Here is a 57,671-nt window from a genome sequence, read left to right as displayed (position 1 = left end):
GTACCGTGTTGTTTAAGTTTAAACACACGCTCCAGCAGGCCCTGCTCGGTAGCAAGACCGGGTTGTAATTTATTCATGAGTAACAATCCAAAGAAGGGAATAACTGTCGTCGGGTATCCTATAACAAAACGCTGCGTTTTTACGTTGATCCCACGTTTTTTTTCATCGAATAAGAAGAACCTATTAACGTCATCGTTTTCTCTCGGTTAAATCCCCGTAGGTTTACGCAAGATAGCGCTAAAAATGGCTTTGTAGGTCGCAATATCGGGCCAATTGGTTAAAGTAGGATTATCCGCTTAATGCTGCTCACTTAAGCCTATTGTTAGGAGAAACACGGTGTGAGGCTCCGTGTTTCTCGGTTCTTAAACAGCCAGCATTAGGGTATCTGCTTTTATTTCATCGATAAGGATTGGTCATGCCCCATATTGAATGCGTCTTCTTCGACTGTGACGGCACGCTGGTTGATAGCGAAGTGCTGTGTTGTCAGGCTTATGTGAATATCTTCATCCCATACGGGGTGAACTTATCGCTGGAGGAGGTGATAAAAACCTACAAGGGCGTGAAGCTGTACGAGATTATTGCCCGCATCAGCCAGCAGCATGGCTTAACCGTATCGGTAGAAGACGCGGAGCGTCATTTCCGGCAAGAGGTGAAACGGCTGTTCGATGAGTCCCTGCAACCTATCGAGGGCGCACGTGAGTTAGCGCAGTCCATTACCGTTCTGATGGCCGTGGTGTCCAATGGACCGGTCAGTAAAATGCAGCATTCACTCGGCCTGACGAATATGCTCGATCTGTTTGGCGACCATCTCTACAGCGGCTACGATCTGAAAAAGTGGAAGCCCGATCCGGCGGTGCTGTATCACGCTGCCGAGCAGCTACAGCTTCCGATTGAGCACTGCATTTTGGTTGAAGACTCCGCCGCTGGCGTACAGGCTGGCATCGCTGCGGGCATTCCGGTGTTCTATTACTGCGCCGATCCCCATAATCAGCCGATTCATCACCCGCTGGTCACGATGTTCGATGATATGCGTGAACTGCCGCAGATCTGGCGCGAAAAGGGCTGGAACATCACCGCGCAGTAGCAGCCATTCAGGCTTATGTTAGACCGTCGGCAAATCTATTTACGGAACGAAAACGGTGGTAATGGAATAGAAGAGTAAAGCGTTTGCGCCATGGACAAAAGCGTCAGGAACGCTTTTGAACGTCGCTTGCGACGGCCCTGAAAGGGTGAATCTCAGGGATGAGATTCATATCTGCGCAAGCCGAGCGTACACGGACGTATTCACAGCGTCTTTACGATCTATCCATTACCACCGCACAACGCACGTGATCTTCATCCTCAGGCAGGCTTATTCCGCCACCACAGCAAACGACGCGTCGGTTGCTTTTCCTGCTGGTTAAAACGGGCGTTAACCCGGTTAGCCAGCAGTTCCAATGACAGGCAAAACACAAAGTAGACCAGCGCGACAAACAGGAAAACTTCCATCGGGTAGACCATGCTGCGGTTATTGACCTGCGTAGCGAGAAACGTCAGTTCGCCAACGCCAACAATGTAGGCTAATGAGGTGTCTTTAATCAGGGAAATCCACTGGTTAATGAAAGAAGGCACCATCATCCGCAGCGCCTGCGGCAGGACAATCTGCCAGAGTACCTGCCAACGGCTTAATCCCAGCGAGAGTCCAGCCTGCCACTGACCGCGGCCAATCGCGACAATGCCAGCCTTCACGCCGTGCGCCAGATACGCCGAGGCGATCAGCGCCAGCGCACACACCACGGTCGTAATTTCAGGGATATCGACGCCAAAAACGATCGGCAGCAGAAAGTAGGTCCAGAAAATCAGCATAATGACGGGAATCGCGCGGAAGAACCCCAGCACCATTGCCAACAGTGCGCTCCAGACACCCCGAGACATTGCCAGCGCCACGCCCAAAATCGTACCCAAGATGGCAGAGGCTACGCCCGCCAGCAGACTCATCACTAGCGTCAGCGCCGCGCCACCCAGCGGGCCATCCGGGAACGTGCCCCATATCAAATAACCGAGGTTATCGGTGATAACAGTAAAATCCATCTCAGTGTTTCTCCGCCAGACTGCACTGCTGGCGCCACATACCCCAACCTTCCATCACGGCAATAATCACGATGTACAACACCGTCGCCACGCCAAACGCCTGAAACGTGCGTAAGGTTTCCGTCTCCACCTGACGCGACGCGTAAGACAATTCAGCGACGCCAATCGCCATCGTCAACGACGAGTTCTTAACGATATTCATGTATTGCCCCAGCAGCGGCGGCAGGGCGATTTTTAACGCCTGCGGCAGCACCACATAGCGCATGGATTGCCAACCGGTTAACCCCAGAGCATGCGCCGCGTACTTCTGCCCGCGCGCCACGCCGCGAATACCAGAGCGAATTTCCTCGGCAATAAACGCACTGGAGTAGAGCGTCAGCCCGGCCAGCCCTGCCAGAAACTCAAAAGAAGGCCACGCTAGCGTCGTACCAAAAAGCGAAAGCGTATGCGGGGTGTTCAGCCATTGCATCATCGATGAGGGAAAAAGCTGCCCGGCACCGAAATACCAGAAAAACAGCTGCACCAGCAGCGGCGTATTACGAAATAACGAACTGTAAGCGACCACGACACCGCTCAGCACCCGAATCTGGCTGTCTCTGGCAGCAGCCAGCAGAAACCCCAGCACCGTAGACAGAACGATCGTACTCAGGGAAATGCCCAGCGTGATCAGAAAACCGTGCCACAACCAGATGAGGTACTGAGGAGCCAACAGCCACGACTCAAGCGATTGCAGCGCCGTATCCATGCGTTTTCTCTCTCTTTTTCATTATTACGAGATACAAATAGAAATGCCCCCTGCAATGCAGAGGGCTAAAATCATAGCACCGAAGATGCCAGCTATCAGGATTTAGGTTGCTGATCCAACGGGGCAAAGGTGAAATCGCCGCGCGGCTGAGCCGATTTCGTGCTTGGCCCAAACCAGCGATCGTAGATCGTCTTCGCCTCACCCTGTTTTTCCAGGTTAATCAGCGTGTCGTTAATTTTCGCCGTCAGGCGTTCTTCACCCTTCGGAATCCCAACCCCCTGATACTCTTTGGTAATGCTGAACGGAGAGATTTCGAATTCGGCTTTCTGGGCATCAGGTACGTTCGCCAGCAAACCGACCAGCTTGGCATCATCCTGCGTGATGGCCTGAACGTTACCGTTACGCAGCGCAGCAAAGGCCAACGGCGTATCGTCATAGGAAATCACTTTGGCGGTCGGGTAATGCTCACGCAGGGTAATTTCCTGCACAGTGCCTTTATCCGCGCCGATGCGCAGCGTTTTAATATCTTCCGGCGTTTTCAGCACGCCTTTACGGGCGATGAATTTTTGTCCGGTAGCGAAGTAAGGAATACTAAAGTTAACCTGCTTGGCGCGCTCATCGGTAATGGTGAAGTTCGCAGCAATCAGATCGACTTTCTGCGAACTTAACAACGGAATACGGTTAGCCGGGTTAGTCGCGCGCAGTTCCACCTTCACGCCCAGCGCCTTACCAATCGCCTCGGCGATATCTACATCATACCCCACCAGCTTTTTGCTCTGCGGATCGACATAGCCAAACGGCGGGTTACTGTCGAAGACAGCAATTTTCACCACGCCCGCTTTCTGAATATCATCCAGTTTATCGGCCTGTGCCGCACCAGAAACGGAAGCCAATCCGGCCAACAAAGTCACTGTCAAAATATGCTTTTTCATTCCCTGCCCCTTGATTATTGCTGTATTAACAGCAGGCTATCAGCAGGGGGAAAACGCCGGAAATAACATAAACAGCTATAATATAACCTTATGTTACTTCGGTATTCTGGCAGATTATCCTGATTCAAATACAGCTAGGTAGAGTGATGGAAAGCGACAGGAAATCTCCTATTCAGACTTTTTCGGAAGAGATAACGGCAGCCAGGCACAGTATTACTACGGTTTAAGTGTAAGGAGCGGGAGCAGCATCTGATTGTTTTGCATCCACTCAACCGAATGTTCGCACCGATATGCAATAATTCTTTTTATCGTTGCGAAATCATCCAGCAGGTTCCGGTTGATTATAGGTTCGTGATGAGCAATGCGGTTGCGCAGTTTTCTCACAGTTTCTAAATCATTATAGAGATTCTGACGCAGCTGCGCGGCACTCAGGCCCTGTGCGACGGCATGAGGGAAAGCGGTGAGTATGTGATTGTTCCATAAGCGAGTATCAAATCTTCCGGTCAGCATTTTTTGCCAGAAAACAAACTTTAGTTCAGGGATAACTTTTCCCGTCGTTGGCTGATTTCGTCGCCCACTAATCAGATCATCTTTTGGCTTATAGCCATGGATAGGGATCGGTAGGCTTCGCTCAAAACCAATGGACCAAGGCCATCTGTCCCCGTATACCGTTTCAATGACTTCAGAAATAGCATTGCGCGTGAGGATTTCGCACACATGAAGAGGAACAAAAAAAGCTGCTGATATTTGCGCATTCCACATGTAAAGCCTTAAGGCTTTTTCTGTCTGAAGCAAGCCAGTCGGTCCACCGACGATATTTTCATACGTTCCTATTCTGGCCGCAGAGAGGCTATCCTTTATGCTGTTTGACGGCATCGTCAACGATCCTTATACTGACATCACTAGCCACGGGACTTGTTAGCAGTAATGCTTCCCCCCGAGGACAACAGAAGTAGCGATACAACAAAGGCTCACCATATGGTGAGCCTTTGTTGCTTTCATGCTAGTCAGAGTGAGCTAGCCTATACATTCTATTTACCATAGGCCTATAAAGCGCTGTCAAGGTTATTCCCACTGCCGGTTCTGGATAACAACCCTGTACCCATCATGATCATGAAAAGTCACACCATCTTTATCCCAGTAAGGATTGAACGAGCTGACTCTAGCAAATCCGGCCTCGTCCATTCTTGAACATGCCTCGTCCCATAACACCTTATCCGCGATGTACAGAACCAGTAAATCCTCATCTGATGGAGAAGGTGATACAGCATGGTGGTGGCATTGCGTAAATTCAAGGTGCCAGCCTAAGTCAGTATGACCCAGCATATATCCACTAAATCCCTCATGATCTGAAAAGGAACCTACTTCTTTTAGCTTAAGCCCACGACAATACATGTCACAGCTGAGCTTCAGGTTACTCACTGGCCGAGCGATACGCAGATGGTGAAAGTTCATAAGGCCTCCGTTCTAATATATCCATCACCCATATTTAACATAGGGCTATATTGCCCACACTACCTCAGTCAGAAGCACCGCTTTGTTTATCACACGACCCATTCAAGATAAATTTCCCTCTCGCGTGTTTTTCTTTACGCATTTAGCTCTAACTATTTTCCCTTACTGACAGAATAAACCAGGTCATCATCCCCCCGATCAGTCCCCAAAACGCCGCACCGATCCCCCATAGCGTCAGTCCAGAGGCGGTGATCAAGAAAGTGACCACCGCGGCATCACGCTGTTTTTCATCCAGCAAAGCGCGATACAGACTGCCCGAAATGGTACTCAGCAGCGCCAAACCGGCGATAGCGTGAATCAGCGGCTGCGGCAGCGCCGTGAAAAGCTGTCCGATAGACCCACCGAAAACGCCCGCCAGCAGATAAAATCCACCGGCAGCAACGGCAGCAAGATAGCGTTTCTTCGGATCGGGATGCACATCCGGCCCCATACAGATCGCGGCGGTAATCGCGGCGATACAAACGGAAAAACCACCGAACGGCGTCAATATCAACGCAATTAATGCTGTAACGGTAATCAGCGGGGATACAGGAACCTGATAGCCCGCGGCTTTCAGCGTGGCAATGCCCGGTGCGTTCTGCGATGCCATCGTGACAATGAAAAATGGAATACCGACGCCCAACAGCGATGCCCACGAAAAGTGCGGCGTAATAAACTCAGGTACGGCGAAGACCAGCGGTGAATCAGAGAACGTAATTTGCCCTCGGAATAAGGCCAGCAGCAGTCCAACAAGCAGCGTCAACACGATGGCAAAGCGCGGCAGCAGCCGACGGCTGAGCAAATAGGTCACGCACATCGCAAAAGTCAGCCAGAAGTCCTGTTGCAGAGAAAGAAAGGCATCCGCACCAAAGCGCAGCAGAATCCCCGCTAGCATTGCGGCAGAAATGGCTTGCGGAATGACGTTCATCAGTCGGGCAAAAAGACCGGTGATCCCACAGATAAAGATAAGCGCGGAGGCAAACAGAAACACGCCGATCGCTTCATTGAGCGATGTACCCGGCAAGGTGGTAACCAGCAGCGCTGCCCCCGGCGTTGACCAGGCGGCCAGTATCGGCGCACGGTAGTATAGCGACAGGCTAATCGATGCCAGCCCTTGGGCAATCCCCAGCATGCTTAACCAGCCACCGATTTGTACCGCGCTGGCACCCGCCGCTTCCGCCGCCTGAAAAATGATGGCAGCCGAACTGGTGTAGCCCACCAGCACCGCAACAAAACCGGCGATAAGGGTCGAAAAGCTGACATCTTTTAGCGCAAATGACGCAGGCATGGTATACCTTCACTCTTGTCGTGCGTTATAACGCACAGAAAGCGTTAACATAGCAGCGTGCGTTATAACGTACAAGCAGGAGCCAATATTGATGTCTGATGAGCTAACCCGCCGCATTGGCAAAACCTTGAAAATATTAAGAAAAGATAAAAACTGGAGCCTCACGCGCACATCAGAAGAAACGGGCGTGAGCAAAGCGATGTTGGGCCAAATAGAACGGGGCGAATCCAGCCCGACGGTGGCCACCTTGTGGAAAATTGCAACCGGTATGAATGTGGCGTTCTCTACTTTCATTGAACCGACGCTCGCAGCGGAAGACGTGACGTATCGATCAGGGACAGGTTCAGCATTCAGGGAAAGCGAGGTGGGAATGCACGTTGTGCCGCTTTTCCCCTTCGACGAAAAACTGCGTTTTGATCTGTTGGTCATTGAGTTGGCAGCGGGTGCCAGCAGCACCTCATCGGCGCATGAAAACGGGGTGATCGAACATATTATTGTGCTGGATGGTCAATTGGAAATGACCATTGATGGGCAGACGCATTCACTGTCCGCTGGGGATGCCCTACGCTTTGCCGCCGACAGAGAACACCGCTACTACAACCCTACCGCTACCACAGCACGCTTCCACGATCTGATTCACTATCCTGCTAAAACTAAATCGTGATAAAAAATAACGCCCTGCAAGCAGGGCGTTAGCATGATAAGCGTAAGAACGAACTTACTCTTCCGCTTTTTTATCTTTCTGCGCCAGCAACTTTTCCAGCGCATCGCCACCAAGGTGACGGAAGTCCTGGCCTTTGACGAAGTAGAAGATAAATTCGCAGATGTTCTGGCAACGGTCACCGATACGCTCGATAGAACGGGCGCAGAACAGCGCGGTCAGCACGCTTGGGATGGTGCGGGAATCTTCCATCATGTGAGTCATCAGTTGACGCACAATGCCTTCGTACTCTTTATCGACTTTCTTATCTTCACGATAAATACGAATCGCTTCGTCCAGATCCATACGGGCAAAAGCATCCAGCACGTCATGCAGCATTTGCACGGTATGGCGCCCTAATGATTCCAGGCTAACCAGCAGCGGCTGATGCTGATGGGAGAATTTCTCCAGCGCGGTGCGACAGATTTTATCCGCCACGTCACCGATACGTTCCAGTTCAGAGATGGTTTTGATGATCGCCATCACCAGACGCAAGTCGCTCGCGGTAGGCTGACGTTTCGCGATAATGCGCACGCAGGCTTCATCAATCGCCACTTCCATCATGTTAACTTTGGCATCGCCTTCGATGACCTGCTGAGCCAGCTCCGCGTCCTGATTATGCATGGCGGTGATAGCATCCGTCAGTTGCTGCTCCACCAGCCCGCCCATTGTCAGGACCTGCGTGCGGATATGCTCCAGTTCGGCGTTAAACTGACCGGAAATGTGTTTGTTCAGATTCAGATTATCCATGATGCTTCCTAATCAACCGTAGCGGCCGGTGATGTAATCTTCAGTCTGTTTCTGCCGTGGGGCAGTAAACAGGGTATCAGTATCGCTGAACTCGATCAGCTCACCCAAATACATAAACGCCGTATGATCGGAACAACGCGCCGCCTGCTGCATGTTGTGAGTCACAATGACCACGGTGTAGTCTTTTTTCAGCTCGGAGATCAGCTCTTCAATGCGGCCTGTAGAAATGGGGTCGAGCGCAGAACAAGGTTCATCCAGCAGCAAGACATCCGGGCGGATCGCAATACCGCGTGCAATACATAAACGCTGCTGTTGACCACCAGACAGGCTATAGCCGCTCTGGTGCAGTTTATCTTTCGTCTCTTGCCATAGCGCCGCTTTGGTCAGCGCCCACTGCACACGCTCATCCATATCGGCGCGAGACAGCTTTTCAAACAGGCGCACGCCAAACGCGATGTTATCGTAAATGGACATCGGGAACGGCGTCGGCTTCTGGAAAACCATGCCAACCTTGGCGCGCAGCAGGGCGATATCTTGCTTATCCGTCAGGATGTTATTGCCATCCAGCAGAATATCACCTTCAGCACGCTGCTCAGGATAGAGCTGGTACATTTTGTTCAGCGTACGCAACAGCGTGGATTTACCACAGCCGGACGGGCCGATAAACGCGGTAACCTGATTCGCGGCAATATCCAGCGTGATGTTTTTTAACGCATGGAATTTTCCGTAATAGAAATTCAGATCGCGTACCTGGATTTTGTTGGATGTCTCAGTAGCCATACTCATCAAGACTTCTCTCTTTTTCCTGGCGCTGCCTGGCAACGCCTTGAATTTATTTACTGTTTCTCAACGAATTACGATTTCTTCGCTAATTAATGCTTCTTAGCAGAGAAAATAACACGCGCCAGAATATTCAGCAGTAGAACGCACAGCGTAATCAGCAGAACCCCTGCCCAGGCCAACTGTTGCCACTCCACAAACGGACTCATGGCAAATTTGAATATGGTCACTGGCAGGTTAGCAATCGGATGCATCAGATCCGTGCTCCAGAACTGATTCGACAGCGACGTAAACAGCAGCGGTGCGGTTTCCCCAGCAATACGCGCGATAGCCAGCAGCACCCCGGTGATGATGCCCGATACCGATGCCTTCAGGGTAATCGCAGAAATCATTTTCCATTTCGGCGTACCCAGTGCATAAGCCGCTTCACGCAGGCTATCCGGCACCAGTTTTAGCATGTTCTCGGTGGTACGGATCACAATCGGCACCTGCAACAGCGCCAGCGCAATCACACCCGCCCAGCCGGAGAAGTGCTGCATCTTTGCCACCACCAGCGTGTAGACAAACAGACCGACGACAATTGACGGTGCTGACAGCAGGATATCGTTGATGAAACGAATCACTTCGGCGATCCAGGATTTACGACCGTATTCCGCCAGATAGATACCCGCCATGATGCCCAGCGGCGTCCCCAGTAGCGTCGCCCACAGGATCAGTAATCCGCTCCCGACGATGGCGTTTGCCAGTCCGCCACCTGCCGTATTCGGCGGCGGCGTCATCTCGGTAAACAATGCCAGAGACATACCGTCTACGCCGCGGGTGACTGTCGAGAACAGGATCCAGATCAACCAGAACAGGCCAAATGCCATCGTGGACATGGATAAGAACAGCGCAATGCGGTTTTTCTGGCGACGCCAGGCCTGCATTTTACGCCGCGAGCGTGCCAGTTCGGCTTCTTGTTCTATGCCTAATGTAGCCATTAGCGCGCCCCCTCATTTTTTGCCAGACGCATCACCATCAGCTTTGAACACGCCAAAACAATAAAGGTAATCACAAACAGAATCAGGCCCAGCTCCATCAGCGCCGCCGTGTGCAGACCCGATTCGGCTTCAGCAAATTCATTCGCCAACGCAGAAGTAATACTGTTACCAGGCATATAGAGCGATGCGCTGTCGAGCTGGTAGGTGTTACCGATGATAAAGGTGACCGCCATGGTTTCCCCCAGGGCGCGCCCTAATCCCAACATCACTCCACCGATTACGCCGTTTTTGGTGTAAGGCAACACAATGCGCCAGATCACTTCCCACGTCGTACAGCCGATGCCGTAAGCAGACTCTTTCATCATGACTGGCGTTTGCTCAAACACATCACGCATCACCGCTGCAATGTACGGGATAATCATGATGGCAAGAATGACGCCAGCTGCCAGAATACCGATTCCGAACGCCGGGCCGGAGAACAGTGCGCCCACAATAGGAATGCCGGACAGGACGTTGCCTACCGGCTGTTGGAAGTATTCGGCAAACAGCGGAGCGAAAATGAACAGCCCCCACATGCCGTAAACAATACTCGGTATGGCCGCCAGCAATTCAATCGCCACGCCAAGCGGGCGTTTCAACCATGCGGGTGCCAGTTCGGTCAGAAATAACGCAATCCCGAAGCTAATCGGGATGGCAATAATGAGTGCAATCAGTGAGGTCACGACGGTACCGTAAATCGGCACCAGTGCACCAAACTGTTCTGCGGGCGCATCCCACTCTTTCGTCCACAAGAAGGCAAAACCGAACTTCTCGATGCTGGGCCAAGACGCCACAATCAGGGAAACAATGATGCCTCCCAAGAGCAGTAGCGTGACCAGCGCCGCCAGTTTTACCAGCGTGCTGAAGAGGATATCGCCATATTTTCCCGGGGCTTTGATAGTTGGCTTGTACTCAGCCATACGTCTCTCTTCTCATTTTTAACTACATATGAAAGGCAGAGAGGTTATGATTGCCTCTCCGCCCCGATACGACTTGTTATTCCACTACGTATTTCCCAGAACCCGATAACCTCATCACGCTCTGGTTATCAACACAACGGCCGATGCAATACGTTGTTGATGCAATAATTAGTACAGCGCTTTACCGTTGCTGTCTTTTACCTGGGTTTTCCAGGCAGCACGGATTTGCTCAACCACTTCTTTTGGCAGTGTGGCGTAATCCAGAGCAGTTGCCTGCTCGCCACCTTTCTTGAACGCCCAGTCGAAGAATTTCAACACTTCAGCGCCCTGCTCAGGTTTATCCTGCTTGGTGTGAACCAGAATGAAAGTAGTTGACGTGATTGGCCACGCATCCGCGCCTTTCTGGTTGGTCAGATCCTGAGCAAAAGATTTGCTCCAGTCGATCTCTTTAGCCGCGTTGCTGAAGCTCTGTTCAGTCGGGCTAACTGGCTTACCATCGGCAGAAATCAGTTTGGTGTAAGCCAGGTTGTTCTGCTTGGCATACGCATATTCTACGTAACCGATAGAACCAGGCAGACGCTGTACGAACGCGGCGATACCATCGTTACCTTTACCGCCCAGACCGGTTGGCCAGTTAACGGTAGAGCCAGAACCGACTTTCTCTTTCCACTCAGCATTCACTTTCGCCAGGTAGCTGGTGAACACGAAAGAGGTACCAGAACCGTCAGCACGACGAACAACAGCGATATCCTGATCCGGCAGCTTGGCATTCGGGTTCAGTTTGGTGATTGCCGGGTCGTTCCATTTTTTGATGTTGCCCAGGTAGATATCACCCAGTGTTTTGCCATCCAGCGTCAATTCGCCAGATTTGATACCAGGAACGTTCACTGCCAGTACCACGCCACCGATAACGGTAGGGAACTGGAATAAACCATCCTGTGCTAATTTGTCGTCAGCCAGCGGCGCATCAGAAGCACCGAAGTCTACCGTTTTAGCGATAATCTGTTTTACACCGCCAGAAGAACCGATGCCTTGATAGTTAACTTTATTACCGGTTTCTTTTTGATAAGAGTCAGCCCATTTGGCATAAACAGGCGCAGGGAATGTCGCACCGGCACCGGTGAGGTTAGCAGCAGCAAAAGCAGAGAATGCCGTCAGAGAAAAGGTTGCCGCAACAACACTGGCAAGAGTGGTACGCATCAGTTTCATAATCCCTCCTGTGGGATACTCGACGTGTCGACGTAGAGCCGTTATCAATCAGAGTTGTCAAATCAGAGTGTAGTTCGCAGGAGGAAAAATAGGACAATTTAGTGACAGTAAAATGTACGAAATATGACAGTTTTATGACAAGTAGGCCGTGGACAGGAAAATCCAGGGGCAACCAGCCAGCGCCCGTTCAATCAAGGCGTTCTTCAGGGCCAGCGTCGCTGCATTGATGGCTTCAGTCGTCATCAAGCCATTGCCGAACGGCTCAAGCAGCTCGGCTGGAATCACCGGCAATACCGGCGGTGCGGTCTTCGTCTTGCAAGGCATGTTATGCCTTAAACACGCAATTAATGACAGTCCCACTTAGCCAGCCCACTGCCGCACTTTCTCGTGGACAAAATCCATCGGCAAACGCTCTTGTTCTAAACGCGTACAGCCGTAATCACCATTGCGCAGCATTCTAAAGAGCATCAGTTCCCGGTCAGTCAATGCAACGGGCTCTCTAGCTAACGATTCTGGCTCGTCAACCATCCTATCTCGGTAGGCCTCAACGGTCTCCAAATCCATCATCAGCGGGATAACCGTACTCAACTTACTGCGAACATCACTGAGTATGGCAAGCCCTTCAGAATCAATATCACCCCAATAGGCAACTCGCTTATTGCCAAGCCAATCAGCCCTCATCCATGAAACGTTCTTGCCTCCTCCCGACACAGCGATCGTGTCAGGGATATTATCGAGAGACAGGCACGACTGCTCATTCTCAATCACAAGAATATTTTTAGCAGGCAACTCGAAGCCTAATAATGTTTCAGACGACATTCGTAACACTGGCAGACCTCCGAGGGAATCCGCAGTGTTTTTACACAACGGCCTTACTAACAACCAATCTTTTGGCTTATCTCTGCAATCCAGCCAACTCAAAAGCCCCATTTCCTTTGCAGAGCAATCGATGATGGCTGCGGTAACTGACTCAATAAACCCCAGATTTTTCTCTATGAATTTGGTATCGACAAATATGACAGGAAGAGCCCTTAAATAACATCCACTCCCCATGCCTTTGTGAAACTGAGGAATGAGTTTAACTAGCAATTGCATGTCTGAATCACTAAAACCGGATAAGGTTTCCAGATTCGAAATGAGTACGGAGAACAATTCACGCTCATAGGTTGGCCTTATTGAGTGGACAGTGCATTTAGCAAGTTCTATGGAGAGTGAATCAAAGATATTTGCAATTCTGGACTGCCAGTTTCTAAGCTGTTTCCCTGCCTCATCACCAAGCATTTGAGCAAGCGAGCTGATATCAGGTATTGTCAAATAGGTTGGCACTTTCTGCTCAGAAAGCGATCTAAATGTTACGGTATCCCAACGGACGTTAACTTGTATGGACTCATATGCAGCCTGTTCGCAAAACGACTTCCAGGAATCCACAAACTCCTGAAAATGAATGATATTATTCAGGGCTGCATTTCCTTTTGGCGGCTTCAGAGATATCTGTATCGGAAATTCGGTCTTACCAATAAGCAAACTCTTTAAAGTCTTTCTATTATTCCAATACTTAGCCTTCAGTACTTCAACGGCATCTTGCTGGAGAAGCCCCCATGGTGGTCGACTATTTGTTTCAGACATCACTAGGCTCAACTTCCGTGTTTCGCAACTCTTTCAGCTCGATTTCACCAGCTATTTCCTTTAACTGGGCTGATTCCTTCTGATGAGCCATGCGCTGATCTATTTCTTCCCATGTGACTTCGCACAAATGACTTTCATGGAGTGCTGAGTCACGCTCAGCAATAAGTAGCGATCGTGCAGACTCCCTTGCCAGGTTGAGGTTTTTATAAGGCGTAATCAAATTAACGTGTATATGCAATTCCTTGAATACTCTAATAACTCGACGACTGACAGCCTCTGCGGTATTAGAAAACGCCTCATCCAGAAACACAGTGCAGTAAATTGGCCTGTCGTACCCATCCGGTGTTAATACATAAGCAAGGCTTGCCGCAACGATAGTGCCAGCAAATGACTCTTTCTCACCACCAGACTTTCCACTGCTTGATTCAAGCACATCTCGAACTTCAAGCGTATGCGAGTCAATCTCTTCAGCAAAAAATGACATCTGATAACGCGGGTCCAGAAGCCTCTTGCTTTCTTCATTGGTGGATGTGCCCGGTGCACTCGCCTTATCAAGAATATCAACCACGTCAGACAAGAGCCTGAATCGAGCTTCATGGTCATCACTCGTTGCTTGACTCAGTGCACTTCTGACTTTTCGCTCAAATTCCAGCACATGTGGATATTTTTCACGCTTGGAACCCAGCCTTAAATGGCTTCCTTGTTTAAATTCAGTGCGCTTCAAAACCTGGTTGATCGTATCTATTCTTTCTAAAATATCTTCTCTTTCAGATTCAAGCTTTGTCTTGATGCGAGCCAATGATTGAGTGGCATGCTTGTTCAATCGCTCTTTAAACTGATCAATTAGCTCTGGTAGCCCTTCCGTCTCAATATAGGTATAGTGTTCCAGATAATATTGCAATCCTTCCAGCCCTGTAGGCCAGTCAACAGTGATAGGTTGCCATTTATCCTTTCCTCGGAACGACCCCATTATCCCGTTTGCGACATTCTCCGCTGTGCTCTTAGAGGAACGTATCTTGTCTAATTCACCATCAATGGCTTTTTCAAAGTTCGCTTGTCGATGGGCATCATCTAACCGAATCTCGCCCACCCTTGATTGAAGCAATTGCCTGACGCCATCTGTCATTCCGGCGGCGGCTAGCTGCTGATATTTGTCCAACTGTTCTTGAGCATGAGATTTATCGTTCCCTAGTGACCCTTTCTTCGTTAAAAGCTGCCCCTTGCTTTCCTGAATCTTTTTCAGGTGTTCTTTAGCCGTATCCCACCGACTTCTGGCCACTTCAAGGTTGCCACCCGATTTTTCCAGTTCATCCAGATCAGCTTGCACACTTTCCAAACGTCTTTGCCAGTATGGTGCATTGACCTGTTCCCAGGTGTACGAGCTCAGACGTTCCCAGAGATTAGCTCTCTCAGCGTTTTTATTGAGTGCTTCTCTTGCCTCACTTAAAGTCTTATCCAACTCAGACAAACGAAGTTCCGCAGACCCTTTATCTGTATTTAGCAGCGCCAGGCGCGATTTGTTCGAGAATCCAAGACTCCAACTTCTTCGATCATCTATCTTCCGCTGGTCTTTTTTCTCAAAACGGCCTCGCTCCATATGCACAAGGCCTTCCCTAGTCATTGAAAATGGAGTGGCATCAAGTTCATCCGTGCCAGACACACACTGTAAATCAAAATTGTGCAAATGACTTTTCAACCAATCTCGATACGCATGGTCTTTCCATATCAATTTGCGAAGATAACCCCGCTCACTGAATTCAGTGAAACCTGTGGATTTTTGATCTGTTCGAACTTGAGAGACAATTTGAGCCCGTACATGCAAACCAGTATGTCTAACATTGAGCCAGCGCGTGACCATCGAGTAATTCTTTTGGGGCACAAGCATAGTCGTTTTTAGTCCACCCAGTGCCCGCTCAATGGCCCCTTGCCATGGCTTTTCGTCATCTTTGACATCCAGCAACTCACCGATGAAAACAAGTTCCTCGCTTGGCAAGTCAAGTGATTCAATCATTTCATCTCGGAGCTTCTGGTAACGAACATCGATATTTGAATCTGGACGAGCCTCTATCTCCAGAATCTCGCCTTTAATCGCATTTAAATTTTTCTGTTGCTCACTTAACTGAGCGGCAACATCACCAAAGTGATCTTGTGCCTGCTTAGTGTCTTCTTCAATTTTGGCAAAATTCTCGATTGCCGTGCTCTTGTTAGTGAAAAAAACGCCTTCATTAATCTCCGAATTCAAACTAAGTCTTCGGCAATCAACCTGATATTTAGATGAAACCTGAATTACATCATCAAGCTTGCCTCTAATATATTTAATCTCGTTTTTCAGTGATTCAATTTTATCGCCACCAAGATTCAGATATTCTTCATGCCTCTTCTCAACGGATGACTGGGCATCACTTTCGTCGATTTCTACACGGTTAATTTCTCTTGATATTGAATCCAGCGCTTTATCTATATCTTCTAGCTTCTCCGCCCAAAGAATGGAAAGCGCCTCACCAAAGTACGTCGCTAGGTTACTTTTTTCCAGCAGGAGTGAATCAAGGGACTTGGTGGCCTTTGCGATGGAATCGGCCAGCTCAGGCAATCTGCTTAAATGGCTGTACTGCTCTTTCGCATCAATCAGCTGTTCATGTATTGCTACGAGGTCGGCAAATTCCTCCACAACATTTTTCGCATCCTCTTTTACACCACTTGGTTCGAGCACTAACTCACGTATTAGCTTGGTTAGATCATCAATCTTTTTTAAACCAAGCGCTCGCGACAACAATGCAGGGGCGTTCTTGTTGTCCATATAGAGATGCTTTCGGTATAGCTCCTGATAATCTGAGAAATTACTGTCGCAATCTGTTATGGCAGGATCGTCCCGTAACCACTGTTTGAGTTGCCTCGTATTACCTTCACCAAAGGCATCGAGAAGCTCTTTAAGTTGGAGATTACGCTTGGCGACAAGATAAACACGCTTTACATCACCCAGTGTATTTGTCGCGCTTGTAGTCCAGAAAAGCACCGCTAAAGTGATACATGAATCATCGTCAGCTCGATAAAGTGCTCTCAGGCCGGTAACAACGCCCTTTTCCCGTTTGCTTTTTACACGGGTTGAAGCTCCATCATGAGCCGAACCAAAACTTCCCCGCATATAAGATAAGAGAGAACGGTCGGAGCGATCACCTTGTGCTGCGGCGACATTGAATATTGCTTTGCCTGCCGGCAGAAGAAGAGCCATCAACCCATCAATAAAAGTCGACTTTCCGGCACCATTGTCTCCCGTTACCAATGTTCCTTCCGGGTCAATAGCAGCAGTATGTAACCCATGAAAAGACCCCCAGTTGAACACTGATAGTTCAGACAACCTTATTTGCCCCTGAGAAAACAAATCATTACTTGGTATTGAGTCACCGATATCATTGGTAGAAGACTTAGCTAAGTTTTCGAATAAATCAGCAGTCATTTCTGATCTCTTCCCGCACGACCTGTTTCGTTGAGTTGCTCTAGGGCTAGCGCAGTGTATTCAGTCAACATTGTCTCTAAAAAACTGGCATTCACTACGTAACGAATGATGGGGGTGATTTCGTATCGATCTTCTTCGCCTCTGATCGTCGACAAAACTTTCCGCTTAACCATCTCTTTTACTCTAATCAGTAGCTTTTTTCGATCTTTTGACGCGTGGTCAGTTATCGGAAGGAAAGGCGTCAGATAGGATTCTAAACGTTCGATATCAATCGTAATTTTTTGTTCTCCTGCCGACTCTCGATCCTGATAATGCTTTCTTAAAACAAGTAGTATCAATGTATCAAACAGGGAAAGGGTACGCTTTGGGATCAAGGTGGCTGATTCGTCAGAATCTGACGCCTCATCTTCCAACCCATCATCTTCGATATTGCCAACATACTCTGAGAGAGTACTGGCCACGAATGCCACACCAGATTTCTGATCAAGTACCAGTTGGAGGTAAACTTCAGATAGATGCTTCCGTATCGCCAATTCATAACGGCAAAGCTGTTCAAATAGTTTCGGTTTTTGTGATGCCATAATGGAGCCCTGCCGCATCAGATGAACCAAAACTCGCCGGGTATCATGAGGCATTTCAGAATCACTGAATTTGGCGCTCTCCGTTATTAACCCCGCCCCGTCGCTTTCCAAAGACTGGTCTTCAAAGTCTCGATTCGGAACTTTGGGAATTGGATCATTTAAATTATGGGGATCATCCGATACCTCGCTGTTTCCTTCATTGCCTTCGTTATGTAGCTCTTGATCGGATTTGCCTGTTACCATCGAGAAGAAGCTATTGGGTGGCGTGTTGTTCGTCATTGGCTTTCCTTTGCTACCCGCTAGAGGGTAAGTTCATCGATGTCTTCTGGGAATAGTTCGGCAGTTAATAGATAGGTAGGTATAGACGCTTTCAGCTTAACGCCTTGCTTATCAACTACGATTACATCCTCTTTTTCATCTAGCATGGTCGCATTCACCGCTTTTGCTACTCGCAAATACGCGACCAGTTCCTCCAGCCCTGACGTCAACGGGGTTTCGTCTACAAGCCTGGCAATCGACATCGGGCCATGTTTTCTCAGGGTGTTAAGGACCTGATAAGCCACCTGTCTTACTTGAACAGCATCGAGACAGTCAAGCACGTGAGCACTTGGTTCTCTTCTATTGGCGTTTTCTTCAACACCCGATGTATCGAGCTTGTCGTCCGGGGTTCTTAATTTGATCGATTCAGGGGATTTAATTTCTATAGGACCAACAGGGAGACTAAGTACCGTTTCCGTTGTCAAATCGAAGCCTTCATCACGCAGCAATACAGCTTGTCTTTCTAGCTTTGAAAGCAATCTATCAACCGCCTGATTTTCGGCAGCAGCGCCACTTTCTATATAGGAACGCAGGCTCTCTTCAGTACGCCGCCTGACACGAAAAACCCTTTCGCTCTCGCGGCTCAGCTCACGCATAAGGTGACTAAGAAACTGATGCTGACTACTGGATAATTGCTGACCGACCGGTCTACTAAGAATGCTACGGAGCTGCTCACGAAATTCCATTGAGCGGTTTTGATCACACAGCAACTGAAAAAAGCCTTCAAACGCACTTCCTGCTTCTGTAGTAGAAAGCAATGCTTCTCTTTCCATTACGGAGAGCAGCACATCCCCACGAGAGATGTCACCTTCTATAATCTGAATCCTGAGTTCTCTATCTAGAGTCCTAATTTCGTCCTCTACACGACGAAAATCACCCGTCAGCACTGAAGCCAGTTGATAGATCTGACGGATTCGCTCTCTTTGATCGGACTCACTTAGAACCGGGACAATCCCCGCTTGAAGCGCCTCGATTTCGCGTTGAATCTCTGCCTTTTTGCTTTCAAGCAAAGTCACTCTCTCATCAACGTTAGGACTAATTGCAACCGCTAAGTCACGAACGGCTTCTTGAACAATACGCAAATGTGAGGCTGTTGTGCCTGAATTGCGTTCATCGAGCCCTTTACAGAATCTAAGTGCTATTTCACTGGCGTCAGTTTTAGTCAGTAAATCATCCATTTCTCGTAACCAGCCATTCTTAATCCATTGATTCAGATAAGTGGCTGCCGACATCTCGGTTGGCCAAATGCCGAGCTCGCGGCTGCGTTCAATCTCAACATCCAACAAGATTCTAGCTCGACCGTAGGGAACTTCACTGTCTTCCAAAAAGAGAGCAGCAATGAACGCAAGGATATAAGGCGCATTATCGGCCTTTAACAACTTCCAAGCTGCGTTCTCGGCAAATAGCCGCCGGTACTTGGCTTGCAAACCTTGGAAGTTCAATCCTTTTCCCCCATACGAATCTCTCTTTACAGGCTGAGGCCACTGATTACTATAAAGCTGAACCCACCTATTGAAAAGCACCCAAAAAATGAATATCTACAAACTAACACAAAGCTAACTGATCCTATGCACAGAGAGCGCTTCATCTGTCGAGAAATAATGCGAACGGCGGTGTTTAATTATATTGAGTGCGATTACAATCGCTGGCGACACCACAATGCCTGTAGTGGTCTCAGCTTGAAACAATTTGAAAATGAAAATCTCGCTCAGGGATGTGTCCATATTACGTGGGTAGGATCACAACCCAAACTGCGATCAACCAAAAAAACCCAGTATGCTTTTTAATCAGCATTACTGGGCTTTTTCATTTTACAAATATTTTGTCACCCGACAGCTATTTACCTTCGTTTTTTAAACATTACTCAACAGTAACGGATTTCGCCAGGTTACGTGGCTGATCGACATCGGTGCCTTTAATCAGCGCGACGTGATAAGACAGCAACTGCAACGGCACCGTATAGAAGATTGGCGCAATCACTTCTTCGATGTGCGGCAGCGGAATAATTTTCATATTTTCGCTGCTGGTGAAGCCGGCATCTTCATCAGCAAAGACATACAGCTCACCACCGCGCGCCCGAACTTCTTCGATGTTGGATTTCAATTTCTCCAACAGTTCGTTGTTCGGTGCCACCACCACAACCGGCATGTCCGCATCAATCAGCGCCAGCGGGCCGTGTTTCAGCTCGCCTGCCGCATAGGCTTCCGCGTGGATGTAAGAGATCTCTTTCAGCTTCAGCGCGCCCTCCATCGCGATCGGATACTGATCGCCACGGCCGAGGAACAGCGCATGGTGCTTGTCAGAGAAGCCTTCCGCCAGAGATTCGATGAGCTTGTCCTGAGACAGCATCTGCTCAATACGCGCTGGCAGTGCCTGTAAGCCATGAACGATGTCATGCTCAATCTGCGCATCCATGCCGCGCAGACGTCCAACACGCGCCACCAACATCAGCAGAACGGTAAGCTGGGTAGTGAAGGCTTTGGTCGACGCCACGCCAATCTCTACGCCCGCTTTAGTCATCAGTGCCAGATCGGATTCACGCACCAGCGAGGAACCCGCAACGTTACAGATAGCCAGAGATCCCAGATAGCCCAGTTCTTTAGACAAACGCAGCGCCGCCAGCGTATCCGCCGTTTCACCGGACTGAGACAGGGTAATCATCAGGCTGTTCTTACGCACCGCAGGCTTGCGATAGCGGAATTCTGAGGCGATTTCTACGTCGCACGGAATTCCCGCCAGTGATTCAAACCAGTAGCGGGAAACCATACCAGAGTTGTAGGACGTCCCGCAGGCGATAATCTGAACGTGTTCAACCTTCGCCAGCAGTTCATCCGCTTTCGGGCCTAATTCAGAAAGATTAATCTCGCCGTGGCTGAAACGCCCTTCAAGGGTGTTCTTGATTGCCATCGGCTGTTCGTAGATCTCTTTCTGCATGTAGTGACGATATGCGCCTTTGTCACCCGCATCGTAATTCACTTTTGATTCAATTTCTTCGCGTGTAGCAAGCTGGCCTGATTTGTCAAACACGCGCACGTCACGACGGGTGATCTCCGCCACGTCGCCTTCTTCCAGGAATATGAAGCGGCGCGTCACAGGCAGCAATGCCAGTTGATCGGAGGCAATGAAATTCTCACCCACACCACGGCCAATCACCAACGGGCTACCTGAGCGCGCAGCGACTAATACGCTTGGGTCGCGGTTATCCAGCACCACCATGCCATAGGCGCCGCGCAGCTGTGGGATCACACGCTTAACCACATCAACCAGAGCGCCACCGTTCTGCTGCTGTTCAAAATGAACCAGATGGGCAACCACTTCCGTATCGGTTTCAGAAACAAAACGATAACCGCGACCAATCATCAGCTCACGCAGCGGCTCATGGTTTTCGATAATGCCGTTATGGACGATAGTGATATGTTCAGAAACATGCGGGTGTGCGTTCGCTTCAGAAGGTTCGCCGTGCGTTGCCCAACGGGTGTGAGCGATACCGGTACCGCCGTGCAGATCGCACTCTTCGGCTGCCTGAGACAATACCTGCACTTTCCCCAGACGGCGTAAACGGGCGACATTGCCTTCGCCATCAACAACCGCCAGCCCCGCAGAGTCATAGCCGCGATACTCAAGACGGCGTAAACCTTCCAACAAAATTTCAGCAACATCACGTTGCGCAACTGCGCCTACAATTCCACACATCGATGGTATTCCTATAAAAGTGACATATTGTGTCACCAGGGATGTCTTAGACCTGATTGTTCCGGTTTTTCCGGGTTCCCCGAGCCTTGTAGAGAGTTGGGGATTATTATGTTTTGTTCTGTACTCTGGGAAACCCTGCGGGGGATCGGCCAACGTACAGGACAAAACTGCCTCCGCCACTGCGGAGGCATTAAATATTATTTCTTTTTCACTGGACGCTGCCAGCCGGAAATATGCCGCTGTTTCACGCGGCCGACCACCAGCTCATTCTCTGCTACATCACGCGTAACCGTTGTTCCCGCACCAATGGTCGCACCGCTGGCAACGCTAACGGGCGCTACCAGTTGGCTATCCGAGCCAACAAACACATCGTCGCCAATCACCGTTTTGTGTTTATTCGCACCGTCATAATTACAGGTGATCGTTCCCGCGCCAATATTAACACCGGAACCGATATCCGCATCCCCCAAATAGCTCAAGTGGCCTGCTTTTGAGCCTTTACCTAAACGCGCCTTTTTCAATTCGACAAAGTTACCGACATGCGCGCCTTCAGCCAGCTCTGCACCTGGGCGCAAACGGGCAAACGGGCCAACGGTACACGCAGCTTCTAACACCGCGTCTTCCAACACCGAGTAAGGGCTTATCTCACAATCGTCGCCAATGATGCTGTTTTTAATCACACAGCCTGCGCCGATTTTCACCCGGTTGCCTAGCTTAACATTGCCTTCCACGACGACATTGACATCAATCACCACATCACGACCATGGGTCAGCTCACCACGCAGATCAAACCGTGCCGGGTCGAGCAGCATCACACCGGCCAGCAACAGTTTATCCGCCTGCTCACGTTGATAAACCCGCTCTAGCGCCGACAGTTGCAGGCGATTATTAACGCCCTCCACTTCACTCAGACGCTCGGGGTGAACGGCTTCAACACGCTGCCCCTCTTCCGCTGCCATCGCAATGATATCGGTGATGTAAAACTCGCCTTGTGAGTTATTGTTGTTCAACTGGCTTAACCAACGCTTCAAATCCTTGCCGTTTGCAATCAAAATGCCGGTATTGATCTCGTTAATCTGGCGCTGTTCTTCACTGGCATCTTTGTGCTCGACGATCCCAACTACGGCACCCTTTTCACGCACGATTCGCCCATAGCCCGTCGGATCGTCCAGTTTCACCGTCAACAGACCAATACCGCCCTGCGGCTTAGCATGACGTAAACGCCCCAGCGTTTGTGACGAAATCAGCGGCACATCGCCATACAACATCAGGATGTCTTCATCATCGGCAAAATGAGGAGCAGCTTGCTGCATGGCATGACCGGTTCCGAGTTGTTCCGCTTGTAATACCCAGTTCAAGGCCGGATCGGTCAATTCACGTTTTAGCAAATCACCGCCGTGACCGTATACCAGATGAACGTGTTGTGCGCCTGTCGTCATTGCCGCATCAATGACGTGCTGAACCATCGGCTTACCTGCCAGCTTATGTAACACCTTGGGAAGGTCGGAATACATACGGGTTCCTTTACCCGCAGCAAGGATCACCACACTCATAGCACTATTTGACATAAGCATCCTGACAGTGCGAAGCCACCGCTCCGCAAGAATAAAAATGGCTAGCCTGTTACGGCATGAATAACCAGAGTTTACCGAAACTCATGCATAACGCGGATACTTTTTGGTGAGTTTTTTCTGAAAATCTCGCACAACGCGGCGAATACTCCTGGTGGGAGGGTGAAGTCCCCAAAAACAGAAATGGCACGGAGTTTCATAAAAAACAGACTTTGTTTTTAAGTATTTCCATTTGTGACACACGCAAAAGAAACAGCGTTTCATTTATAGCAATATACGCGGGCGAATAATTCAATAACGAAGGAGACACAATGAAACGTTGTTCTTCACCAAAATGTGGTTCTTTACGGAAACACCGTTCTTCACGCCTCGCAGCCGTCGCGTTGACGAATGCATTACTTTTCAGCTTCAGTACACACGCCGCGACAGAATCAGCACCAGTCTGGCACGGTATCGCCTTTGGCCAATCAACAGACGTAAACTTCTCATCCAATGTCCTGCCGGAAAAAATTGGTGTTAATGACGTCACCATCAACGGCAAGAAATTAGCGCCGGGAGATAACGCGGATTTGTCCGCTCCGATCACGATCGAGAGCCGTGGCGGAAAGATTGCTAACACCCATGACGGGCTGACGTTTTTCTATACGCAGTTGCCTGCCAATGTGAATTTCACGCTTCAGTCTGACATTACCGTAGAACAGTTTGGGCCAGAAAACGGTGCCAAACCTGCGGCTCAGGAAGGGGCGGGGATTCTGGTGCGCGATATTATCGGCGTGCCGCGTCAGGAACCGCTGAAAGAAGGGTATGAAGAATTCCCTGCCGCATCCAACATGGTGATGAACGCCATCATGACGCAGGATAAAAAGTCTCATACCGAAATCAAGCTACAGGCGATTTTGCGTAATGGCGTAACGCAGCCGTGGGGCAACGCAGGCGCGAAAATTACCAAAACCAGCTATCAGGAAAATGTGAATCTGGAGCAAACGCCGACGTTCCGCCTGAAACTGGAACGCACCAACGACGGCTTTATTACCTCTTATGCGCCGAAAGGCACGGACAACTGGGTATCAAAAGAAGTCAAAGGCGCGGACGTCGTCACCAAGCTGGATAAAGACCACTACTACGTCGGTTTCTTTGCTTCCCGTAACGCCAAAATCACTGTCAGCAATGCACAGTTGACGACGACACCAGCCCAAACCAAAGCATCACCGGAGTTTAAGGCTAAGGCTTATGATCCTCTGCTACAGGTCATGTCATCGCCGAAAACCACCAGCGAACACTATGTCATACAGGCGAAAGCCAATTACAACGGTACGATTGCCGTATCACAAGACGGTAAATCGCTGGGTGATGCCAAGCAGGTAAAAGCGGGAGAGACCTTCTCTCTGCCAGCGAAGATTGCCGGCAACAGTGCTGAATTCAAGGTAACCTACCAGCCTGCGGAAGGAGATGATAAAGCGGTAAAAGAAAGCACGTTGAAGGTTGAAAAAGTGGCCTACGCAGACGCTAAAAATCTGTATGTTTCGCCACAAGGTTCAGCCAGCAATGACGGCAGTAAAAATGCACCGCTCGATTTTGCCAGCGCCGTCGCCGCTCTGCCAGCAGGCGGCACCATTTGGCTCAGCGATGGTGATTACAACGCGTCTGAAATCCCTGTCAGCGCCAGCGGCCAGCAAAAAGCCGTCAAAAACCTGTTTACTGTCGGTAATAAAGCCGTCATTCATGGCCTACAGCTGAAAGCGAGCCATTGGCATGTTAAAGGGATTGAAATCACAGAGAAACCGTTCCGTATCGAGGGTAGCTACAACACCATCGAACGCGTTCTGGCGCATCACGCTGACGATACCGGTATTCAGGTGACCTCAACAGCCGATGTGGGCAGACCGCTGTGGGCCAGTCATAACCTGATTCTGAATTCAGAATCTCACAGTAATCAGGACCCAGGCAAAATTAACGCCGATGGTTTCGCGGTGAAAATGCGTGTGGGTGAAGGCAACGTGATTCGCGGCGCGTTCTCGCACAACAATATCGATGACGGCTTCGACCTGTTTAACAAAATTGAAGACGGCGCAAACGGCGTTGTGGTGATCGAGAACTCAATTGCCATGAACAACACTAGCAACGGCTTCAAAATGGGTGGCGAAGGTCAGCCGGTGGCGCATCAGGTTAAACACAGCATTGCCGTGGGTAACAAGCTTGATGGTTTCACTGACAACTTCAACCCTGGCGCACTGATCGTTGAAGACAACATCGCGTTAGATAACGAACGCTTTAACTTTATTTTCCGCCCAAGCCCTTACTCTGGCCCGGAAAAACAAGGCGTCTTCAAGAACAACATTTCACTGAAGACCAAAGCGGGTAAATATGATGATGCGGTTGTCGGCAATATCGATAACACCAACTATTTCATCAAAGGCGACCGCTCTGTTAACGCGCAAGGTAAGGAAATCACCGTAAATAACTTCGTATCGGTAACCGTACCTGAAACGTTTACACGTGATGCCAAAGGCAATCTGGTACTTGGCGACTTCCTGAAGAAAAAATAAGGGCTTCAAGTATCCCAATTAAGGTGGTGGGAAACCCATTTACCGAACGGAAACGGTAGTAACGGAATAGAAGAGTAAAGCGTTTGCGCCATGGATGGCGCAAGCCGAGCGTACATGGACGTATTCACAGCGTCTTTACGATCTATCCGTTACTATCGCTCGACGCACTTTGTCATACCAAAAATGCCTGCTCTCGCAGGCATTTTTGGTATGTAACATAGACTTAAGTGCAAAAAGGCCAGTCAGTGTGAACTGACTGGCCTTCAATTATTGCAAGCTTATCTGTTACATCGCTTTTCTGGTCAGCTCGATAACACGCAGCTTCGCAATCGCTTTAGTCAGCTCTGCGGAAGCCTGAGCATAATCCACATCGCCATGCGAATTGCGGATATGATCTTCGGCCTTGCGTTTCGCTTCCAGCGCACGTGCTTCATCCAGATCCTGCCCACGGATAGCGGTATCAGACAGTACGGTGACTATGTTTGGCTGCACCTCAAGGATGCCACCAGAAAGATAAATATATTCTTCCTCACCGTGCTGCTTAACGATACGAACCATACCAGGCTTAATGGCAGTAAGCAGAGGGGCATGTCCCGGATAAATACCCAGTTCGCCTTCGCTCCCCGTTACCTGGATCTTCTGCACCAGACCGGAGAACATTTGCTGTTCTGCACTCACGACATCCAGATGGTAAGTCATAGCCATGTCACCCTCCTACAAGGCGTTACAGTTTCTTGGCTTTTTCCACGACTTCTTCAATGGAACCAACCATGTAGAACGCCTGCTCTGGCAGGTGGTCGTATTCGCCTTCCATAATCCCTTTAAAGCCACGGATCGTGTCTTTCAGGGCAACATATTTACCTGGAGAACCGGTAAATACTTCCGCTACGAAGAACGGCTGTGACAGGAAGCGCTGAATTTTACGCGCACGAGATACCACCAGCTTGTCTTCTTCAGACAGCTCGTCCATACCCAGAATCGCGATGATGTCTTTCAGTTCCTGATAACGTTGCAGGATAGACTGCACGCCACGGGCAACATCATAGTGTTCCTGACCAACAACCAACGGATCCAACTGACGGCTGGTGGAATCCAGCGGGTCAACGGCCGGGTAGATACCCAGAGAAGCGATCTGACGGCTCAGTACCACGGTTGCATCCAAGTGAGCAAAGGTGGTAGCTGGAGATGGGTCAGTCAAGTCATCCGCAGGAACATAAACGGCCTGCACGGAAGTGATAGAACCGGTTTTGGTTGAGGTGATACGTTCTTGCAGAACGCCCATCTCTTCCGCCAGCGTCGGCTGATAACCCACCGCAGAAGGCATACGACCCAGCAGTGCAGATACTTCAGTACCGGCCAGGGTATAACGGTAGATGTTATCGACGAACAGCAGTACGTCACGGCCTTCATCACGGAATTTTTCCGCCATGGTCAGACCGGTCAATGCGACGCGCAGACGGTTACCTGGTGGCTCGTTCATCTGGCCATAAACCAGTGATACTTTGTCGATTACGTTGGAATCGGTCATTTCGTGGTAGAAGTCGTTACCTTCACGGGTACGTTCACCCACGCCTGCAAACACGGAGTAACCGGAGTGCTCGATCGCGATGTTACGGATCAGCTCCATCATGTTTACGGTTTTACCTACGCCCGCACCACCGAACAGACCCACTTTACCGCCCTTGGCAAACGGACACATCAGGTCGATAACCTTGATGCCGGTTTCCAGCAGTTCCTGTGAGTTTGACAGCTCTTCATAGCTAGGAGCTGAACGGTGAATAGCCCAACGCTCTTCTTCGCCAATGTCGCCTTTCATGTCGATTGGATCGCCCAATACGTTCATGATACGACCCAGCGTTGCTTTACCTACCGGCACTTCGATCGGGTGGTTCAGGTTATTCACGTTCAACCCGCGACGCAGGCCGTCAGAAGAACCCATTGCGATACAACGAACAATGCCGCCGCCCAACTGCTGCTGCACTTCCAGCACCAGTTTTTCAGCGCCGTTCTCTACCTCAAGCGCATCGTACACCTTCGGTACGGCATCTTGCGGGAACTCGACGTCCACCACGGCGCCGATTACCTGGATAATCTTTCCAGTAGCCATCTTGAATCCTCTACGTAATTCGACAATACGTAATTCGTAAACCTGCTTTAAACCGCGGAGGCTCCCCCGACGATTTCGGTGAGTTCCTGGGTAATGCTGGCCTGACGAGCTTTGTTGTATACCAACTGCAGCTCTTTGATCAGGCTACCGCCGTTATCGGTCGCGGCTTTCATCGCAACCATTCGCGCGGCCTGCTCACTAGCCAGATTTTCTACGACGCCCTGATAAACCTGAGATTCTACATAACGGCGCAGCAGGGTATCCAGCAGCGACTTAGGATCGGGTTCATACAGGTAATCCCAGGCTTTCTTCTTCAACTCACCGTCATCCGAAGGCGGTAACGGTAACACTTGAACAACAAGCGGTTCCTGAGACATGGTATTAATAAACTTGTTGCTGACGATATACAGCTTGTCCAGACGACCTTCGTCATAGGCTTGCAGCATAACTTTAACCGGGCCGATCAATTCTGATACGGAAGGGTTATCCCCCATACCGGTAACCTGAGCAACAATGTTTCCGCCTACCGAACCGAAGAAAGAAACCGCTTTGGAACCAATCAGCGCTAAATCAGTTTCAACGCCTTTGTCACTCCAGGATTTCATATCAGCCAGCAGCTTCTTGAACAGGTTAATGTTCAAACCACCGCACAGGCCACGGTCAGTAGACACCACCAGATACCCAACGCGCTTAACATCGCGTTCTTCCAGGTACGGGTGTTTATATTCCAGATTTCCTAACGCAAGGTGACCAATCACATTGCGTATGGTTTCCGCATAAGGACGGCTGGCCGCCATACGATCCTGCGATTTACGCATTTTGGAAGCGGCGACCATTTCCATTGCTTTGGTGATCTTCTGCGTATTTTGGACGCTTGCGATCTTACTACGTATCTCTTTTGCGCCGGCCATCTTTGCTTCTCCTCAAAGCCTTGCGGCCTGCTTTACAGCAGGCCACCGGGCGTTACCAGGACTGGGTTGCCTTAAAAGTATCGAGGATGCCTTTAAATTTGCCCTCGATCTCATCGTTATAAGCGCCAGTCTGGTCGATTTGTTGCAGAAGTTCGCCATGCTCACGGTCAGCATAAGCCAACAGTGCCGCTTCAAAGCTACCGACTTTCGACAGCTCAACATCTTCCAGATAACCACGTTCCGCCGCAAACAGAACCAGAGACTGCTGTGCGACAGACATCGGCGCATACTGTTTCTGCTTCAACAGCTCGGTCACTTTCTGACCGTGGCTCAACTGCTTACGGGTTGCATCATCAAGGTCGGAAGCGAACTGAGAGAATGCTGCCAGTTCACGGTACTGTGCCAGCGCGGTACGAATACCACCGGACAGTTTTTTCATGATCTTGGTCTGTGCTGCACCACCCACACGGGATACGGAGATCCCTGGGTTAACCGCAGGACGAATACCGGCGTTAAACAGGTTGGATTCCAGGAAGATCTGACCATCGGTAATAGAAATTACGTTGGTCGGAACGAACGCAGAAACGTCACCCGCTTGCGTTTCGATGATCGGCAGAGCGGTCAACGAACCGGTTTTCCCTTTCACTTCACCCTTGGTGAATGCTTCAACGTAATCAGCGTTAACACGCGATGCACGCTCCAGCAAACGGGAGTGGAGATAGAAAACGTCACCAGGATAAGCTTCACGACCTGGCGGACGACGGAGCAGCAGAGAAATCTGACGATAAGCAACGGCCTGTTTAGACAGGTCATCATAAATAATCAGTGCATCTTCACCACGGTCGCGGAAATACTCGCCCATCGCACAACCGGCATACGGTGCCAGATATTGCAGAGCAGCAGATTCAGACGCGGTAGCAACGACAACAATGGTGTTTTCCAGTGCGCCGTGCTCTTCCAGTTTACGCACCACGTTAGAAATCGTAGAGGCTTTCTGGCCGATAGCGACGTACACACATTTGATGCCGGAATCACGCTGGTTGATGATGGCGTCGATAGCCAGCGCGGTTTTACCCGTCTGACGGTCACCGATAATCAGCTCACGCTGACCACGACCGATTGGAATCATGGCATCAACGGACTTATAGCCCGTTTGTACCGGCTCATCAACGGATTGACGTTCGATAACGCCAGGCGCAATCGCTTCAACCGCAGAGAAACCGTCGTGATCCAGTGCGCCTTTACCATCAATCGGTGCGCCCAGCGTGTTGACCACACGGCCCAGCAGGCCACGGCCAACGGGAACTTCAAGAATACGGCCAGTGCATTTTACTTTCATGCCTTCAGCCAGATCAGCATACGGACCCATAACTACCGCACCCACGGAGTCACGCTCCAGGTTCAGTGCGATCGCATAACGGTTACCCGGCAGAGAGATCATCTCTCCCTGCATCACGTCTGCCAGACCGTGGACGCGGATGATTCCGTCACTGACGGAAACAATAGTACCTTCATTGTGAGCTTCGCTCACCACATTGAACTGAGCAATGCGCTGCTTGATCAGTTCGCTGATTTCGGTGGAATTCAGTTGCATGCTCCAGTCCCCTTAAGACTGCAAGACGTCTGCCAGACGTTCCAGACGACCGCGAATGCTGCCATCTATCACCATATCGCCCGCGCGGATAACCACGCCGGCCATGACAGACTTATCAATTTTGCAATTCAGCTTCACTTTGCGTGACAGACGTTTTTCCATAGCGGCAGCGATCTTCGACAGCTGCTGCTCACTCAACGTGCTGGCAGAAATCACATCGACGTCAACCGTCGATTCCAGAGCCGCCCGCAGTTGAATAAATTGTTCCAGCACTTCAGGAAGTACCGGTAAACGTCCGTTTTCGGCCATCACCCTAATCAGGTTCTGACCGGCTTCATCAAGTTGATCACCACAAACGGCAATAAATGTTTTCGCCAGCTCAATCGGTGCAACCGCACCAGAAAGCAGCTCGGCAATCTGCTCATTGCGCGCTACTTCGGCCGAAAACGCCAGCATGTTCTGCCAGCGATCCAAGGCCTGATTCTCAACCGCAAAGTCAAAAGCTGCTTTGGCGTAGGGGCGAGCTACCGTGACAAATTCAGACATCAGCCCCTCCCTCCTTACAGTTCAGCGACCAGTTTATCAACGATGTCGCTGTTAGCAGCTTCATCCACGGAACGTTCAATAATTTTCTCGGCACCGGCAATCGCCAATACGGCAACTTGCTTACGCAGCTCTTCACGAGCGCGTTTACGTTCGGCTTCAATTTCAGCCTGCGCCTGCGCCACAATCTTGTTACGTTCAGCTTCCGCTTCAGCTTTCGCCTCATCCAGGATCTGAGCACGGCGTTTGTTCGCCTGCTCGATGATAACCTGAGCATCCGCTTTGGCTTTCTTCAGTTGATCTGTCGCATTGGCCTGAGCCAAGTTCAAATCTTTTTTGGCACGTTCAGCAGAAGCCAGACCGTCAGCAATTTCTTTCTGACGTTTCTCGATGGCTGCCATCATAGGCGGCCATACATACTTCATGCAGAACCAGACAAACAGGACGAACGCAATGGCCTGGCCGAGGATTGTTGCATTAATATTCACAGCACAATGCCTCTTTCAAAGTTAAATAAGTTGATGTTTTAACCTCAGCAGAAAACATTCTGCTTAGGCCACCGCAAACATCACATACAGCCCCAGACCAACAGCGATCATCGGGATGGCGTCAACCAGACCCATGACGATAAAGAACTGTGTACGCAGTAAAGGAATCAGGTCAGGCTGGCGAGCAGCACCTTCCAAGAATTTACCACCCAGAATGCCGATACCGATCGCAGCACCGATTGCCGCCAAACCCATCATTAACGCGGCAGCCATGTACAGCAGATCCACACTCAGGTTTTCCATGACAGTCTCCAGTTTGTTTCAGTTAAAAACGTTATTTGTTGAAAGAAAATCAATGCTCTTCAGATGCCATCGAGAGATAAACAACCGTCAGAACCATGAAAATAAAAGCCTGAAGCGTAATAATCAAAATGTGGAAAATAGCCCAAGGCACATTTAACAGCCATTGTGACCACCACGGCAACAGACCGGCAATCAGGATGAAGATCAACTCACCCGCATACATATTGCCAAACAGTCGCAAGCCTAAAGAAATAGGTTTGGACAGCAGGCTGACACCTTCAAGAATCAGGTTAATAGGAATAAATACTGGATGGTTGAACGGCTGCATGGTCAGTTCTTTAACAAAACCACCGAGCCCCTTCATTTTGATGCTGTAGAACAGAACCAGGATAAACACCCCAAGCGCCATCGACAGCGTAATGTTCACGTCAGCTGTCGGCACAGCACGCAGATAAGCATGCGCCGGATCGTATCCCAGCAGACTATAGATACCCGCCCAGGCTTGCGGCAACAGATCGATAGGCAGCAGATCCATCAGGTTCATCAGGAAAACCCAGACGAAAATGGTCAGTGCCAGAGGAGCAATCAGTTTGCTTTTGCCATGGAACATATCGCGCACGGTACCATCAACGAAACCGATAACCAGTTCGACGGCCGTTTGCAGCTTACCTGGCACACCACTGGTTGCACGCTTAGCGACACGGTGAAAGATAACCAGAAAGAGGATCCCAAGAGCGATGGAGAAAAACATCGAATCGACGTTGATCGACCAAAAACCCGTCCCTACCTGCAAATGGTGCAAGTGGTGACTGATATACTCTTGCGGAGTAGAGATTTCTCCAGCAGCCATGATGTCCCTTACCCTTTTGTTGTTAACTACGGTAACGATTAATTACGGCCGGTGCCACGATCTGCATAATCAGCACCGATAAATAAGTCAGGCCAAGCGGAAAAAATGCCGCTTTAAACACGCCTAACGCCACCACTAACAGTGCAATGGTGATAAATACCTTGAGCGCCTCGCCAATCGCGAATGACCAGGCCACACGCCCATCAGCGGGCTTGTGCGACTGATGACGCAAGGCAAACAGCACAAACAAAACATTCGGCAACCAGGCTGCCAATCCCCCACCTAATGCAGAAGCGGCAGCATTGACGCTATTGAGGCTGAAAACAGCACTCAACAAAGCAAAAGTCACTAACTGTAACAACAGCAGCCTGAAGGCTACTTTTCCGCTGTAAAGGGATACAGGCATGACGTTTGCTCTCTCCGTACCTTTTCAGAGGTATACCGAATGACGTATAAAACTGCCTTTACACCATTGAGTCAAGCAGCAAAAAACGAGCAAATTATACGGGTCATACCTGCGAATTCAATCGATAAGTAGCGAAAAGGTGAACAATTATTTAAATTTCTTTCTGAAGCCTCGTTTTTACTAACAATCATCCCTGATCACGTCTGGTGTAATTAATTTCTAAAGGCCTCCAATCTGTGATGTGACTCACATAAAAGGATTTTCGACTGTTTATAACAGAACGTGTTTTTTTTTGCCGCCAGCAAAGTAAGCTATTTATTTTATTTAATTTCAAAAACTTACAAAAATATCGATTCAGAAAACGTAACAAACAACGTTTCAACCACCTATTGACATTATTGATATCGTTTTCTTACTCAATTAACACAAAAATAACTAAATTTTGATGCCGATGATTTATTTTCGTTCGTTATTATTCAGTGCGAAAGCAAAAGGACGGCGCTGAAAAAACGAAGATGTAAAATTTCAGTGATCGTGATGCGTTCTGGAACGTTGCCACCGATAAATGAGGTGGTAACGTCACACGCAATATTTAGTTATAATTTTTTTGATAAAAAACAAAATTAGTTTGGTTTAAGCACGACCAAATGGCGCTCACCTTCCAGTTCGGGAACAGATAAGCGAACGACCTGATCCAATAGGACACCTTGTGGCAAGGATGACAATTCATCCTCTGGAAGTACGCCTTTTAGCGCATAAAATCGCCCTGTCGATCTGGCTGGAAGATGGCTGCACCAGCTAATCATGTCATGCAGAGAAGCAAATGCCCGACTGATCACGCCATCAAAAGGCGGCTCTGCCGGAAATTCTTCAACGCGACTTTGCACCGGCGTGATGTTTTCAAGTTGCAGTTCATGCTGAACCTGACGCAGGAAGCGTACACGCTTACCCAGGCTATCCAGCAAGGTAAAATGCGAATCAGGGCGAACAATCGCTAATGGAATCCCCGGCAACCCAGGCCCCGTTCCGACATCGATAAAACGTTGCCCGTGTAAATGTGGCTCAACCACGATACTGTCCATGATGTGGCGGACAAGCATTTGCTGCGGATCGCGTACAGACGTCAGGTTATAAGCCTTGTTCCACTTATTCAGCATGTCAACATACTGTATCAGAAGATTTTTTTGCTTATCTGAAATCACAATGCCAGCCGCGTTTAGCAGATTATCGAGTGTGTTGCGCACAATAATATCCCGATGAAAAATATGAGGTTAATAATAAAAATAGCCGGATAACCGGCTATTTAAGGGATAAGTTTACCTTAAATCAGGCGCTGCGGCGCAGCAGACCCTGTTTTTTAAGCCAGATCAGCAGAATGGAGATTGCCGCAGGCGTAATACCGGAAATCCGTGAAGCCTGACCGATAGACGACGGTTTGTGATCGTTCAGTTTAGCGATCACCTCGTTGGACAAGCCGTTAACCTGCTTGTAATCCAGATCGGCAGGCAGCAACGTATTTTCATTACGCAACTGTTTCTCGATTTCATCCTGTTGACGAGCAATATACCCTTCGTATTTGACCTGAATTTCAACCTGTTCAGCAGCCTGCTCGTCGGTTAATCCTGGAGCAAACAGCGGTAGCGCAGTCAGTTGAACGTAATCCACTTCCGGGCGACGCAGCAGCTCTTCACCGTTTGCTTCGCGGGACAACGGCGTTTTCAGCAACGAGTTAACTTGCTCTAACTGCTCAGACTGTGGGTGAACGTGAATATCACGCAGGCGCTGGCGCTCTTTTTCAATACTCTCAAGTTTCTCGTTGAAACGCGCCCAGCGATGATCGTCAACCATCCCCAACTCGCGACCGATTTCAGTCAAACGCAGATCGGCGTTATCTTCGCGCAGCATCAAACGATACTCGGCACGCGACGTAAACATACGGTAGGGTTCTTTGGTTCCCAACGTACAGAGATCGTCAACCAGTACGCCAAGATAGGCCTGATCGCGACGCGGTGACCAGCCTTCTTTATCGGCAGCCAACCGAGCGGCATTCAGCCCGGCCAGCATGCCCTGTGCAGCGGCTTCTTCGTACCCTGTTGTGCCGTTGATTTGTCCGGCGAAGAACAGGCCATGAATAAATTTGTTTTCCAGCGTCGGCTTCAGATCGCGAGGGTCAAAGAAGTCGTACTCAATCGCATAACCAGGGCGGACAATGCGTGCATTTTCCATTCCTGCCATTGAACGAACAATCTGCCACTGAACGTCAAACGGCAAACTGGTTGAAATCCCGTTAGGATAAATTTCGTTGCTGGTCAGGCCTTCTGGCTCAAGAAAGATCTGATGGGTGTTTCGATCGGCAAAACGCATGACTTTGTCTTCGATCGATGGGCAATAACGCGGACCGATCCCTTCGATGATCCCGGCATACATCGGGCTACGATCCAGATTATTACGGATCACATCATGGGTTTTCTCGTTGGTATGCGTGATGTAGCACGGCATTTGTGCCGGATGCTGGCTCGCATTCCCCAGGAATGAGAAAACGGGCATTGGGTTGTCGCCGTGCTGTTGAGCCAACACGCTGAAATCGATCGTTCTGGCGTCAATACGCGGCGGAGTACCCGTTTTCAGGCGGTTAACGCGCAACGGTAACTCACGCAGGCGACGTGCCAGTGGAATAGAAGGTGGATCGCCTGCACGCCCGCCGCTGTAGTTGTCCAGCCCAATGTGAATCTTGCCGTCAAGGAAAGTGCCAACCGTTAATACGACGGCTTTTGCACGAAATTTTAGCCCCATCTGGGTTACTGCGCCCACGACACGATCGTTTTCCACAATCAGATCGTCAACAGCCTGCTGGAAGATCATCAGGTTTGGTTGATTCTCCAGCGCGGTGCGAACAGCCTGGCGATAGAGCACACGATCCGCTTGTGCGCGAGTGGCTCTGACCGCTGGGCCTTTACTGCTGTTTAGTATCCTAAACTGTATACCGGCCTGGTCGACAGCGCGTGCCATCAACCCTCCCATGGCATCGATCTCTTTAACCAGATGGCCTTTGCCAATACCGCCAATCGCCGGGTTACAAGACATTTGCCCCAGCGTATCAATATTGTGTGTAAGTAAAAGCGTCTGTTGGCCCATTCGGGCAGAAGCCATCGCAGCTTCTGTTCCGGCATGACCGCCACCGATCACGATGACGTCAAAGGGATCTGGATAAAACATGGTACTGCTCCTCGCATTATTGCGAATGATGAGTGGAGAACGATCGTTATTTGCCCTGGGGTGGGGGATTCTACTCAACTTTGAGTCAACGACCAAGTCCGTTGGATCCTCGTTAATTAAAGAAAGATCTTTTTATTTAAAGATCTCTTTATTAGATCTCTTATTAGGATCGTCTGGTTGTGTGGATAAGTGATTATTCACATTAAAGATCAAGAGAATGGCATTGATCCTTACCTGTGAATGATCGGTGATCCTGGCCAGTATAAGCTGGGATCTTAATGTGGGTTTATACACAGGACAAAAAACATACTCGGGTTGTTATTGGGATAACTACGGCTTTTACACCAGAATTAAGTATAGTTATCCACATTCAACTGACGAATATTTAATCTTATTTGAGTAAATTAACCCACGATCCTAGCCATTCTTCAGCCGGATCTTCAGGAATCTGATGCTGGGTGATGTCGATCTCAAGGATTTCACCGATCCGTTTTGCCCCTAACTGGGTTAGCACACGATCCGCTGTTTGGATCGCACCACAGAACGTGTCGTATTCTCTGCTACCGATCCCTATCGCACCGAAGCTCACTTGAGAAAGATCGGGCTTCTGCTGTTCTAACTGATCAAACAGCGCTTTCAGGTTATCAGGAAATTCCCCTGCGCCGTGGGTGGACGTTACCACCAGCCATACACCGCTTTCAGGCAGTGCATCAAGCTCAGGACCGTGCAGAAGTTCAGTGGAAAAATCATCCTTCTCCAGCAGTTCAGCCAAATGCTCTGCGACGTATTCGGCGCTGCCAAGGGTACTGCCACTGATCAAGGTAATGTCTGCCATAGCGATCCCATCCGATAAAAGACGGGACATTGTACGCTGTGATCTGGCTGGGATCTACCTGTGGATAATATGGGTATAGGAAAAAAGCATTATGGCGCGATCGTCCGCATGATGGGGTTTTGCAGAGAGATTAGCGTTTCCGTGGACTGAATTTCATCAATAGTTTGGATCTTGTTGATAAGTACATGTTGCAATGCTTCTATCGAGCGACACATGACCTTAATAAAGATGCTGTAATGCCCGGTGGTGTAATAGGCCTCGACCACTTCTTCCAAATTGTTCAGCTTCTCCAGCGCCGAGGGATAATCTTTGGCGCTTTTCAGAATGATGCCGATAAAGCAGCACACGTCATAGCCAAGCTGTTTCGGGTTTACGTCCAGACGTGTGCCGACAATGATGCCCGCCTGTTTCATTTTCTCTACCCGAACGTGGATGGTGCCCGGACTGACAGAAAACTGTTTTGCCAGTTCGGCATAGGGGGTGCGCGCATTTTCCATTAAGGCGGAAAGAATGCCGCGATCGAGATTATCGATCTGATAAATTTCTGCCACTTTGAGCCTCCTATTTTAGCGAATAATGATTTTATACCGCTATAAAATGACGGATTAAAAGCACAAGAGCAATTTATCCATAAGATTATTGAATGGCTAGCGGTTTTTATTGCTTAATGAATAACTAAATACGATGAATAAGAGACGCGGCAATGAAAAAGCAGTACATCGAAAAACAGCAGCAAATCAGCTTCGTTAAATCTTTCTTCTCCAGCCAACTGGAGCAACTTCTGGGATTGATTGAAGTTCAGGCACCGATTCTTAGCCGTATCGGTGATGGTACGCAGGATAACTTGTCCGGTACGGAAAAAGCGGTGCAGGTTAAGGTGAAAGCCCTGCCGGATGCCACCTTTGAAGTGGTGCACTCACTGGCTAAATGGAAACGTAAAACGCTGGGCGCGTATGATTTTAGCAGCGGTGAAGGCATTTATACCCACATGAAGGCGCTGCGCCCGGACGAAGATCGTCTGAGCCCGATCCACTCGGTTTATGTCGATCAGTGGGACTGGGAGCGCGTGATGGGAGACGGCGAGCGTCATGCAGAGTACCTGAAATCGACGGTGACGCGTATTTATCAGGGTATCAAGGCGACAGAGGCTGCGGTTCATCAGGCGTTTGGCATTCAGCCTTTCCTGCCAGAACAGATTCATTTTGTGCATACCGAAACGTTGCTGAAGCGCTACCCCGATCTGGATGCCAAAGGGCGTGAGCGAGCGATTGCGAAAGAACTGGGCGCTGTCTTCTTGATAGGGATTGGCGGCAAGCTGTCCAGCGGGCAATCTCACGATGTGCGTGCGCCGGATTATGATGACTGGACAACGCCTGGCGAGCAGGAACTGGCGGGTCTGAACGGCGATATTGTCGTATGGAACCCGGTTCTGAACGATGCGTTTGAGATTTCATCCATGGGCATTCGTGTGGATGCAGAGGCACTCACTCGCCAGCTGGCGCTGACGCAGGATGAAGAACGACTGAAGCTGGAATGGCATCAGGCGTTGCTGCGCGGTGAGATGCCGCAAACGATCGGCGGGGGAATCGGTCAGTCTCGCCTGGTCATGTTGTTGCTGCAATTGCCACACATTGGTCAGGTTCAGTGCGGCGTCTGGCCACAGCCGCTGCGTGAGTCGGTTTCCGGCCTGCTTTAATAAGCCTTGCCGTGCTGCCAACGGCGCATTAAGCGGCTTTTTAACCCGGTATCAAAGCGCCAGATATGGTCAAAGATGCGCATGATGCCGGGTTTGCCGTGATCGGACATCGCTACAGCATGGAAACGATGCTGTAGCTGCTTCTGGCGGCTTTTCACCTTATTTACCACCTCATCCGGTAATCGTTGGGCAATAAAATCTGAAATCACCACCGCATCGGCATCATGCCAGAGTGCATCGTCCATCTTATCCAACAATGCTGACAGACAGGCGCTCATATCTGTGCCGCCACGGAAGGACTGGCTGAGAAAACGTATCGCCTGCTCTAATCCATCTGCAGACGTGAGTTCGTATTTCACCACGCCGGTAGAAAACAGCATGATGTAACAACGGCGGTTATCGGCGAGCGCGATGCGCATCAGCGCAAGGCAGAAGGCTTTGGCACAGTGCTCATTAAAGCCGCCCATCGAGCCTGACGTATCAACGCAGACGATAAACGGGCCACGCGGCTGTTGTTCATTTCGCTGATGAATCACAGGGCGTTCCATGACTTTCTCGCGCCAGTTCTCACCTTGTAAGCGATATGTCAGCAGGCGATGTTCTAACAGACGACGATAAAACTCGAATTCCAGCTCGCTGATGCCCAAAGCAGCCAGCTCGGTTGGCATCAAGCGCAGAATGTCATCGCTCTGATGTATGCCACTTACCTGTTCAGGCACGGTAGCGGGTTCTCTAACGCTTACCCGAAAGGCTTCTTTCGGTGCTTCCTGCGTGAGGATGGATTTAGTTTCGCGACTGCGCCCTAAGCGTTCCGCCAGTTTTTGTAATTCAGGCTGGCGTTGCAGGAAAGCGCCGAAATCCAGTAACGGACGGGGATCGGTGTGAATACGCTGCGCGGCGCTGAGATCCCAGAGCCGCCCGGCCGCATTTTCGTTTTCGGCCAGAATAGGTTCGAGTTTGCCGCTGAGGGTCAGGCGTTGTTGCAGTTCATCCAGCAGGATTTCCCGCTCCTGATCCATCAATTGCTGATGCAGTGAAACAGTTTGCAGAGTGAGGCTTAGCCGCCAGCGCTGAAGAAAGAGTGCGTGAAGCCCGCTCGTAACCTTCTGCCCTAAGGTTCGCTCTGGAGAAGCCATGAGCTGTGAGGCCTGTGTCAGAAAGGGGGATTCCACGTTGTTCAGCGTATCCATAATCGCAGGCAGGCGTGCCTGAAAAGTCTGATTGTCGATCGATTGTGAACGCTGGTAGCAGCTAAATTCTTTTTCCAGCTCCGGCGGTACCTGTGTGGCACGCAGGCGCTGTTTTAAGGTTTCTTTCCAGTGAGGCTGGTCGTTGAGTAACGCGGACTTCAGGCTGGGATACTTTTCAAAGAAGAAAGCGAGCTGAGGCGTTGCCAGCAGTGTGACGATAAGATCGTCCAGCAACTCGTTTTCATCGATAGACAGCAGCATTTCCAGTGATTCCAGCGTGATCATCGGGCGTTAGTCCTGTTGCTCTGATTGCTGGATCTGCTCAGCGACCTGTTGCAGGCTGGCTTCTATTTTGGCCAACCACTCACTGGGGACAAACAGGCAAGGCTGATGCTGGCTGAATAAGCGGCGCTGTTCGCGCAACTGCATGTTCAGCTTTTCATACTCATCGATAATGTCGGCAGGAAGCGCAATGTCGCGCTTTTCCGGCAGAGAAAGAATAGAGGATTGCAGGCTGATATCACGAACCGTCAGATGTTGGCGATCGTCCACCAGCAGATCGAGACGTTGGGTAAAGCCGATACCGTTGAGCTTGCCCCGGATTTCTCCCCCTTTTTGCAGCCAGCCTTGCAGAGCATTCTTCTCAATGATCAGGTGGTTGACTTCAATATCGTGCAGGATCAGCGGGCGCTGTAATACCAGATCCAATGTGTCTGTGATGATGGTTTCAGGCAGCGTGTAGTGGATTTTCCGGCCGAGGAAGTGCCCCTGCTTCTCTACTGAAAATGCCTGTAATTCGCTTTGTTCTCGTTGGTATTGCTGGCGTTTGGTATTCACCTGCTGTAGGCGGAACAGCAGATTTCTCTGTTGGTAACCGTGTTCGGTGATCAACAGCTCAAGCTGACGCTCAATGAGCGCCAGGGTGCTTTGGTCATGCCAGAGACAGTCTTTCAGTAGAATGATATCAACTGGCGTAATGGCATCCCGACCGCAGAAAAATGCGCTGGCCTGAAGCAGACGCAGGGCTTTTTTCCAGCGCCGATCGGAAATGTAAGGCGCCTGTTCTAGCGTATCAAGCTGCTGGCGCAAGGTGTAAATCAACTCGAAACTGGCTTCAGGCAGCGCGATGTGCTCAATGTCTTTCTGCCACTGTTGGTACTCTTCATCGCTGACACTGAGAGCCGGTAGTACAGGGTTATCGCGTTCGCTGCTGTTGTTCACGAGGAGTGCACGGAAATTCTGTTTTTCCTGAACACGATCGAGCCACAGGCGGATGAGCATGCGGTCGTACAGCGCTTCCAGACCGCCATCCGCTTCTGGTAACTCATTCGAGGCTGCGACCAGCAAGCGCATCGGGATCGTGTCTTCGCTGTTGCCGTTACGGAAACGTCGCTCGTTAATGGCCGTCAGCAGGGTATTCAAAATGGCGGGGCCCGCTTTCCAGATCTCATCCAGAAACACGATTTCAGCTTCCGGCAGATAGCCAGCGGTCAGGCGCTGATAGCGCCCTTCGTCTTTTAACGCCTGAATGGAAAGGGGACCGAATACCTCTTCCGGGGTGGAAAAGCGAGTCATCAGGTACTCGAACGCGTTCGCATGACGAAAAGCGAATTTAAGACGCCGAGCGATCATACTTTTGGCTATACCTGGCGGCCCCAGCAGGAAAACACTTTCCCCGCTTAGTGCGGCCAGCAGACAGAGACGAATGGTGTGCTGTCTTTCGTAGAGTCCGTGTTCTAGCGCATGACTGAGACGAGAAATTCTTTCAGCCAATGCCGCAGTTTGACGCATAATTAATCCGTTAGTCCATGTGTGATGTACTGAAATCGTTTATCTTTAAATCTCACTGCATGACTAAAAGCGGAACTTCATAAAGCCCCTACTTTTATAAAGACAATAATATTAAACGGCAGATCACAGTTTTTTATTAGAATACTTTTACGAATTATTCAACCTAATGGCGACAGTAATCAATAAACCCGCTTTTACAGCGAGGCTTGAGCTGGCGATTCACATAATAAAAATGGGTTTTTACCCTGATTTGTGCATACTGTGCGCTCTTGGACGGGTTGCAGTGAACGATGCGCTTCGCGGACTGATTAATAACAGAAGATAGGTTTATGAGCTCAGAACATAAACGTTCGCTTCCAGCGGTCACGCTGGCGGCCATCGGGGTGGTTTATGGAGATATAGGAACCAGCCCTCTTTATACGTTAAGGGAATGTTTATCAGGGCAGTTTGGTTTTGGGGTCGAACCTGATTCGGTTTTTGGCTTCCTTTCACTGATCTTTTGGCTGTTGGTCCTTGTTGTTTCGCTGAAATACCTGACCTATGTGATGCGTGCGGACAACGCAGGCGAAGGTGGGATTCTTACCTTAATGTCGCTAGCCGGACGCAATACCTCCGATCGTATGACGTCCGTGCTGGTTATCATGGGGTTGATTGGCGGCAGCTTCTTCTATGGGGAAGTGGTCATCACGCCAGCCATCTCGGTCATGTCGGCGATGGAAGGGCTGGAAATTGCCGCGCCGTCGATGGACAGCTATATCGTCCCGCTATCGATTGTCGTGCTGACGTTACTCTTTATCATTCAAAAACACGGTACGGGCAGCGTCGGCAAGCTGTTTGCCCCGGTTATGCTGATTTGGTTTTTGACGCTCGGCGTGCTGGGCGCGCGCAGCGTGGTCGCCAACCCAGAAGTCTTACAGGCGTTGAATCCGATGTACGCCGTGCGCTTCTTTGCCGAATATAAAGCGGTGTCGTTCTTCGCGCTGGGGGCGGTAGTGCTGGCGATTACCGGGGTCGAGGCGCTGTATGCTGATATGGGGCACTTCGGCAAATTTCCGATTCGTCTGGCCTGGTTTACGGTAGTGCTGCCGTCACTGGTCTTAAATTACTTCGGGCAGGGTGCATTGCTGTTGAAGAACCCAGAGGCGATTAAGAACCCCTTCTTCCTGCTGGCGCCAGATTGGGCGCTGATTCCACTGATGATATTGGCGACGTTGGCGACAATAATTGCTTCGCAGGCGGTGATTTCCGGCGTGTTCTCCCTGACCCGTCAGGCCGTGCGGCTGGGTTATTTGCCACCAATGCGTATCGTACACACGTCAGATATGGAATCCGGTCAGATCTATATCCCCGCGATTAACTGGATGCTGTATATCGCCGTTGTCATCGTGATTGTCAGCTTTGAGCATTCAAGCAATCTGGCGGCGGCTTATGGGATTGCGGTAACGGGCACGATGGTGATTACCAGTATTCTGTTCTGTACGGTGGCGGTGAAGAACTGGCTCTGGAATCGCTACCTGGCGTGGGTGTTGCTGGCGGGTTTACTGGTTATCGACGTGCCGATGTTTTTGGCCAACGTGGTCAAGATCCTCTCCGGCGGCTGGCTGCCGCTGGCGCTGGGTATGGTGATGTTTATTATCATGACGACGTGGAAAAGCGAGCGTTTCAGGCTGCTGCGTCGGCTGCATGAGCATGGTAACTCGCTGGATGCCATGATTGCATCGTTGGAGAAATCACCGCCGACGCGTGTACCGGGCACCGCTGTCTATTTCTCACGTGCGACTCGCGTGATCCCGTTCGCGCTGCTGCATAATCTTAAGCACAATAAGATCCTACACGAGCGTGTGGTGCTGTTAACCATGCGAACGGAGGATGCGCCCTATGTGCTTAACGCGCGTCGCGTAACGGTTGAACAGCTTTCGCCTACGTTCTGGCGAGTGATTGCCAACTATGGCTGGCGTGAAACGCCGGATGTGGAAGAGGTCTTCCAGCGCTGCTGGCAGGAAGGGTTAACCTGCCAAATGATGGAAACCTCTTTCTTTATGTCCAATGAATCGCTGATTATCGGTGAGCGCCCGTGGTATCTGCGCTTGCGCGGCAAGCTATTCATGATGCTCAGCCGCAATGCATTACGAGCGGCGGATCAGTTTGAAATACCGCCGAACAGGCTGATTGAGCTGGGGATACAGGTCGAAATTTAAGTGTTCCCACTCATTTTCTATCAGTTAATACACTGACAGCGACTCGTTGTTTGTTATTAGGGAAACACGGGGATGAGGTTCCCGTAGGGATACCTCGCCCCGTGGTCGACCGTGTATCTCGATCTTACCTCTACGTAACGTCTTAGAACCTTTACCAATTCACTGACACGATCAGCCCGCCTCCGGGCTGATTGGTGAACGTGACCCGCATGTGGTGCAATTTAGCGATGTTGTTGACGATGGAAATCCCCAGACCGCTACCGGATTTCTCTTGCCCCGGCGGACGATAAAAACGTTCGCCAATTCTTGCCAGCGCCTCCTCGCTAATGCCCGGTCCGTTATCGGCAACCTGAAAGCCGCGCGCTGTCAGCGTCAGGCTTACCGTTCCCCTTTCATGGCTGTAGCGAATAGCGTTATCCAGCAGATTGCGTACCAGCAGAGTTAGTAGCAGCGGGTGGCCCTGTCGAATGACCGAGGTGTCCGGTAAATCCAGCGTCAGTTCGATACCTGCGGTTTGCGCCGTGTGGTAGTGCGCGATCACCGCCTGTTGCAGTAAGTCATTAAACTGAACGGGCTGTATCTCTTCGGGGGAGGCGTCGGCATCCAGTCGAGACAGCGTCAGGAGTTGATCCACCAGCCGGGTGGCCCGTTCGATCCCTTTGTCCAGATTGATCAGGGCATGGCGGCGCATGGCTTCATCGTCATGCGCCAATTGCGCGACTTCGGTTTGGACTTTCAGCGCCGCCAGCGGGCTACGCAATTCGTGAGCGGCATCGGAGGTAAAACGGCGTTCTCGAACCAGCATGTCGCTGATACGGGAAAACAGGTGGTTCAGCGCGTTAACCAACGGGCGAACTTCTTGTGGAATGTGCTGCGTCGCCAGCGGTGTACTGTCGTCGGGGGAACGTTGCTGAAGCTCGGCGGTTATACGTTTTAGCGGTGAGAGTTCACGTGTGACCAGCCAGAATAGTAGTGCCAGCATGACGGGTAGGGCGAACAGCCAGGGCATCAGGTTGGTTTTTACAATATCCAGCGTCATGTCCTGACGGTATTCCCACTCCTGCCCGACAGCGATCACGTAACGATCATCTGCCGTCGTTAACCAGACGATGCGCCATGCGTCACTGTCATCGCGCAATTTGCCGTCGGTAAAGCCGTTTCGCTGGTAATCAAAAATGAAATCTTTGCCGTTCTCACCATCATTCAACACCATCTTCCCGTCGCGAGTAAAAATGGCGAAGGCTAGGGCATCGTCGTCCTGTTTGCCGCGGTTCTTGTGCACCAAACTCTTGGTTTTGGGCAAAGATATCGGCTGGATTCGCAATTCATCGGGGTTCATGGTGGCCAGACGTTTGGCAAACAGCATTTGCTGGGTATCAAATAGCTCATTGATGTTATGACGCGTTTGATACCACGAAAGCAGACTGGCAACGCCCCAGCAAATCAGCGTCAGCAGCGTAAAACCCGCAATCAGGCGTAAACGCAGGCTGAGTCGGTTCATGGCGCATCTCCCAGAATGTAGCCAACGCCATGCACGGTACGGATAAACCCGCCACCTAACTTTTTGCGCAGGTGGTGGATATGCACTTCTACCGCATTGCTGGAGACATCATCGTCCCACCCATAGAGTTTTTCTTCCAACTGCGCGCGTGTGAGTACGCGGTTTGGGTTGAGCAAAAACAGTTCCAGCAGTGCCAGTTCGCGGGATTTCAATATCAACGGCTCATTGTTAAGCGTGACGTTCCGCGAACCCGGCTCCAGGGACACCGCGCCGTGCGTTAATGTCGGTTGAAGTTGACCGTGACGGCGGCGAATCAGCGCCTGAAGGCGAGCGGCCACTTCTGTCAGCGCAAAGGGCTTACATAAATAATCATCGGCACCCTGCTGGAGCCCTTCCACACGCTGTTCCAGCGCATCCCGAGCGGTCAGAATCAGCACCGGTTCGTCATGCCCAGCCTGACGCCACTGGCGCAGGATATCCATTCCGTCCATACCCGGCAGGCTGAGATCGAGCACAATCGCATCATAGGGGGCAGCCTTCAAGGCCGCGGCACCCGCTTTGCCTTCCGTAAACCAGTCAATATTAAAACCCAGTTTGATTAAGCCTGCTTTCAGGCCGTCGCCAATCAGGCGATCGTCTTCGATTAACAATATTCTCATGGCTGCCTCACAGGAAATGTGCTGCTGTCGCGTTTGCGCCTTTTCCGGTTTTATACGAAATCGGGAGGCGGCATGTACAGGACAAATCGCTGAAATCGGGCGATTTCGGCAATATAAAAAAATAAAAATGCAGACGCTGATTCCTTAAGATTCTGTTAAGAACGGTTTGTTTTAATCCTTCCCGAAGACCAATTACTCCCGCAGGCTGACTGCGAAATCGTTGACTCGAAACGACAGACAAAATAAGGAAGGTAAATATGAAAAAAGCAGCTGCGTTACTTGCCATTACCGCTCTGGTTTCTGCACCGGTATTTGCCGCGCAAAGTGGCGGTGGGTTCGTCAACCCTGAAACGCCGGCGGTTGGCACGCATAAAGGGGGATTCATCGATTCGCAGGGTTCCCTTACGACGGTAGATAAGGCTAAAGATCTGCGTGACGACAGTTGGGTTACGCTGAGCGGCAATATTGAAAAACGAATCGGTGATGAGAACTACCTGTTCCGCGATTCGACAGGCACGATGGAGGTTGAGATCGATCACAAGCGCTGGAATGGCCAGATGATTTCACCCACTGATAAAGTGGAAATTCAGGGGGAACTGGATAAAGACTTCAATTCCGTCGAACTGGATGTGAAGCAGATTCGTAAACTCTAAATCGTTATCCTCAATTCCCTATTGGCGGGCTTTTGCCCGTCATTGCTCTATCTTCTATAACCGCCTCTTGTTCTCTTTATTTTTTTGTTAGCGAAACGTTTCGATAGCGATCACATTTTTTTTATCTCTCCGTTGCCTTTCTCTCTTCTTTTTCTAGAATGTTATTAGCGAAACGTTTCGCTGGTGGGGTGAAAAGATGAAAAAAGCAGCATTATTGAATTCAGATATTTCTTCCGTGATTGCTCGACTGGGCCATACCGATAGCCTTGTTATTGGTGATGCGGGTTTACCGATTCCTGAAACAACGACGCGTATCGATCTGGCGTTGACGCACAACGTGCCGACGTTTTTGCAGGTGGTGAGTGTGGTCACCAGTGAAATGCAGGTTGAGGCCGCTATTCTGGCGGAAGAGATAATTGAGAAGAACCCCGCAGTCCATGACGCATTACTCGATCAATTGAAGCAACTTGAACAACACCAGGGAAACTCAATTGCATTGCACTATGTCAGCCATGAAGAATTTAAAACCCAAAGCGGCAAAAGCCGGGCCATCATTCGCAGCGGAGAATGCTCTCCGTATGCCAATGTCATCCTTTGTGCTGGCGTAACGTTCTGAGGCATCCATGCAACCTTTACTGCAACTGCAAGGCATCACGAAATCTTTTCCCGGCGTTAAGGCGCTGTCCGGTGCGGCGCTTAACGTCTATCCGGGAAAAGTGATGGCGCTGGTGGGCGAGAACGGTGCGGGCAAATCCACCATGATGAAAGTCCTGACCGGGATCTACCGTAAAGATGCCGGTAGTATCCATTTTCTGGGGCTGGAGGTGGATTTCAACGGGCCGAAAGCGTCCCAGGAAGCAGGTATCGGTATCATCCATCAGGAACTTAACCTGATTCCCCAGCTCACGATTGCCGAGAATATCTTTCTTGGTCGCGAATTTACCAACCGCTTTGGCCGTCTCGACTGGAATAAGATGTATGCGGAAGCCGACAAGCTGCTGAAGCGCCTTAATCTGCGCTACGACAGCCGTCGTATGGTCGGAGAGTTATCGATTGGCGATCAGCAAATGGTGGAAATTGCCAAGGTGCTGAGCTTTGAATCGAAAGTCATCATCATGGATGAACCTACCGATGCTCTGACGGATACCGAAACCGCTTCGCTATTTAGTGTCATCAAAGAGTTGCAATCTCAGGGGTGCGGCATTGTCTATATTTCCCACCGTCTGAAAGAAATCTTTGAAATCTGCGATGACATTACCGTGTTCCGCGATGGCCAGTTTATCGGCGAGCGTCCGGTTAGTGACTTACAGGAAGATACGCTGATTGAAATGATGGTGGGCCGCAAGCTGGAAGATCAGTACCCACGTTCGAGTAAAGAACCGGGAGAGGTTCGCCTTAAGGTACAAAACCTGTCTGGGCCGGGCGTTGATAACGTCAGCTTTACGGTGCGGAAAGGTGAAATCCTGGGTGTTGCCGGGCTAATGGGCGCGGGTCGTACCGAGCTGATGAAGATTCTTTACGGCGCACTGCCGCGGACTGGCGGTAATGTGACGCTTGATGGCCGCGATGTGGTGACCCGTAAACCGCAGGATGGTTTGGCGAACGGTATCGTTTACATCTCGGAAGATCGTAAGCGTGATGGTCTGGTGTTGGGCATGTCGGTAAAAGAAAACATGTCCTTAACTGCACTGCGTTATTTCAGCCATGCGGGCGGTCGGTTGAAACACGCCGAAGAGCAATTGACGGTTGCCGACTTTATTCGCCTGTTCAACGTTAAAACGCCATCAATGGAGCAGCCTATTGGCCTGCTTTCCGGCGGTAATCAGCAGAAAGTGGCGATAGCCCGCGGCCTGATGACGCGTCCGAATGTCCTGATCCTCGATGAACCGACGCGTGGTGTCGATGTCGGGGCGAAGAAAGAAATTTATCAGTTAATCAATCAATTCAAAGAAGAAGGGCTGAGTATCATCTTGGTGTCATCCGAAATGCCCGAAGTCTTGGGAATGAGCGATCGCATCATTGTGATGCATGAAGGGCGCTTGAGCGGTGATTTCCCGATTGAGCAGGCAACCCAGGAAGTACTGATGGCTGCGGCCGTTGGTAAGCAATACGGCACAAAGCAGGAGTAAGTCAGACATGAGTTCTCAACCTATCGCGGCAAAACGCTGGTTCAGCAAAGAGTGGTTATTGGAGCAGAAATCGCTGATCGCGCTCCTGATCCTTATTGCGATTGTTTCCGCCATGAGCCCTAACTTTTTCACCCTGAACAACCTGTTCAATATTCTTCAGCAGACGTCGGTGAACGCCATCATGGCCGTTGGCATGACGCTGGTGATTTTGACCTCAGGCATCGATTTGTCGGTGGGGTCACTGCTGGCGTTGACCGGTGCGGTCGCGGCTTCCATTGTCGGGCTTGAAGTCAATGCGCTGGTGGCCGTGTTTGGCGCGCTGGCGCTGGGGGCGCTGATTGGTGCGGGCACCGGTGTCATTGTTTCCAAAGGAAAAGTGCAGGCGTTTATCGCCACGCTGGTCATGATGCTGTTACTGCGCGGCGTGACGATGGTCTATACCAACGGTAGCCCGATTAATACCGGCTTTTCCGACGTGGCGGATGCATTTGGCTGGTTCGGCATCGGTCGTCCGATGGGGATTCCGACACCCATCTGGATCATGGCTATCGTGTTCGCGGCGGCCTGGTACATGCTGCACCACACACGCCTTGGACGCTATATCTATGCGCTGGGCGGCAATGAATCTGCTACCCGTTTGTCCGGCATCAGCGTTGATAAAATCAAGATTATTGTCTATTCCCTGTGTGGGCTGCTGTCTGCTCTGGCGGGAATTATCGAAGTCGCTCGTTTGTCCTCTGCACAGCCTACGGCAGGCACAGGGTATGAACTGGATGCTATTGCGGCTGTGGTATTGGGCGGTACCAGTCTGGCTGGAGGAAAAGGGCGTATCGTTGGCACGCTGATCGGCGCACTTATCCTTGGTTTCCTCAACAACGGACTGAATTTATTAGGTGTTTCTTCTTACTACCAAATGATCGTTAAAGCAGTCGTTATTTTGCTGGCGGTTCTGGTAGATAACAAAAGCAGTAAATAACCTTCATTCACACAGGAATTGAGTTATGAATATGAAAAAGCTGGCTACTCTGGTTTCCGCTGTTGCGCTGAGCGCGACTGTCAGTGCTAATGCCTTGGCCAAAGATACGGTTGCGCTGGTGGTTTCTACGCTGAATAACCCGTTCTTTGTTTCAATGAAAGAGGGTGCGCAGAAAGAAGCCGACAAACTGGGTTACGAGCTGATCGTGCTGGATTCTCAGAATAACCCCGCAAAAGAACTGGCTAACGTTCAGGATTTGACGGTACGTGGAACCAAAGTTCTGCTCATCAACCCAACTGATTCTGATGCGGCCGGTAATGCGATTAAAATGGCGAACCAGGCCAAGATCCCTGTTATTACGCTGGACCGCGTTGCCAGCAGTGGTGAAGTTGTGAGCCACGTTGCTTCTGATAACGCCTTCGGTGGTAAAGTTGCCGGTGACTTCATTGCCAAGAAATTGGGTGAAGGCGCTAAAGTGATTCAGTTGGAAGGGATCGCTGGAACGTCTGCCGCACGCGAGCGTGGTGCAGGCTTCATGAAATCTGCTGAGAAAAATAAATTCGCGATGCTGGCCAGCCAACCGGCCGACTTCGATCGTACTAAAGGGCTGAACGTGATGCAGAACCTGCTGACCGCGCACCCTGACGTTCAGGCGGTATTTGCTCAGAACGATGAAATGGCGCTGGGTGCACTGCGTGCACTGCAAACCGCCGGCAAAACAGATGTGCTGGTCGTCGGTTTTGACGGTACGCAGGATGGCGTGAAGGCCGTTGAATCAGGCAAGCTGGCGGCAACGGTTGCTCAGCGTCCTGATCAGATTGGTGTGATCGGTATCGAGACAGCGGCGAAAGTGCTGAAAGGCGAAAAAACGCAGGCCATCATTCCGGTTGACCTGAAGCTGGTAGCAAAATAATTAAAGAATAAAGCAGGGCTCGCGCCACCCGTTTGTGGTGGCGCATTATTAACGTAGTAGCGGGATTCGACATAATGAAAACGGGTAAGCTGGTGGTGCTGGGCAGTATTAATGCTGACCATATTCTCAATCTTGAGCAATTCCCCCGTCCAGGCGAAACGGTGATCGGTGAGCAATATAGCGTTGCTTTCGGTGGGAAAGGTGCCAATCAGGCCGTTGCCGCTGGTCGAAGCGGTGCAGACATCGCTTTTATTGCCTGCGTCGGAGAAGATGATATCGGTACCCGTATTTGCCAGCAGCTATCCAAGGATAATATTGATGTTTCCGCCGTCGAGGCTATCTCCGGGGAAACAACCGGTGTTGCGCTGATTTTTGTTAACGCCGACGCTGAGAACATGATTGCGATTAACGCCGGTGCGAATGCTGCTGTGTCGCCTGATTACCTTCATCGTCATCAGCAACACATTATTGATGCTTCTGCGTTGCTTATGCAGCTTGAGTCGCCGTTGGAAACGGTTATTGCGGCCGCTAAACTCGCGCATGAACACCAAACAAAAGTGATTCTGAACCCCGCCCCTGCCCGTGAACTGCCCGATGAACTGTTATCGCTGGTCAATATGATCACGCCGAATGAAACCGAAGCACAGTTCCTGACGGGAATTACCGTTGAGACGGAAGACGATGCGGCTCGCGCAGCACAGGTTCTGCACGATAAAGGCATTGAAACGGTTCTCATCACATTGGGTAGCCGTGGCGTATGGTTAAGTGAAAACGGTCAGGGTCAGCGAATTCCGGGCTATCGTGTAAAAGCCGTGGATACTATTGCTGCTGGCGATACCTTTAATGGCGCGTTAGTGACTGCATTGCTGGAAAATAAACCGATGTCCTCCGCAGTAAAATTTGCCCATGCGGCAGCTGCGATAGCCGTTACTCGCCGAGGTGCTCAGCCCTCTGTCCCGTGGCGTGAAGAGATCGACGCATTTTTGCAAACCCAGGGGTGATCTTTGGCCACCATGAAAGATGTCGCCCGTCTTGCGGGCGTTTCTACGTCTACCGTATCTCACGTCATTAATAACAATCGCTTTGTCAGCGATACCATTCGCGACAAAGTGATGAAGGCCGTTGAGGATCTCAACTATGCGCCGTCTGCGCTGGCCAGAAGTCTGAAAATAAACCAGACCCGCACCATCGGCATGTTGCTCACTGCCAGTAATAACCCGTTTTATGCCGAAGTGGTTCGTGGCGTAGAGCGCTGCTGTTATGAGCGAGGCTATAGCCTGATTCTGTGCAACACCGAAGGCGATCGCGACAGAATGAGCCATAGTCTCGAAACGCTGCTGCAAAAGCGGGTCGACGGCGTACTGTTGATGTGCACTGAAAGCCATCGCCCTTTGCCTGAAATGATGAGTCGCTATCCTTCTATACCTATGGTTATGATGGATTGGGCACCTTTTGAAGGCGTCATGGACGTTATTAAAGATAACTCTCTGCTCGGTGGGGAGATCGCGACCAATTATCTCATTTCTCGTGGCTATAAAAAGATAGCCTGCATTGCGGGTCCGAAAGATAAGACGACCGCCTATAACCGATTAGAAGGCTATCGGCAGGCGATGCAGCTCGCTGGGCTATTCATTCCCGCTGACTATGAAATTTTCGGCGATTTTGAGTTTGAAGCGGGCTACCGCGCTATGCAGCAGTTGTTAGCGCTGGAAGATAAACCTGAAGCGGTATTCACCAGTAACGATGCGATGGCCGTTGGCGTGTACCATGCGCTTTATCAGGCTGGGCTTTCTATTCCGCAAGACATGGCGGTTGTGGGTTACGATGACATTGAGCTGGCCCGCTATATGTCTCCACCTCTTACTACTGTTCACCAACCGAAGGATGAACTCGGCGAATTGGCGGTGGATACACTTTTGTATCGTCTGGAACATCCCAATACTGAACCTAATGCGCTGGTGTTGACGCCGGAATTAATGGTGCGTCAGTCTGTACGGTGAGATTTTCTCCCAATTAGCGGCGAAAAATCCGGCATAACGGCTAATGCCGGTCACTTAAGGTGACCGGCATTGTTTTTTAACGGATATTTCGCTCGTCTTCCCCTGATTTCTCGGGGGTAACTTCGCTCCCTTCTTAACGGCAATACCAGATAGATTGCCTGCTCATAAAAATGCTTCAGATGTCCTGGTATCGCACCCGGTGATGAACCCGGCAGACCGATAAGTAATCGCCAGATTTCCGTCAGGGCGCCGCTGAAGCTCAACTGATACGGCAGGTAATCTCCTTTCAGCGTAAACGCCATTTTCACCATCTGATAACGCACCAGATTGTACGTCAGCAGCACGCCCCACAACTCCTGCCTCACCATTTCCGGCAGTCTGCTCCGTAAATGCCACCTGTTACCCAGCAAGCCTTGTTTCGCCTCGCGATATCCCAACTCGATTTCCCATCGGTGAGCGTAAAGGGCGTTCACCTCCGCCGCCGGATAACGCATCGGGTCCGTCAGTGACGTCAGCACCTCTCGCGTTTTTCCTTCTATCGTCTTCGTTAACAACCGCGCTGTGATGCTCTCCGGCAGCGTCGCCCATTGTTTACGCGCCTGCGGCGATGTCTTTATCCGTACCAGTCTGTCTTGCCTGCCCAGCTTGCTTATCACTTCGTATTGCGTATTTTTCTTCAACGGCAGCAGCCAGTGCCGATTTTCCCCTGCTGTTCGCCAGTGATGCAGTAAACCGACGGAGTAAAACCCTTTGTCGAACAGGGTTATGCTGTTATCTGGTGTTTTTCCGGTCAGCTCTGCTGCCAGCCGCATCTCGTTGACATCGTAGCGGCCGAACGCACTGGCAGTTATCAGATGACTGCTCAGTTCCATCAGGCAAGCCATTCTCACCTGCGGGTAACCCTTGTCGCCGTGCTGATTGGAGGCCTTGCCGAAGGCCGCCTCATTTTCCGGTGTATCCTGCGTTTGCCAGACCACACCGTCGACGGCAAAGAGGTTAAGCCCATGCCATTGTGGGTGCTGAGCCTGTTCGTTCCAGTGTCGTTGTGTGATATCAAACAGTTCTCTGACAGCAGCCTCACCGAGCATCTGCCGCCGTTGTATGACTGAACTGGGGGCGATGAACGGGGTGCCTGAGCGATCAGCGATATCCATGAGATTAACGATGTGGGAAAGAGGGCGCTGATTGAATACGGCCATGCCAATAACCAGCCACACCATGGACTCAAGGGAGAGTTTTCGCTTGCGCAGCGTGACGGTATCAGTGAGCGTTAATGCCTGTTCAATCATGCTAACGGGTAGGAGATCAGCCAGAGTGTGAATCTGTTCCGGCGCAGTAAGATTGATAATGCCAAGAGCCTGAGAAAGTTGCATAAAAAAAGGTCCATGAATGTCATGAACCTTTTTTACACCAACGGCTGGATCGTTCAACTAATCCTTAAACGATCGGCATTAGGCATAACGGCGTCTTTTAATGCGCTTTGCTGAAAAAATCCCCACTCGATAATTTTTTTGCATTTAGCGCTTGTCAGGCGGCGAGAAGTCCCTATAATGCGCCTCCACTGACACGGCAACAGCGCAAACGCAGTTGTGATGACAGAAAAAAGATTTCATAAAGCAGTCAGCAATGACTTGACTTTAAAGCGGATTAGCATAGTATATGCGACCCGCGCCACGAGAGATTGTGGCACTGCTCTTTAACAATTTAATCAGACAATCTGTGTGGGCACTCACAAGACCGTATCTTGACGATATAAAAAGTCTTGAAGAGTGAACAACAGTAAATTCATTACGAATAAACAGTTTTAATTCTTTGAGCATCGCTGACGAGTTCAGCAAATCAAACAAATCTTAAATTGAAGAGTTTGATCATGGCTCAGATTGAACGCTGGCGGCAGGCCTAACACATGCAAGTCGGGCGGTAGCACAGAGGAGCTTGCTCCTTGGGTGACGAGCGGCGGACGGGTGAGTAATGTCTGGGAAACTGCCTGATGGAGGGGGATAACTACTGGAAACGGTAGCTAATACCGCATAACGTCTTCGGACCAAAGCGGGGGACTTTCGGGCCTCGCGCCATCAGATGTGCCCAGATGGGATTAGCTGGTAGGTGAGGTAATGGCTCACCTAGGCGACGATCCCTAGCTGGTCTGAGAGGATGACCAGCCACACTGGAACTGAGACACGGTCCAGACTCCTACGGGAGGCAGCAGTGGGGAATATTGCACAATGGGCGCAAGCCTGATGCAGCCATGCCGCGTGTGTGAAGAAGGCCTTCGGGTTGTAAAGCACTTTCAGCGGGGAGGAAGGCGGTGAGATTAATACTCTCACCGATTGACGTTACCCGCAGAAGAAGCACCGGCTAACTCCGTGCCAGCAGCCGCGGTAATACGGAGGGTGCAAGCGTTAATCGGAATGACTGGGCGTAAAGCGCACGCAGGCGGTTTGTTAAGTCAGATGTGAAATCCCCGAGCTTAACTTGGGAACTGCATTTGAAACTGGCAAGCTAGAGTCTTGTAGAGGGGGTAGAATTCCAGGTGTAGCGGTGAAATGCGTAGAGATCTGGAGGAATACCGGTGGCGAAGGCGGCCCCCTGGACAAAGACTGACGCTCAGGTGCGAAAGCGTGGGGAGCAAACAGGATTAGATACCCTGGTAGTCCACGCTGTAAACGATGTCGATTTGGAGGTTGTGCCCTTGAGGCGTGGCTTCCGGAGCTAACGCGTTAAATCGACCGCCTGGGGAGTACGGCCGCAAGGTTAAAACTCAAATGAATTGACGGGGGCCCGCACAAGCGGTGGAGCATGTGGTTTAATTCGATGCAACGCGAAGAACCTTACCTACTCTTGACATCCAGAGAACTTAGCAGAGATGCTTTGGTGCCTTCGGGAACTCTGAGACAGGTGCTGCATGGCTGTCGTCAGCTCGTGTTGTGAAATGTTGGGTTAAGTCCCGCAACGAGCGCAACCCTTATCCTTTGTTGCCAGCGGTTAGGCCGGGAACTCAAAGGAGACTGCCAGTGATAAACTGGAGGAAGGTGGGGATGACGTCAAGTCATCATGGCCCTTACGAGTAGGGCTACACACGTGCTACAATGGCGTATACAAAGAGAAGCGACCTCGCGAGAGCAAGCGGACCTCATAAAGTACGTCGTAGTCCGGATTGGAGTCTGCAACTCGACTCCATGAAGTCGGAATCGCTAGTAATCGTAGATCAGAATGCTACGGTGAATACGTTCCCGGGCCTTGTACACACCGCCCGTCACACCATGGGAGTGGGTTGCAAAAGAAGTAGGTAGCTTAACCTTCGGGAGGGCGCTTACCACTTTGTGATTCATGACTGGGGTGAAGTCGTAACAAGGTAACCGTAGGGGAACCTGCGGTTGGATCACCTCCTTACCAAGAAGATGTGGGTTGAGTGAAGTGCTCACACAGATTGTCTGATGAAAATAACGAGCAGAAATACCTTAATAGGCTTGTAGCTCAGGTGGTTAGAGCGCACCCCTGATAAGGGTGAGGTCGGTGGTTCAAGTCCACTCAGGCCTACCAACTCTTCCGTGAGTGGTATGTAAGGTATCTGTAAGCAACGATGGGGCTATAGCTCAGCTGGGAGAGCGCCTGCTTTGCACGCAGGAGGTCTGCGGTTCGATCCCGCATAGCTCCACCATTAAAAAGACTTCAGAGCGTATTGGAAACAGTATGCTGCGAAGTATTTTGCTCTTTAACAATCTGGAACAAGCTGAAAATTGAAACATGACAGCTGAACATACATTGATGCCTTCGGGTGTAAATGGTGCATCAGTCTGTCAATGAGTCTCTCAAATAATCACAGCACGATGATGACTTTGATTTATCAAAGACACCTTCGGGTTGTGAGGTTAAGCGACTAAGCGTACACGGTGGATGCCTAGGCAGTCAGAGGCGATGAAGGGCGTGCTAATCTGCGATAAGCGTCGGTAAGCTGATATGAAGCGTTATACCCGACGATACCCGAATGGGGAAACCCAGTGTGTTTCGACACACTATCATTAACTGAATCCATAGGTTAATGAGGCGAACCGGGGGAACTGAAACATCTCAGTACCCCGAGGAAAAGAAATCAACCGAGATTCCCCCAGTAGCGGCGAGCGAACGGGGAAGAGCCCAGAACCTGAATCAGTTTGTGTGTTAGTGGAAGCGTCTGGAAAGTCGCACAGTAAAGGGTGATAGTCCCGTACACAAAAATGCACAGATTGTGAGTTCGATGAGTAGGGCGGGACACGTGACATCCTGTCTGAATATGGGGGACCATCCTCCAAGGCTAAATACTCCTGACTGACCGATAGTGAACCAGTACCGTGAGGGAAAGGCGAAAAGAACCCCGGCGAGGGGAGTGAAATAGAACCTGAAACCGTGTACGTACAAGCAGTGGGAGCCTACTTGTTAGGTGACTGCGTACCTTTTGTATAATGGGTCAGCGACTTATATTCTGTAGCAAGGTTAACCGTTTAGGGGAGCCGCAGGGAAACCGAGTCTTAACTGGGCGTTAAGTTGCAGGGTATAGACCCGAAACCCGGTGATCTAGCCATGGGCAGGTTGAAGGTTGGGTAACACTAACTGGAGGACCGAACCGACTAATGTTGAAAAATTAGCGGATGACTTGTGGCTGGGGGTGAAAGGCCAATCAAACCGGGAGATAGCTGGTTCTCCCCGAAAGCTATTTAGGTAGCGCCTCGTGAATTCATCTTCGGGGGTAGAGCACTGTTTCGGCTAGGGGGTCATCCCGACTTACCAACCCGATGCAAACTGCGAATACCGAAGAATGTTATCACGGGAGACACACGGCGGGTGCTAACGTTCGTCGTGAAGAGGGAAACAACCCAGACCGCCAGCTAAGGTCCCAAAGTCATGGTTAAGTGGGAAACGATGTGGGAAGGCACAGACAGCCAGGATGTTGGCTTAGAAGCAGCCATCATTTAAAGAAAGCGTAATAGCTCACTGGTCGAGTCGGCCTGCGCGGAAGATGTAACGGGGCTAAACCAT

At 50.4% G+C, this 57,671-nt stretch carries 48 protein-coding genes, 2 tRNA genes, 2 rRNA genes and 2 pseudogenes (2 of these 54 only partly in view); 17 read left to right on the top strand and 37 right to left on the bottom strand.

The genetic code is table 11. The features are described 5' to 3' along the window. A protein-coding gene (locus tag LCF41_RS22085; RefSeq protein ID WP_225086354.1) for an NCS2 family permease crosses the window boundary here: on the bottom strand, positions 1-77 show its beginning. It extends 1,261 nt beyond the left edge of the window; the window shows 77 of its 1,338 coding nt (coding positions 1-77); it begins with the start codon at positions 75-77; the stop codon falls past the left edge of the window. Positions 78-415: 338 nt separating this feature from the next. Here LCF41_RS22085 and yieH point away from each other — a divergent pair, with 338 nt between their 5' ends. After that, positions 416-1,084, top strand: a complete 669-nt coding sequence (yieH, locus tag LCF41_RS22080; protein ID WP_225086353.1) for a 6-phosphogluconate phosphatase — start codon at positions 416-418, stop codon at positions 1,082-1,084. A 257-nt stretch (positions 1,085-1,341) separates the two neighbouring features. Here the strand turns inward: yieH and LCF41_RS22075 are convergent, their stop codons facing one another. The 6 genes from LCF41_RS22075 to LCF41_RS22050 all read right to left on the bottom strand — a co-directional run bounded on the left by LCF41_RS22075 (position 1,342) and on the right by LCF41_RS22050 (position 6,529). Continuing rightward, complete coding sequence (locus LCF41_RS22075) at positions 1,342-2,070, bottom strand: amino acid ABC transporter permease (RefSeq protein WP_225086352.1); 729 nt, start codon at positions 2,068-2,070, stop codon at positions 1,342-1,344. Position 2,071: 1 nt separating this feature from the next. Further along, positions 2,072-2,815 carry an amino acid ABC transporter permease gene (locus LCF41_RS22070; RefSeq protein ID WP_225086351.1) on the bottom strand — a complete coding sequence of 248 codons (744 nt, stop codon included), beginning with the start codon at positions 2,813-2,815 and terminating at the stop codon, positions 2,072-2,074. Positions 2,816-2,910: 95 nt separating this feature from the next. Continuing rightward, a complete protein-coding gene (locus tag LCF41_RS22065) occupies positions 2,911-3,747 on the bottom strand; it encodes an ABC transporter substrate-binding protein (protein WP_225086350.1) in 837 nt (278 codons plus the stop codon). Between the two features lie 216 nt (positions 3,748-3,963). After that, positions 3,964-4,623: a hypothetical protein gene (locus tag LCF41_RS22060; RefSeq protein ID WP_225086349.1), complete on the bottom strand. Its 660-nt coding sequence runs from the start codon at positions 4,621-4,623 to the stop codon at positions 3,964-3,966. Positions 4,624-4,812: 189 nt separating this feature from the next. Continuing rightward, the gene (locus LCF41_RS22055) at positions 4,813-5,202 is read right to left on the bottom strand and encodes a VOC family protein (protein ID WP_225086348.1); all 390 of its coding nucleotides are present in this window, start codon (positions 5,200-5,202) and stop codon (positions 4,813-4,815) included. A 148-nt stretch (positions 5,203-5,350) separates the two neighbouring features. Beyond that, on the bottom strand, positions 5,351-6,529 hold the full coding sequence (locus tag LCF41_RS22050) for a benzoate/H(+) symporter BenE family transporter (protein ID WP_225086347.1): 1,179 nt from the start codon (positions 6,527-6,529) through the stop codon (positions 5,351-5,353). Between the two features lie 91 nt (positions 6,530-6,620). Between LCF41_RS22050 and LCF41_RS22045 the strand changes: the two genes are divergently transcribed. Further along, a complete protein-coding gene (locus LCF41_RS22045; protein ID WP_225086346.1) occupies positions 6,621-7,193 on the top strand; it encodes a helix-turn-helix domain-containing protein in 573 nt (190 codons plus the stop codon). Between the two features lie 54 nt (positions 7,194-7,247). Here the strand turns inward: LCF41_RS22045 and phoU are convergent, their stop codons facing one another. The 10 genes and pseudogenes from phoU to LCF41_RS21995 all read right to left on the bottom strand — a co-directional run bounded on the left by phoU (position 7,248) and on the right by LCF41_RS21995 (position 19,328). Then, positions 7,248-7,979: a phosphate signaling complex protein PhoU gene (gene phoU, locus LCF41_RS22040; protein ID WP_225086345.1), complete on the bottom strand. Its 732-nt coding sequence runs from the start codon at positions 7,977-7,979 to the stop codon at positions 7,248-7,250. A gap of 12 nt (positions 7,980-7,991) precedes the next feature. Beyond that, positions 7,992-8,765 (bottom strand): phosphate ABC transporter ATP-binding protein PstB, encoded by a 774-nt coding sequence (gene pstB / locus LCF41_RS22035; RefSeq protein WP_010681437.1) that lies wholly within the window; start codon positions 8,763-8,765, stop codon positions 7,992-7,994. 86 nt (positions 8,766-8,851) lie between these two features. After that, positions 8,852-9,739 carry a phosphate ABC transporter permease PstA gene (gene pstA, locus LCF41_RS22030; RefSeq protein ID WP_015842339.1) on the bottom strand — a complete coding sequence of 296 codons (888 nt, stop codon included), beginning with the start codon at positions 9,737-9,739 and terminating at the stop codon, positions 8,852-8,854. Beyond that, positions 9,739-10,698, bottom strand: coding sequence for a phosphate ABC transporter permease PstC (gene pstC / locus LCF41_RS22025; RefSeq protein WP_015842338.1), 960 nt, complete (start codon positions 10,696-10,698; stop codon positions 9,739-9,741). The genes pstA and pstC overlap by 1 nt, the downstream gene beginning before the upstream one ends. Positions 10,699-10,866: 168 nt before the next feature. Continuing rightward, positions 10,867-11,907: a phosphate ABC transporter substrate-binding protein PstS gene (pstS, locus tag LCF41_RS22020; protein WP_225086344.1), complete on the bottom strand. Its 1,041-nt coding sequence runs from the start codon at positions 11,905-11,907 to the stop codon at positions 10,867-10,869. A gap of 171 nt (positions 11,908-12,078) precedes the next feature. Beyond that, positions 12,079-12,231: pseudogene (locus LCF41_RS22015) on the bottom strand (IS256 family transposase); the annotation flags it as partial. A 36-nt stretch (positions 12,232-12,267) separates the two neighbouring features. Continuing rightward, positions 12,268-13,533, bottom strand: coding sequence for a Wadjet anti-phage system protein JetD domain-containing protein (locus LCF41_RS22010; RefSeq protein ID WP_225086343.1), 1,266 nt, complete (start codon positions 13,531-13,533; stop codon positions 12,268-12,270). Next, complete coding sequence (locus tag LCF41_RS22005; RefSeq protein ID WP_225086342.1) at positions 13,526-16,987, bottom strand: ATP-binding protein; 3,462 nt, start codon at positions 16,985-16,987, stop codon at positions 13,526-13,528. The genes LCF41_RS22010 and LCF41_RS22005 overlap by 8 nt, the downstream gene beginning before the upstream one ends. Beyond that, a complete protein-coding gene (locus tag LCF41_RS22000) occupies positions 16,984-17,847 on the bottom strand; it encodes a DUF4194 domain-containing protein (RefSeq protein WP_225086341.1) in 864 nt (287 codons plus the stop codon). The genes LCF41_RS22005 and LCF41_RS22000 overlap by 4 nt, the downstream gene beginning before the upstream one ends. Positions 17,848-17,867: 20 nt before the next feature. Further along, the gene (locus tag LCF41_RS21995) at positions 17,868-19,328 is read right to left on the bottom strand and encodes a DUF3375 domain-containing protein (protein ID WP_225086340.1); all 1,461 of its coding nucleotides are present in this window, start codon (positions 19,326-19,328) and stop codon (positions 17,868-17,870) included. 126 nt (positions 19,329-19,454) lie between these two features. Between LCF41_RS21995 and LCF41_RS21990 the strand changes: the two are divergent. Next, positions 19,455-19,595 (top strand): annotated as a pseudogene (locus tag LCF41_RS21990) (IS3 family transposase); the annotation flags it as partial. A 151-nt stretch (positions 19,596-19,746) separates the two neighbouring features. Here the strand turns inward: LCF41_RS21990 and glmS are convergent. Then, positions 19,747-21,579, bottom strand: coding sequence for a glutamine--fructose-6-phosphate transaminase (isomerizing) (glmS, locus tag LCF41_RS21985; RefSeq protein ID WP_225086339.1), 1,833 nt, complete (start codon positions 21,577-21,579; stop codon positions 19,747-19,749). Positions 21,580-21,776: 197 nt separating this feature from the next. After that, positions 21,777-23,147, bottom strand: a complete 1,371-nt coding sequence (gene glmU / locus LCF41_RS21980; protein WP_225086338.1) for a bifunctional UDP-N-acetylglucosamine diphosphorylase/glucosamine-1-phosphate N-acetyltransferase GlmU — start codon at positions 23,145-23,147, stop codon at positions 21,777-21,779. Between the two features lie 314 nt (positions 23,148-23,461). On the opposite strand from glmU, the gene pelX reads away from it, so the two are divergent. Further along, the gene (pelX, locus tag LCF41_RS21975) at positions 23,462-25,696 is read left to right on the top strand and encodes a pectate disaccharide-lyase PelX (protein ID WP_225086337.1); all 2,235 of its coding nucleotides are present in this window, start codon (positions 23,462-23,464) and stop codon (positions 25,694-25,696) included. 285 nt (positions 25,697-25,981) lie between these two features. Here the strand turns inward: pelX and LCF41_RS21970 are convergent, their stop codons facing one another. The 13 genes from LCF41_RS21970 to asnC form a co-directional block, all read right to left on the bottom strand. Then, positions 25,982-26,401 (bottom strand): F0F1 ATP synthase subunit epsilon, encoded by a 420-nt coding sequence (locus LCF41_RS21970; protein ID WP_039363748.1) that lies wholly within the window; start codon positions 26,399-26,401, stop codon positions 25,982-25,984. 19 nt (positions 26,402-26,420) lie between these two features. Further along, positions 26,421-27,803 carry a F0F1 ATP synthase subunit beta gene (gene atpD, locus LCF41_RS21965; RefSeq protein WP_225086336.1) on the bottom strand — a complete coding sequence of 461 codons (1,383 nt, stop codon included), beginning with the start codon at positions 27,801-27,803 and terminating at the stop codon, positions 26,421-26,423. Between the two features lie 47 nt (positions 27,804-27,850). After that, positions 27,851-28,714, bottom strand: a complete 864-nt coding sequence (atpG, locus tag LCF41_RS21960) for a F0F1 ATP synthase subunit gamma (RefSeq protein WP_005976554.1) — start codon at positions 28,712-28,714, stop codon at positions 27,851-27,853. A gap of 52 nt (positions 28,715-28,766) precedes the next feature. Beyond that, complete coding sequence (gene atpA, locus LCF41_RS21955) at positions 28,767-30,308, bottom strand: F0F1 ATP synthase subunit alpha (protein ID WP_005976551.1); 1,542 nt, start codon at positions 30,306-30,308, stop codon at positions 28,767-28,769. A 12-nt stretch (positions 30,309-30,320) separates the two neighbouring features. Next, complete coding sequence (gene atpH / locus LCF41_RS21950; RefSeq protein WP_225086335.1) at positions 30,321-30,854, bottom strand: F0F1 ATP synthase subunit delta; 534 nt, start codon at positions 30,852-30,854, stop codon at positions 30,321-30,323. Positions 30,855-30,868: 14 nt separating this feature from the next. After that, the gene (gene atpF / locus LCF41_RS21945) at positions 30,869-31,339 is read right to left on the bottom strand and encodes a F0F1 ATP synthase subunit B (RefSeq protein WP_010681466.1); all 471 of its coding nucleotides are present in this window, start codon (positions 31,337-31,339) and stop codon (positions 30,869-30,871) included. A 63-nt stretch (positions 31,340-31,402) separates the two neighbouring features. After that, positions 31,403-31,642: a F0F1 ATP synthase subunit C gene (atpE, locus tag LCF41_RS21940; RefSeq protein ID WP_005976545.1), complete on the bottom strand. Its 240-nt coding sequence runs from the start codon at positions 31,640-31,642 to the stop codon at positions 31,403-31,405. 49 nt (positions 31,643-31,691) lie between these two features. Then, on the bottom strand, positions 31,692-32,492 hold the full coding sequence (atpB, locus tag LCF41_RS21935; RefSeq protein WP_180743537.1) for a F0F1 ATP synthase subunit A: 801 nt from the start codon (positions 32,490-32,492) through the stop codon (positions 31,692-31,694). A 22-nt stretch (positions 32,493-32,514) separates the two neighbouring features. Further along, the gene (gene atpI / locus LCF41_RS21930; RefSeq protein WP_180743538.1) at positions 32,515-32,898 is read right to left on the bottom strand and encodes a F0F1 ATP synthase subunit I; all 384 of its coding nucleotides are present in this window, start codon (positions 32,896-32,898) and stop codon (positions 32,515-32,517) included. A gap of 623 nt (positions 32,899-33,521) precedes the next feature. Then, positions 33,522-34,142, bottom strand: a complete 621-nt coding sequence (rsmG, locus tag LCF41_RS21925) for a 16S rRNA (guanine(527)-N(7))-methyltransferase RsmG (RefSeq protein ID WP_225086334.1) — start codon at positions 34,140-34,142, stop codon at positions 33,522-33,524. Between the two features lie 82 nt (positions 34,143-34,224). Then, entirely contained in the window at positions 34,225-36,114 is a 1,890-nt protein-coding gene (mnmG, locus tag LCF41_RS21920) for a tRNA uridine-5-carboxymethylaminomethyl(34) synthesis enzyme MnmG (RefSeq protein ID WP_225086333.1), read from the bottom strand. A gap of 391 nt (positions 36,115-36,505) precedes the next feature. Further along, a complete protein-coding gene (gene mioC / locus LCF41_RS21915; protein WP_225086332.1) occupies positions 36,506-36,949 on the bottom strand; it encodes an FMN-binding protein MioC in 444 nt (147 codons plus the stop codon). A gap of 89 nt (positions 36,950-37,038) precedes the next feature. Further along, positions 37,039-37,446 carry a transcriptional regulator AsnC gene (asnC, locus tag LCF41_RS21910; RefSeq protein WP_226373290.1) on the bottom strand — a complete coding sequence of 136 codons (408 nt, stop codon included), beginning with the start codon at positions 37,444-37,446 and terminating at the stop codon, positions 37,039-37,041. Between the two features lie 206 nt (positions 37,447-37,652). On the opposite strand from asnC, the gene asnA reads away from it, so the two are divergent. Then, on the top strand, positions 37,653-38,645 hold the full coding sequence (gene asnA / locus LCF41_RS21905; protein WP_225086331.1) for an aspartate--ammonia ligase: 993 nt from the start codon (positions 37,653-37,655) through the stop codon (positions 38,643-38,645). Here asnA and viaA read toward each other — a convergent pair. Next, entirely contained in the window at positions 38,642-40,120 is a 1,479-nt protein-coding gene (gene viaA / locus LCF41_RS21900; protein ID WP_225086330.1) for an ATPase RavA stimulator ViaA, read from the bottom strand. The two genes, asnA and viaA, sit on opposite strands and share 4 nt — an antisense overlap. 6 nt (positions 40,121-40,126) lie before the next feature. Then, on the bottom strand, positions 40,127-41,626 hold the full coding sequence (gene ravA / locus LCF41_RS21895; protein ID WP_225086329.1) for an ATPase RavA: 1,500 nt from the start codon (positions 41,624-41,626) through the stop codon (positions 40,127-40,129). Positions 41,627-41,955: 329 nt separating this feature from the next. Between ravA and kup the strand changes: the two genes are divergently transcribed. Next, positions 41,956-43,824, top strand: a complete 1,869-nt coding sequence (kup, locus tag LCF41_RS21890; RefSeq protein ID WP_225086328.1) for a low affinity potassium transporter Kup — start codon at positions 41,956-41,958, stop codon at positions 43,822-43,824. Positions 43,825-43,975: 151 nt separating this feature from the next. Here the strand turns inward: kup and qseC are convergent, their stop codons facing one another. Together qseC and qseB are read right to left on the bottom strand one after the other, a co-directional pair. Beyond that, a complete protein-coding gene (gene qseC, locus LCF41_RS21885; RefSeq protein WP_225086327.1) occupies positions 43,976-45,325 on the bottom strand; it encodes a quorum sensing histidine kinase QseC in 1,350 nt (449 codons plus the stop codon). After that, positions 45,322-45,984, bottom strand: coding sequence for a quorum sensing response regulator transcription factor QseB (gene qseB / locus LCF41_RS21880; protein ID WP_225086326.1), 663 nt, complete (start codon positions 45,982-45,984; stop codon positions 45,322-45,324). Before qseB ends, qseC begins: the two co-directional genes overlap by 4 nt. 257 nt (positions 45,985-46,241) lie before the next feature. Between qseB and LCF41_RS21875 the strand changes: the two genes are divergently transcribed. The 7 genes from LCF41_RS21875 to rbsR all read left to right on the top strand — a co-directional run bounded on the left by LCF41_RS21875 (position 46,242) and on the right by rbsR (position 52,655). Then, the gene (locus LCF41_RS21875) at positions 46,242-46,637 is read left to right on the top strand and encodes a YgiW/YdeI family stress tolerance OB fold protein (protein WP_225086325.1); all 396 of its coding nucleotides are present in this window, start codon (positions 46,242-46,244) and stop codon (positions 46,635-46,637) included. A gap of 196 nt (positions 46,638-46,833) precedes the next feature. After that, positions 46,834-47,253, top strand: a complete 420-nt coding sequence (gene rbsD / locus LCF41_RS21870) for a D-ribose pyranase (RefSeq protein WP_039325667.1) — start codon at positions 46,834-46,836, stop codon at positions 47,251-47,253. A 7-nt stretch (positions 47,254-47,260) separates the two neighbouring features. Next, positions 47,261-48,766, top strand: coding sequence for a ribose ABC transporter ATP-binding protein RbsA (rbsA, locus tag LCF41_RS21865; RefSeq protein ID WP_225086324.1), 1,506 nt, complete (start codon positions 47,261-47,263; stop codon positions 48,764-48,766). Positions 48,767-48,773: 7 nt separating this feature from the next. Next, positions 48,774-49,742, top strand: coding sequence for a ribose ABC transporter permease (gene rbsC / locus LCF41_RS21860; protein ID WP_225086323.1), 969 nt, complete (start codon positions 48,774-48,776; stop codon positions 49,740-49,742). Positions 49,743-49,767: 25 nt separating this feature from the next. Next, a complete protein-coding gene (rbsB, locus tag LCF41_RS21855; RefSeq protein WP_225086322.1) occupies positions 49,768-50,655 on the top strand; it encodes a ribose ABC transporter substrate-binding protein RbsB in 888 nt (295 codons plus the stop codon). 74 nt (positions 50,656-50,729) lie between these two features. Then, positions 50,730-51,656, top strand: a complete 927-nt coding sequence (gene rbsK / locus LCF41_RS21850; RefSeq protein ID WP_039546223.1) for a ribokinase — start codon at positions 50,730-50,732, stop codon at positions 51,654-51,656. A 3-nt stretch (positions 51,657-51,659) separates the two neighbouring features. After that, positions 51,660-52,655: a ribose operon transcriptional repressor RbsR gene (gene rbsR / locus LCF41_RS21845; protein ID WP_225086321.1), complete on the top strand. Its 996-nt coding sequence runs from the start codon at positions 51,660-51,662 to the stop codon at positions 52,653-52,655. Positions 52,656-52,705: 50 nt separating this feature from the next. Here rbsR and LCF41_RS21840 read toward each other — a convergent pair whose 3' ends face one another. Next, positions 52,706-54,028 carry an IS4 family transposase gene (locus tag LCF41_RS21840; RefSeq protein ID WP_225086320.1) on the bottom strand — a complete coding sequence of 441 codons (1,323 nt, stop codon included), beginning with the start codon at positions 54,026-54,028 and terminating at the stop codon, positions 52,706-52,708. A gap of 479 nt (positions 54,029-54,507) precedes the next feature. Between LCF41_RS21840 and LCF41_RS21835 the strand changes: the two genes are divergently transcribed. The 4 genes from LCF41_RS21835 to LCF41_RS21820 form a co-directional block, all read left to right on the top strand. After that, a 16S ribosomal RNA gene (locus tag LCF41_RS21835) occupies positions 54,508-56,048 on the top strand. 73 nt (positions 56,049-56,121) lie between these two features. Beyond that, a tRNA-Ile gene (locus LCF41_RS21830) sits at positions 56,122-56,198 on the top strand. Positions 56,199-56,240: 42 nt separating this feature from the next. Then, a tRNA-Ala gene (locus LCF41_RS21825) sits at positions 56,241-56,316 on the top strand. A gap of 209 nt (positions 56,317-56,525) precedes the next feature. Further along, positions 56,526-57,671: ribosomal RNA gene (locus LCF41_RS21820) — 23S ribosomal RNA — on the top strand; it runs 1,760 nt beyond the window's last position. The 16S and 23S rRNA genes sit together here with 2 tRNA genes alongside, the layout of an rRNA operon.

It is taken from the genome of Pectobacterium colocasium (assembly GCF_020181655.1).
GTDB classification, from domain to species: Bacteria; Pseudomonadota; Gammaproteobacteria; order Enterobacterales; family Enterobacteriaceae; genus Pectobacterium; species Pectobacterium colocasium.
This window is presented reverse-complemented; position numbering and strand designations above follow the sequence as displayed.

Coding starts and splice junctions, on each gene's coding strand:
- yieH (WP_225086353.1), top strand. CDS start 416: ATGCCCCATATTGAATGCGTCTTCTTCGACTGTGACGGCACGCTGGTT.
- LCF41_RS22075 (WP_225086352.1), bottom strand. CDS start 2,070: ATGGATTTTACTGTTATCACCGATAACCTCGGTTATTTGATATGGGGC.
- LCF41_RS22070 (WP_225086351.1), bottom strand. CDS start 2,815: ATGGATACGGCGCTGCAATCGCTTGAGTCGTGGCTGTTGGCTCCTCAG.
- LCF41_RS22065 (WP_225086350.1), bottom strand. CDS start 3,747: ATGAAAAAGCATATTTTGACAGTGACTTTGTTGGCCGGATTGGCTTCC.
- LCF41_RS22060 (WP_225086349.1), bottom strand. CDS start 4,623: ATGCCGTCAAACAGCATAAAGGATAGCCTCTCTGCGGCCAGAATAGGA.
- LCF41_RS22055 (WP_225086348.1), bottom strand. CDS start 5,202: ATGAACTTTCACCATCTGCGTATCGCTCGGCCAGTGAGTAACCTGAAG.
- LCF41_RS22050 (WP_225086347.1), bottom strand. CDS start 6,529: ATGCCTGCGTCATTTGCGCTAAAAGATGTCAGCTTTTCGACCCTTATC.
- LCF41_RS22045 (WP_225086346.1), top strand. CDS start 6,621: ATGTCTGATGAGCTAACCCGCCGCATTGGCAAAACCTTGAAAATATTA.
- phoU (WP_225086345.1), bottom strand. CDS start 7,979: ATGGATAATCTGAATCTGAACAAACACATTTCCGGTCAGTTTAACGCC.
- pstB (WP_010681437.1), bottom strand. CDS start 8,765: ATGAGTATGGCTACTGAGACATCCAACAAAATCCAGGTACGCGATCTG.
- pstA (WP_015842339.1), bottom strand. CDS start 9,739: ATGGCTACATTAGGCATAGAACAAGAAGCCGAACTGGCACGCTCGCGG.
- pstC (WP_015842338.1), bottom strand. CDS start 10,698: ATGGCTGAGTACAAGCCAACTATCAAAGCCCCGGGAAAATATGGCGAT.
- pstS (WP_225086344.1), bottom strand. CDS start 11,907: ATGAAACTGATGCGTACCACTCTTGCCAGTGTTGTTGCGGCAACCTTT.
- LCF41_RS22010 (WP_225086343.1), bottom strand. CDS start 13,533: ATGTCTGAAACAAATAGTCGACCACCATGGGGGCTTCTCCAGCAAGAT.
- LCF41_RS22005 (WP_225086342.1), bottom strand. CDS start 16,987: ATGACTGCTGATTTATTCGAAAACTTAGCTAAGTCTTCTACCAATGAT.
- LCF41_RS22000 (WP_225086341.1), bottom strand. CDS start 17,847: ATGACGAACAACACGCCACCCAATAGCTTCTTCTCGATGGTAACAGGC.
- glmS (WP_225086339.1), bottom strand. CDS start 21,579: ATGTGTGGAATTGTAGGCGCAGTTGCGCAACGTGATGTTGCTGAAATT.
- glmU (WP_225086338.1), bottom strand. CDS start 23,147: ATGTCAAATAGTGCTATGAGTGTGGTGATCCTTGCTGCGGGTAAAGGA.
- pelX (WP_225086337.1), top strand. CDS start 23,462: ATGAAACGTTGTTCTTCACCAAAATGTGGTTCTTTACGGAAACACCGT.
- LCF41_RS21970 (WP_039363748.1), bottom strand. CDS start 26,401: ATGGCTATGACTTACCATCTGGATGTCGTGAGTGCAGAACAGCAAATG.
- atpD (WP_225086336.1), bottom strand. CDS start 27,803: ATGGCTACTGGAAAGATTATCCAGGTAATCGGCGCCGTGGTGGACGTC.
- atpG (WP_005976554.1), bottom strand. CDS start 28,714: ATGGCCGGCGCAAAAGAGATACGTAGTAAGATCGCAAGCGTCCAAAAT.
- atpA (WP_005976551.1), bottom strand. CDS start 30,308: ATGCAACTGAATTCCACCGAAATCAGCGAACTGATCAAGCAGCGCATT.
- atpH (WP_225086335.1), bottom strand. CDS start 30,854: ATGTCTGAATTTGTCACGGTAGCTCGCCCCTACGCCAAAGCAGCTTTT.
- atpE (WP_005976545.1), bottom strand. CDS start 31,642: ATGGAAAACCTGAGTGTGGATCTGCTGTACATGGCTGCCGCGTTAATG.
- atpB (WP_180743537.1), bottom strand. CDS start 32,492: ATGGCTGCTGGAGAAATCTCTACTCCGCAAGAGTATATCAGTCACCAC.
- atpI (WP_180743538.1), bottom strand. CDS start 32,898: ATGCCTGTATCCCTTTACAGCGGAAAAGTAGCCTTCAGGCTGCTGTTG.
- mnmG (WP_225086333.1), bottom strand. CDS start 36,114: ATGTTTTATCCAGATCCCTTTGACGTCATCGTGATCGGTGGCGGTCAT.
- mioC (WP_225086332.1), bottom strand. CDS start 36,949: ATGGCAGACATTACCTTGATCAGTGGCAGTACCCTTGGCAGCGCCGAA.
- asnC (WP_226373290.1), bottom strand. CDS start 37,446: ATGGAAAATGCGCGCACCCCCTATGCCGAACTGGCAAAACAGTTTTCT.
- asnA (WP_225086331.1), top strand. CDS start 37,653: ATGAAAAAGCAGTACATCGAAAAACAGCAGCAAATCAGCTTCGTTAAA.
- viaA (WP_225086330.1), bottom strand. CDS start 40,120: ATGATCACGCTGGAATCACTGGAAATGCTGCTGTCTATCGATGAAAAC.
- ravA (WP_225086329.1), bottom strand. CDS start 41,626: ATGCGTCAAACTGCGGCATTGGCTGAAAGAATTTCTCGTCTCAGTCAT.
- kup (WP_225086328.1), top strand. CDS start 41,956: ATGAGCTCAGAACATAAACGTTCGCTTCCAGCGGTCACGCTGGCGGCC.
- qseC (WP_225086327.1), bottom strand. CDS start 45,325: ATGAACCGACTCAGCCTGCGTTTACGCCTGATTGCGGGTTTTACGCTG.
- qseB (WP_225086326.1), bottom strand. CDS start 45,984: ATGAGAATATTGTTAATCGAAGACGATCGCCTGATTGGCGACGGCCTG.
- LCF41_RS21875 (WP_225086325.1), top strand. CDS start 46,242: ATGAAAAAAGCAGCTGCGTTACTTGCCATTACCGCTCTGGTTTCTGCA.
- rbsD (WP_039325667.1), top strand. CDS start 46,834: ATGAAAAAAGCAGCATTATTGAATTCAGATATTTCTTCCGTGATTGCT.
- rbsA (WP_225086324.1), top strand. CDS start 47,261: ATGCAACCTTTACTGCAACTGCAAGGCATCACGAAATCTTTTCCCGGC.
- rbsC (WP_225086323.1), top strand. CDS start 48,774: ATGAGTTCTCAACCTATCGCGGCAAAACGCTGGTTCAGCAAAGAGTGG.
- rbsB (WP_225086322.1), top strand. CDS start 49,768: ATGAATATGAAAAAGCTGGCTACTCTGGTTTCCGCTGTTGCGCTGAGC.
- rbsK (WP_039546223.1), top strand. CDS start 50,730: ATGAAAACGGGTAAGCTGGTGGTGCTGGGCAGTATTAATGCTGACCAT.
- LCF41_RS21840 (WP_225086320.1), bottom strand. CDS start 54,028: ATGCAACTTTCTCAGGCTCTTGGCATTATCAATCTTACTGCGCCGGAA.